The organism is Nostoc sp. LEGE 06077 (genome assembly GCF_015207705.1).
Taxonomy (GTDB): Bacteria; Cyanobacteriota; Cyanobacteriia; order Cyanobacteriales; family Nostocaceae; genus Nostoc_B.
In genome coordinates this window covers 57,672-115,342 of the sequence record NZ_JADEWI010000009.1, presented here as the reverse complement: position 1 = coordinate 115,342, position 57,671 = coordinate 57,672, and the positions used below count along the sequence as shown (strand labels likewise).

General features: G+C 39.2%; 45 protein-coding genes, 2 tRNA genes and 2 pseudogenes (1 of these 49 only partly in view). 25 read left to right on the top strand and 24 right to left on the bottom strand.

What is annotated here, in order from left to right:
• Positions 1 to 414: 414 nt before the first annotated feature.
• The 4 genes from IQ244_RS09060 to IQ244_RS09045 all read right to left on the bottom strand — a co-directional run bounded on the left by IQ244_RS09060 (position 415) and on the right by IQ244_RS09045 (position 6,358).
• A complete protein-coding gene (locus IQ244_RS09060; RefSeq protein ID WP_193892375.1) occupies positions 415 to 2,277 on the bottom strand; it encodes an N-acetylmuramoyl-L-alanine amidase in 1,863 nt (620 codons plus the stop codon).
• Between the two features lie 614 nt (positions 2,278 to 2,891).
• Complete coding sequence (locus tag IQ244_RS09055; RefSeq protein WP_193892372.1) at positions 2,892 to 4,268, bottom strand: cation:proton antiporter; 1,377 nt, start codon at positions 4,266 to 4,268, stop codon at positions 2,892 to 2,894.
• Positions 4,269 to 4,362: 94 nt separating this feature from the next.
• Positions 4,363 to 5,625 (bottom strand): 4Fe-4S binding protein, encoded by a 1,263-nt coding sequence (locus IQ244_RS09050; protein WP_193892369.1) that lies wholly within the window; start codon positions 5,623 to 5,625, stop codon positions 4,363 to 4,365.
• Positions 5,626 to 5,944: 319 nt separating this feature from the next.
• A complete protein-coding gene (locus tag IQ244_RS09045; RefSeq protein WP_193892366.1) occupies positions 5,945 to 6,358 on the bottom strand; it encodes an EVE domain-containing protein in 414 nt (137 codons plus the stop codon).
• A gap of 210 nt (positions 6,359 to 6,568) precedes the next feature.
• Between IQ244_RS09045 and IQ244_RS09040 the strand changes: the two genes are divergently transcribed.
• Entirely contained in the window at positions 6,569 to 7,312 is a 744-nt protein-coding gene (locus IQ244_RS09040; RefSeq protein WP_193892363.1) for an SIMPL domain-containing protein, read from the top strand.
• A gap of 236 nt (positions 7,313 to 7,548) precedes the next feature.
• On the opposite strand, the gene IQ244_RS09035 is transcribed toward IQ244_RS09040, so the two are convergent.
• Positions 7,549 to 7,911, bottom strand: coding sequence for a single-stranded DNA-binding protein (locus IQ244_RS09035; protein ID WP_193892360.1), 363 nt, complete (start codon positions 7,909 to 7,911; stop codon positions 7,549 to 7,551).
• A gap of 415 nt (positions 7,912 to 8,326) precedes the next feature.
• Between IQ244_RS09035 and IQ244_RS09030 the strand changes: the two genes are divergently transcribed.
• The 4 genes from IQ244_RS09030 (at position 8,327) to ribD (ending at position 12,327) form a co-directional block, all read left to right on the top strand.
• Complete coding sequence (locus IQ244_RS09030) at positions 8,327 to 9,334, top strand: rod shape-determining protein (protein ID WP_193892612.1); 1,008 nt, start codon at positions 8,327 to 8,329, stop codon at positions 9,332 to 9,334.
• Between the two features lie 93 nt (positions 9,335 to 9,427).
• On the top strand, positions 9,428 to 10,264 hold the full coding sequence (gene mreC / locus IQ244_RS09025) for a rod shape-determining protein MreC (RefSeq protein ID WP_193892357.1): 837 nt from the start codon (positions 9,428 to 9,430) through the stop codon (positions 10,262 to 10,264).
• On the top strand, positions 10,264 to 10,878 hold the full coding sequence (gene mreD / locus IQ244_RS09020) for a rod shape-determining protein MreD (protein ID WP_193892354.1): 615 nt from the start codon (positions 10,264 to 10,266) through the stop codon (positions 10,876 to 10,878). Before mreC ends, mreD begins: the two co-directional genes overlap by 1 nt.
• Positions 10,879 to 11,100: 222 nt before the next feature.
• On the top strand, positions 11,101 to 12,327 hold the full coding sequence (gene ribD, locus IQ244_RS09015) for a bifunctional diaminohydroxyphosphoribosylaminopyrimidine deaminase/5-amino-6-(5-phosphoribosylamino)uracil reductase RibD (protein ID WP_193892351.1): 1,227 nt from the start codon (positions 11,101 to 11,103) through the stop codon (positions 12,325 to 12,327).
• Between the two features lie 45 nt (positions 12,328 to 12,372).
• Here the strand turns inward: ribD and IQ244_RS09010 are convergent, their stop codons facing one another.
• Together IQ244_RS09010 and IQ244_RS09005 are read right to left on the bottom strand one after the other, a co-directional pair.
• Positions 12,373 to 12,588, bottom strand: coding sequence for a hypothetical protein (locus tag IQ244_RS09010; RefSeq protein WP_193892348.1), 216 nt, complete (start codon positions 12,586 to 12,588; stop codon positions 12,373 to 12,375).
• A 447-nt stretch (positions 12,589 to 13,035) separates the two neighbouring features.
• Positions 13,036 to 13,422, bottom strand: a complete 387-nt coding sequence (locus IQ244_RS09005) for a 6-pyruvoyl trahydropterin synthase family protein (protein WP_193892345.1) — start codon at positions 13,420 to 13,422, stop codon at positions 13,036 to 13,038.
• Positions 13,423 to 13,998: 576 nt separating this feature from the next.
• Between IQ244_RS09005 and IQ244_RS33190 the strand changes: the two genes are divergently transcribed.
• The 5 genes from IQ244_RS33190 (at position 13,999) to IQ244_RS08980 (ending at position 21,096) form a co-directional block, all read left to right on the top strand.
• Positions 13,999 to 14,148: a formate dehydrogenase accessory sulfurtransferase FdhD gene (locus tag IQ244_RS33190; RefSeq protein ID WP_322746043.1), complete on the top strand. Its 150-nt coding sequence runs from the start codon at positions 13,999 to 14,001 to the stop codon at positions 14,146 to 14,148.
• A gap of 70 nt (positions 14,149 to 14,218) precedes the next feature.
• Entirely contained in the window at positions 14,219 to 14,659 is a 441-nt protein-coding gene (locus IQ244_RS08995) for a hypothetical protein (RefSeq protein WP_193892342.1), read from the top strand.
• A 280-nt stretch (positions 14,660 to 14,939) separates the two neighbouring features.
• Entirely contained in the window at positions 14,940 to 17,507 is a 2,568-nt protein-coding gene (mutS, locus tag IQ244_RS08990; protein ID WP_193892340.1) for a DNA mismatch repair protein MutS, read from the top strand.
• Between the two features lie 1,113 nt (positions 17,508 to 18,620).
• A complete protein-coding gene (locus tag IQ244_RS08985) occupies positions 18,621 to 19,589 on the top strand; it encodes a terpene synthase family protein (RefSeq protein WP_193892336.1) in 969 nt (322 codons plus the stop codon).
• A gap of 115 nt (positions 19,590 to 19,704) precedes the next feature.
• A complete protein-coding gene (locus IQ244_RS08980) occupies positions 19,705 to 21,096 on the top strand; it encodes a cytochrome P450 (protein WP_193892334.1) in 1,392 nt (463 codons plus the stop codon).
• A 7-nt stretch (positions 21,097 to 21,103) separates the two neighbouring features.
• Here the strand turns inward: IQ244_RS08980 and IQ244_RS08975 are convergent, their stop codons facing one another.
• Together IQ244_RS08975 and IQ244_RS08970 are read right to left on the bottom strand one after the other, a co-directional pair.
• Positions 21,104 to 26,782 (bottom strand): ATP-binding sensor histidine kinase, encoded by a 5,679-nt coding sequence (locus IQ244_RS08975; protein WP_193892331.1) that lies wholly within the window; start codon positions 26,780 to 26,782, stop codon positions 21,104 to 21,106.
• A gap of 467 nt (positions 26,783 to 27,249) precedes the next feature.
• A complete protein-coding gene (locus tag IQ244_RS08970) occupies positions 27,250 to 27,642 on the bottom strand; it encodes an MAPEG family protein (RefSeq protein ID WP_193892328.1) in 393 nt (130 codons plus the stop codon).
• A 192-nt stretch (positions 27,643 to 27,834) separates the two neighbouring features.
• Between IQ244_RS08970 and IQ244_RS08965 the strand changes: the two genes are divergently transcribed.
• The gene (locus IQ244_RS08965; protein ID WP_193892325.1) at positions 27,835 to 28,236 is read left to right on the top strand and encodes a nuclease A inhibitor family protein; all 402 of its coding nucleotides are present in this window, start codon (positions 27,835 to 27,837) and stop codon (positions 28,234 to 28,236) included.
• 134 nt (positions 28,237 to 28,370) lie between these two features.
• Here the strand turns inward: IQ244_RS08965 and IQ244_RS08960 are convergent, their stop codons facing one another.
• Entirely contained in the window at positions 28,371 to 29,231 is an 861-nt protein-coding gene (locus tag IQ244_RS08960) for a DNA/RNA non-specific endonuclease (RefSeq protein ID WP_193892322.1), read from the bottom strand.
• Between the two features lie 865 nt (positions 29,232 to 30,096).
• On the opposite strand from IQ244_RS08960, the gene IQ244_RS08955 reads away from it, so the two are divergent.
• Positions 30,097 to 31,266 carry a site-specific integrase gene (locus IQ244_RS08955; protein ID WP_193892319.1) on the top strand — a complete coding sequence of 390 codons (1,170 nt, stop codon included), beginning with the start codon at positions 30,097 to 30,099 and terminating at the stop codon, positions 31,264 to 31,266.
• Positions 31,267 to 32,294: 1,028 nt separating this feature from the next.
• On the opposite strand, the gene IQ244_RS08950 is transcribed toward IQ244_RS08955, so the two are convergent.
• The 4 genes from IQ244_RS08950 to IQ244_RS08935 all read right to left on the bottom strand — a co-directional run bounded on the left by IQ244_RS08950 (position 32,295) and on the right by IQ244_RS08935 (position 35,085).
• Positions 32,295 to 33,008, bottom strand: coding sequence for a hypothetical protein (locus tag IQ244_RS08950; RefSeq protein ID WP_193892316.1), 714 nt, complete (start codon positions 33,006 to 33,008; stop codon positions 32,295 to 32,297).
• A gap of 20 nt (positions 33,009 to 33,028) precedes the next feature.
• Complete coding sequence (locus IQ244_RS08945) at positions 33,029 to 33,340, bottom strand: hypothetical protein (RefSeq protein WP_193892313.1); 312 nt, start codon at positions 33,338 to 33,340, stop codon at positions 33,029 to 33,031.
• A 732-nt stretch (positions 33,341 to 34,072) separates the two neighbouring features.
• Positions 34,073 to 34,145 (bottom strand) — tRNA-Phe (locus IQ244_RS08940).
• Between the two features lie 79 nt (positions 34,146 to 34,224).
• Positions 34,225 to 35,085 (bottom strand): metal ABC transporter permease, encoded by an 861-nt coding sequence (locus IQ244_RS08935; RefSeq protein WP_416209765.1) that lies wholly within the window; start codon positions 35,083 to 35,085, stop codon positions 34,225 to 34,227.
• 262 nt (positions 35,086 to 35,347) lie between these two features.
• On the opposite strand from IQ244_RS08935, the gene IQ244_RS08930 reads away from it, so the two are divergent.
• The gene (locus IQ244_RS08930) at positions 35,348 to 36,679 is read left to right on the top strand and encodes a GTPase family protein (protein ID WP_193892310.1); all 1,332 of its coding nucleotides are present in this window, start codon (positions 35,348 to 35,350) and stop codon (positions 36,677 to 36,679) included.
• On the opposite strand, the gene IQ244_RS08925 is transcribed toward IQ244_RS08930, so the two are convergent.
• Positions 36,676 to 37,689, bottom strand: coding sequence for a S66 peptidase family protein (locus IQ244_RS08925; RefSeq protein WP_193892299.1), 1,014 nt, complete (start codon positions 37,687 to 37,689; stop codon positions 36,676 to 36,678). The genes IQ244_RS08930 and IQ244_RS08925 overlap by 4 nt on opposite strands.
• Positions 37,690 to 37,771: 82 nt before the next feature.
• Positions 37,772 to 38,158: a nuclear transport factor 2 family protein gene (locus tag IQ244_RS08920; RefSeq protein WP_193892298.1), complete on the bottom strand. Its 387-nt coding sequence runs from the start codon at positions 38,156 to 38,158 to the stop codon at positions 37,772 to 37,774.
• Between the two features lie 175 nt (positions 38,159 to 38,333).
• Between IQ244_RS08920 and IQ244_RS08915 the strand changes: the two genes are divergently transcribed.
• Together IQ244_RS08915 and IQ244_RS08910 are read left to right on the top strand one after the other, a co-directional pair.
• Positions 38,334 to 40,562 carry a CHASE2 domain-containing protein gene (locus IQ244_RS08915; protein WP_193892297.1) on the top strand — a complete coding sequence of 743 codons (2,229 nt, stop codon included), beginning with the start codon at positions 38,334 to 38,336 and terminating at the stop codon, positions 40,560 to 40,562.
• Positions 40,563 to 40,735: 173 nt separating this feature from the next.
• The gene (locus IQ244_RS08910) at positions 40,736 to 41,773 is read left to right on the top strand and encodes a VOC family protein (RefSeq protein ID WP_193892295.1); all 1,038 of its coding nucleotides are present in this window, start codon (positions 40,736 to 40,738) and stop codon (positions 41,771 to 41,773) included.
• On the opposite strand, the gene IQ244_RS08905 is transcribed toward IQ244_RS08910, so the two are convergent.
• The 3 genes from IQ244_RS08905 to IQ244_RS08895 form a co-directional block, all read right to left on the bottom strand.
• Entirely contained in the window at positions 41,766 to 42,527 is a 762-nt protein-coding gene (locus tag IQ244_RS08905) for a class I SAM-dependent methyltransferase (RefSeq protein ID WP_193892292.1), read from the bottom strand. The two genes, IQ244_RS08910 and IQ244_RS08905, sit on opposite strands and share 8 nt — an antisense overlap.
• 136 nt (positions 42,528 to 42,663) lie before the next feature.
• Positions 42,664 to 44,652 (bottom strand): ATP-binding protein, encoded by a 1,989-nt coding sequence (locus tag IQ244_RS08900; protein WP_193892289.1) that lies wholly within the window; start codon positions 44,650 to 44,652, stop codon positions 42,664 to 42,666.
• A 16-nt stretch (positions 44,653 to 44,668) separates the two neighbouring features.
• Positions 44,669 to 45,538: a substrate-binding domain-containing protein gene (locus tag IQ244_RS08895; protein WP_193892287.1), complete on the bottom strand. Its 870-nt coding sequence runs from the start codon at positions 45,536 to 45,538 to the stop codon at positions 44,669 to 44,671.
• 371 nt (positions 45,539 to 45,909) lie between these two features.
• On the opposite strand from IQ244_RS08895, the gene IQ244_RS08890 reads away from it, so the two are divergent.
• Complete coding sequence (locus IQ244_RS08890; protein ID WP_193892285.1) at positions 45,910 to 46,791, top strand: hypothetical protein; 882 nt, start codon at positions 45,910 to 45,912, stop codon at positions 46,789 to 46,791.
• A 321-nt stretch (positions 46,792 to 47,112) separates the two neighbouring features.
• Positions 47,113 to 49,329, top strand: coding sequence for an NACHT domain-containing protein (locus tag IQ244_RS08885; protein ID WP_193892283.1), 2,217 nt, complete (start codon positions 47,113 to 47,115; stop codon positions 49,327 to 49,329).
• On the opposite strand, the gene IQ244_RS08880 is transcribed toward IQ244_RS08885, so the two are convergent.
• The 4 genes from IQ244_RS08880 to IQ244_RS08865 all read right to left on the bottom strand — a co-directional run bounded on the left by IQ244_RS08880 (position 49,322) and on the right by IQ244_RS08865 (position 53,393).
• Entirely contained in the window at positions 49,322 to 49,936 is a 615-nt protein-coding gene (locus tag IQ244_RS08880; protein ID WP_193892281.1) for a Uma2 family endonuclease, read from the bottom strand. The genes IQ244_RS08885 and IQ244_RS08880 overlap by 8 nt on opposite strands.
• Positions 49,937 to 50,025: 89 nt before the next feature.
• Complete coding sequence (locus IQ244_RS08875) at positions 50,026 to 51,642, bottom strand: adenylate/guanylate cyclase domain-containing protein (protein ID WP_193892279.1); 1,617 nt, start codon at positions 51,640 to 51,642, stop codon at positions 50,026 to 50,028.
• A 380-nt stretch (positions 51,643 to 52,022) separates the two neighbouring features.
• Positions 52,023 to 52,907 (bottom strand): ribosome biogenesis GTPase YlqF, encoded by an 885-nt coding sequence (gene ylqF / locus IQ244_RS08870; RefSeq protein ID WP_193892277.1) that lies wholly within the window; start codon positions 52,905 to 52,907, stop codon positions 52,023 to 52,025.
• A gap of 114 nt (positions 52,908 to 53,021) precedes the next feature.
• Entirely contained in the window at positions 53,022 to 53,393 is a 372-nt protein-coding gene (locus IQ244_RS08865) for a VOC family protein (RefSeq protein ID WP_193892275.1), read from the bottom strand.
• A gap of 364 nt (positions 53,394 to 53,757) precedes the next feature.
• On the opposite strand from IQ244_RS08865, the pseudogene IQ244_RS08860 reads away from it, so the two are divergent.
• A pseudogene (locus IQ244_RS08860) lies at positions 53,758 to 54,000 on the top strand (IS701 family transposase); the annotation flags it as partial.
• A 169-nt stretch (positions 54,001 to 54,169) separates the two neighbouring features.
• Positions 54,170 to 54,382, top strand: a pseudogene (locus IQ244_RS08855) (type I restriction endonuclease subunit R, EcoR124 family); the annotation flags it as partial.
• A 178-nt stretch (positions 54,383 to 54,560) separates the two neighbouring features.
• Here the strand turns inward: IQ244_RS08855 and IQ244_RS08850 are convergent.
• Positions 54,561 to 54,633: transfer RNA gene (locus IQ244_RS08850), tRNA-Val, on the bottom strand.
• 92 nt (positions 54,634 to 54,725) lie between these two features.
• Between IQ244_RS08850 and IQ244_RS08845 the strand changes: the two genes are divergently transcribed.
• From IQ244_RS08845 to IQ244_RS08820, 6 genes are all read left to right on the top strand, one after another.
• Entirely contained in the window at positions 54,726 to 55,334 is a 609-nt protein-coding gene (locus tag IQ244_RS08845; RefSeq protein ID WP_193892272.1) for a metal-binding protein, read from the top strand.
• A gap of 171 nt (positions 55,335 to 55,505) precedes the next feature.
• Positions 55,506 to 56,165, top strand: coding sequence for a GerMN domain-containing protein (locus IQ244_RS08840; protein WP_193892269.1), 660 nt, complete (start codon positions 55,506 to 55,508; stop codon positions 56,163 to 56,165).
• A 19-nt stretch (positions 56,166 to 56,184) separates the two neighbouring features.
• On the top strand, positions 56,185 to 56,478 hold the full coding sequence (locus tag IQ244_RS08835) for a hypothetical protein (protein ID WP_193892259.1): 294 nt from the start codon (positions 56,185 to 56,187) through the stop codon (positions 56,476 to 56,478).
• Positions 56,479 to 56,533: 55 nt separating this feature from the next.
• Positions 56,534 to 56,701, top strand: coding sequence for a hypothetical protein (locus tag IQ244_RS08830; protein ID WP_193892256.1), 168 nt, complete (start codon positions 56,534 to 56,536; stop codon positions 56,699 to 56,701).
• Between the two features lie 50 nt (positions 56,702 to 56,751).
• Positions 56,752 to 57,147, top strand: a complete 396-nt coding sequence (locus tag IQ244_RS08825) for a beta-lactamase hydrolase domain-containing protein (protein WP_193892253.1) — start codon at positions 56,752 to 56,754, stop codon at positions 57,145 to 57,147.
• Positions 57,148 to 57,344: 197 nt separating this feature from the next.
• Positions 57,345 to 57,671, top strand: the 5' portion of a protein-coding gene (locus tag IQ244_RS08820) for a late competence development ComFB family protein (RefSeq protein WP_193892250.1). 33 nt of this gene lie beyond the right edge of the window; the window shows 327 of its 360 coding nt (coding positions 1-327); it begins with the start codon at positions 57,345 to 57,347; its stop codon lies off the right edge, out of view.

Sequence of the window (57,671 nt, the reverse complement as noted above, 5' to 3'; positions counted from 1 at the left end):
TCCAGAAGTCTGCATAGTGGACACTGCTCATCAGAACTTCCGTGGCAACCAGAAATTTTATTCTGGCATTCAAGACAATAAATACTTCCAATCAATATACGTAAAATCAGTAGAGATTAGTTTTGAGTTGTTTGATGGCTGATGATCAATGTACCCAAAAAGTTATTGCTACTATCAACTGATTTTGGTAAAGCTGGTGACACCTAATTTAACATTTTGAAAACAACATGATATGTAAATGTATCTACTCATACTCAAAAATTAGTTCTCACTCAAAAAAGTGAGAACCATAGATTTTTACCCGTGAGATTACAGTTAACTCTTGCATGAGATCAGCAAGATTACTATTAACAAGACAAAACATCAGTTATTCATGGGTTTAGTTAAGTATATTTACTAAAGTTTGACGATAATTTATCTGCGTCGGAGGTACTGGAGTATACCACGAGCGATCGCATCTGCCATTTGATTTTGATAAGCTGAACTACGTAACTTGACTACATCCTCACGACCCGTTAAATAACCTGTTTCAACAAGAATTGAAGGCATAGAACTTTTTCTGAGGACGAAAAATCTGGCTCGGCGCACGCCGCGATCTCTGACATTCAGACTTTGCAGAATGCTGCTATGGACAACACGAGCTAGACTCAAACCACTGTCATAATAATAAGTCTCTAAACCACTGACATCTGAACGACCGCCACCTAAAGCATTGGCATGGATACTTACGAATACATCAGCATTCGCTCTTTCTGCCAACTGTACTCTTCCAGGAAGAGTCACAAAATAGTCAGAACTCCGGGTCAGAATCACCTGCACACCATTTTGCTGCAAAATTTCAGCTACCCTTTTACCAATAGGCAGAATAACATCCTTCTCACGCACTCCACCAATCCCAATGGCTCCAGGGTCTTTACCACCGTGTCCTGGGTCAATGACAACTACTACCTTTCCTCTGGGTAAGGGGCGTGTTCCAGGTTGCGGTATAGAACGGGGATTGTCATTGGGATCTGGTAATTGACTTTGATCTGAAGGAAAAGGCAGTGTACCTGGAACTGCTACAACTCGGCGAGAACCTTGTAATTGCAGTGTTACTTGGTCGTCGTTTTGGTTAATTTGCCCAATTTGGACTCCCGCCGCAGGTTGAACTAAAATCACTACCGTGTCAGCATCTGATGTTTGCAGGCGGACTCGCAAAATTGGACTATTGGCATTCAAAATCGGGCCTTTAATCCGCGGCGCTAATTTAGCATCATTGATGGTGATGCGATATAAACCAGAGGTTCTATCCCATCCACCCCTAGCATTTATAGTTTGGTTGGCTCTAATTAGTAGTTGCTTACCATCATCAGACAGTTCTACAGCTTGAATTGTTGCTGATTGGTCGCTGACAACTCGACGGCCGGGGGGAGAAAATTCTGGTTGGTTATCAGAAGAGTTATTAGAATTATTTCTAGGTAATGTAGCAAAGCGATTAGGCAAAACTACCAAACCAGTAGCACCACTTCTAGTTGCTCGCCAGTCAGGGCTATTTTTATCGACGCGCAAGGTCATACGGACGGCGGGTGGACTGGTTTGTAGCTGGGTAAATTCTACACGACTTACACCATGCCTGTTAACGCTGAGGTCTCGCTGTGCCAAATTTGTAGATAAAGTTGCGCCAGAGATATCCATAAAAATAGTAGAGCGATCGCGGCTACGATTCACTCTCACTTGGGGATTCCCACCGTTAGTGCGAACAAAAAAACCATCTCCTGTAACTTGTAAGCTGTCAATTTGAGTTGTGCTTTGTGTGCTACTGACAACTCTCGGTAACGGCGGTCTCGTGTCTGAATCTAGGCTGGTGACTACGTTGTAAACATTATCTGCGGAAGAGTTGACAGGTTCTAGTCTTGGCCTAGGCAATTGTACTGTCCACCGACTAGGAGTTATGCCAACAAATTTTATGCCTTGGGGGTCAAGAGTATAACCAGGAGACAGTTCCACGACAATACGGGCTGTTTGAGGTTCAAACTGGCCAACACGGATAGCCCGAATTGCTCCACCTACAGGTTGTGTTAACTGCGGTCTGCCAAAGGTTGTGTCTGGTAAATCAATAACCAGGCGTGTGGGATTGAAAATTAGTTGTGCTTTGGGTTGAACACCCCCTGAAGTATTAAATTCCAGGCGGTTTTGCTTGGCATCAAACCGCCAAGATTCCAGTCTGGCTGCCAAAACTGGCGAAGACAGTAAGCAGATCATCCCAACAGTACCGGGTAGTAACCAGTGTAATTTCACAATCCTTTCTCCTGATTCGCATTTATGGAAGTCAATATCGCAAAAATTTGGGTAAGTTGTGCTTCTGTCACCAGAAGTTTTGAGATTTGACTTTGGCTTTTTTTTGGGTTAAAGAAACAATTAATAGTGCAAATTTTAAACTGCTTACATAGTCTTTAACTTTGAGATTACTTTACTATTCAGAGATCAATTTTTTGTTTACACAATATTAGAGGCAACACAAATATAACCAGATTTTAGCTGGGTTCAGTCAATTATCGTTAATTTTGGGCTTCGTGATAAATTGATTTGGTGTTTTTTGTTGGTGAGCCAGCAATTTTATCAGGTACAAACTGCTACTCTTTCGCATGGATGTGGCAATATTGACAATTGCTAGTTTCTAGTTCCGATAAACATATGTAGATGAGGATTTGTAATCAGGTAAGATTGGTAACAAATTATTTTTTCAAGGCGAATAATCAATAGCCAAAATGACTAAAAAACAACGATATCAAAGGACGCATATCAAGAAACAGAAGTTTCCTTTAATTAATGAAGGGATGGGGGAATAAGCAAGGATGAAGTAGACAATTTTATTTCCACCTTGTTTCTTCCTCGCCCCCAGTCCCTCATCTTTAATCTTTAATTAATGCCTCAGATTCAGTTGCCACTTTGCTGGAATCGGGAAATACGAAACGTAACAAAGGCGGAGCTAAAAAAGTTGTGAGGATAACCATCATAATAATTGCCGCCCCCAATGGCTTTGAGAGAGCGCCACTAGCAGCGCCGACACCAGCAAATACTAATCCAACTTCACCTCGCGGAATCATACCAACACCGATCGCTAAACGATTGATTTCGGGTTGACCAAAGACGCTCAAACCTGTAATAACTTTACCAATAATGGCTACTGTAATCAGGAAAATAGCCATAATTAGGCCTTCTCTGTTGCTGGGAATAGCTGGGTTTAGCACCCCCAAATCAGTTTTTGCACCAACTGCGACAAAGAAAATTGGCACCATCAAATCAGCTACAGGAATCACTTGCTTTTGCAGTTCTTTGCGCTTATCCGTTTCTTCTAGGACTAAACCAGCGGCAAAAGCTCCCAAAATTGCTTCTAATTGAATGATGGCAGCCAGATATGCCATGACAAAGGCAAAAATAAAGGCGGGAATGACTAATTCTCCCCGTGTTTTGAGTTGATTAGCGATCGCCACAAATGTTTTATTAAAAACATTACCCAGAACAATCGCACCTAACAGAAATGCTGTAGCGCAAATAATTAGGTAAATGACTTTACCTACATCGACTACACCATCTTTCGCCAGACTGGCAACTACTGCTAAAACAATAATTCCTAGTACGTCATCAATCACCGCCGCACCCAGAATAATCTGTCCTTCTTTGGAATTGAGTTTACCAATTTCTGACAATACTTTAGAGGTAATCCCAATACTTGTAGCTGTCAAGGCTGCACCGGCAAAAATTGCTGGTACAGCACTAATCCCAAATAAAGTCATCAAACCTACAGTACCAGCAGCAAAAGGTACGACAACACCTACCACTGCCACAATAGTTGCTTGGATACCCACTGCCATTAAGTCTTTTAAGTTAGACTCCAAGCCAATTTCAAACAGCAAGATAATCACACCCAATTCCGATAACACAGAAATAACTTCTGATTGGGCGGCAAATACCTGGGGTGTGGCTTCTGGAGTCAAACCAGCAGTAGTTTGCAGAAAGGCCATGATGAGAGAACTAGAACTGTCTGCGCCACCTTCAGGAAACACCAACAGGTGCAAAACCGAAACACCTACGATGACACCACCGACAAGTTCGCCTAAAACAGGTGGTAAACCGATGCGGTTGGATAACTCCCCACCAACTTTGCTGGCGAAGTAAATTACCACTAAACTCAGCAGCACAGCCGCTACTACCATAGAACTATCTACGGCTTCTGTTGTGCTGGCCAGCAGGGGAAAAGAAAAGTTGATTACATCTAAAAACTGCATGGTTTCCGCGAAAATCCTTCTCTTTATTTTTACTCTTTTCTGGACAGAGGCTTGTGCTTAACTTGAGAACGGATTAGCAATACTTGCGTATAAATTAAAGATGAGGACGACGCGGCAAAGTTTTGGAGAACCACAATGTACTAAGTAGAACTAATAGTAAATTGTAAATATACTGTATCCACAATGGCGCTAATAAAATTAAAGGACGGCCAGCAAAAATAAAAAAGAAATTAAAGATCCCAAAGGTAGAAATGGTAAAAATTCGATGGCGAATTATATCTGAAGACAGAGTGAGATTACGCCGACGGCAGTAGGCTTTTGCTTGTTTTTCCGCAAAGCGTCCTAAAATATAGGCGATCGCTGTAAATCCTCCCAAGATAATTGGCACAGTAATTATCTTGGGGAGATTAATTTGGTGTCTAAACAGATAAAGTCCTGGACTCAATAGTGTTCCCATCTGGTGAGATTGCCGTACCCAAGCTCCAGAAAAGTAATATTCCCAATTACCTGCATAAAGGTAGTAATCAACAAAGAAACCAATTACTAAACCGCTGTAGCCGTAACGCACAAAAGATTCTGCTGGCTTTTTTAAACTTTCCCAATACCCTCGTTCCGCGTCAATATCAATACAAGAGTTTTGACAGGCTACACAGGCAATCTGTTCTTTACCATCTGGCAAAACAATGCGGCACATCGACTTGCTCATGTCAGCCTTGCTGCTGAATAACCCACTGGGTTGACTATAAATTTTTTCTACCGGAGCCATTGGACAGAAATAATTACACCATGTCTTTCCGCCATAGAGATAGCCAACAATAATAGCCAAAGCAATAGTCAACAACAACCATAATGCCAAAACTAGGCGATCGGCATCAAAAAGTAAAATCCGGCCACATAGTCCAATAAATAACCATCCAAACTGTAGGTAAGGATAATTTTTGCCCAACCAGGATTTTGGACTGACTTTTGCTAACTTGTAGGGTAATTTTCCTGCTTTTTTTTTCTGCCATTGAGACTGACGCTGCCAACCCAAGGCGCGGGGAATCTGTGACAGAAATGAAAGGGGGCAAATGCGTCGCCACAGTTCATGTCCAAAAACAAGTAAAATAAAAATTGATGCAGGTACAATTACTCCCCACATTAAAGTTGTTCCCAGAGAATAAGATTGTCCTGAGAAGCATTTACCCTGTACGTGAATACAGCTATTAGCAAGTTGCTGTGGAATGGAAGTCTGATTTAGTTTAGTCAGTGCTGGAGTCCAGGGGTCGTATAACAGCGAAGCAATGATTACGAGCCATGCGAAAGTTAACAGACAACGCACCCAGTGCATCCAACGTTCAGGTATGCGGAAGAGCATTGATCTATTCCACTCAATAGTATTTTGTTAATCCAGAATTTTGAGCAAATTATGCTAATGCTCTGTGGGAAATCCAACTGAAAATTTTTTATTATAGTTGCGCTTATTATGCTACTTACCTAAATCAGAGAATAATCGTGTATCTACTTAAATCTTTAACCTTTCTTCGTTAATTCGTAGTTCAAAATACTCAATTAACACTTTTTTGCCAACGCCTCATAGTATTTACAACAGATGCAGGTGAATGAGGTAAAAATCTGTAGAACAGAGTTATATACAAAGAGTTTTGCAACCTTGTTCCCCATTCCCTGCTGTAAGTTTAAGTTTCGCTGGCTGTGAGTTTGATGAGGTGTTGCCAATGAACTTCTGAGACAGGGACAACAGATAACCTGGGGAGTCGCAATAAATCAAAGCCGGAAAATTGGTCTTCTTGCTTAATTTGGCCTAGGGTAACAGGCTGAGTGACTGGGTGGACTGCTTGCACCTTGACAACTACTAGCTTGACATCATTGAGGGCTGGGTCTTGGTAAGGCTGAGTGACTATCTCGGCTAAACCTGTGATTTGTCGTTCTTTGCCAGTGTGATAAATCCAAGCTAAATCACCGGGAAGCATTGTGCGAATATGCTTGAGGGCGAGAGCATTTGTCACTCCATCCCACACTGTACTACCATCTCGTTCTAAATCCGCGTAAGAGTATTTATCCGGTTCAGTTTTCAGCAGCCAATACGCCATGACACAATCTCCAGAAGTTTTGCTGTAATTTTTTAGTTTCCAAAAATGTAACAATACCTGTTTTTGACTACAGTAATGTCACAGTAAGAACATACAAATCGTATCGAGCGAACTGACTGTTAACTATTAATGCTTAACAGTTAACGAATGATTGCTGGATGCAGTTTACTTATTAGCATCTGTATATATTTTTCAGAGGAGTGCAAGTTTATGTCTAGAGCCGCTTTGTCTGGTTCTCAGTTTCGTGCTGCAAAGTTGTGGAAATCTCTACCCTTAGCTTTGCTGTTATTCGTCACGCTGATGCTACCCGCATCCGCCCAGGAAAAAGAAAAGTTATGGCGGACTCTGACGGTGAGTGGACGGGGGATGGAATCAGTTCCTACTACTTTGTCACTAGTGAATTTAGGGGTGGAAATTCAAGGTAAAACTGCCCAAGAAGTACAGCAAGAAGCTGCTAAGAGGTCATCGGCTGTAGTTGCTTTGCTCAAAAGCCGCAATGTCGAAAAACTCGAAACTACAGGTATTCGCCTCAATCCTGTTTACAGTTACAACAATAACGTGCAACGAATTACGGGTTATTCTGCTAGTAACACTGTGAGTTTTCGCATCGCCACCGAAAAAGCAGGGACATTGTTAGACGATGCGGTGAAAGCTGGGGCAACGCAAATTAACGGTGTCAGTTTTATTGCGAGTGATGAAGCGATCGCTGCTGCTCGTCAAGTAGCATTAAAAGAAGCAACTCAAGATGCTCAACAGCAAGCTGACGCTGTTTTCAGTGCTTTAGGTCTGAAATCTAAAGAAATAGTCACTATTCAAGTTAATAACGCCAGCGCCCCCCCACCACCTGTATTTTTACGCGCCCAGGCAGCAAAAGTTGCGGAAGATGCTTCTACACCTGTAGTTGGAGGCGAACAGGAAATAGAAGCATCTGTGACGTTGCAAATTAGTTATTAGTTAGGACTTACGCATAAAAACGAAAATCAATGGTATGGGGCAATACGGTTAAGTTAAGAAAGTTTTCTTGTGGAGAACAGGGAACAGGGAACGGGGAACAGTAAAAGACAAAAAAGCTGATCTGAACTGTATTGGGGTATAGGGATCTAGGGGAGGCACTGGTATGTGTATGTATCTAAAACCCTTATACCCCACACCCTTACACCCCTACACCCCATTTTCCCAAACCATCTTTGTTAAAAATTCTCTGGAGACATATCGTTCATACTGCCGTCGCTATCTTGCTTAGAGCCTAATAAATCTAGCTGTTCTACAAGAATAACTGGTGTAGAACGGCTGGCTCCTGTTTGGCGATCGTTCCAGGTGTCAAACTTGAGAGAACCTTTAACAGCAATTTGTTTACCTTTACGCACATAAGTACCAGCAATTTCGGCCGTCTTACCCCATAGTTCTAAGTTGAACCAATCAGGCTCGTCACTATTGCGCGTTCTTCTGTTAACTGCCAGTGTTAATCTACACTTAACCTTACCAGAATCAAAATACTTCATGTCTGGGTCGCCACCTACACGACCAATGAGGTGGACTAAATTAATAGTCATGTGCTTTACCTTTTAGTACTGACGTACTTATTTGTCTTGAATCCTATAATAGCCAATTATGAACTCGCAGAAGAAGAATTCAGAATTCTGTTTTCTGACTCCTTCTCATTAAAAATGTGTTAAAAAGTTAACACCCTTGCAAGCCATATAAATTTGAGCTATTACTTGGGGAAAACTAAAAAACTGTACGGATATACTGAGTTAAGCTGGGAATATCGAAAACGTAAATGTCTCAAATTTAGTCAGTATGGTCAAAACTAAATCAAAAAATGGCCAAGTTTACTAGACTGATGATTAAAAACGTAATAGAATCCAGCACGATTCAATCTAACATTTTTTTATAGTCAAAAAGTATTGCGAATAGGGGGCGTAGAGAAGCGTGGGGCTGTTTAGGAACTTTCGCTCATCATGGGATATGGGTATCGACCTCGGTACTGCCAATACCCTTGTTTATGTATCTGGTAAAGGCATTGTACTGCAAGAACCTTCTGTAGTGGCGATCGATCAAATTGAAAAGGTGGCGCTGGCAGTAGGTGAAGATGCCAAAAAAATGCTCGGTCGCACACCGGAAAACGTGATTGCCTTGCGTCCCTTGCGTGATGGTGTAATCGCTGATTTTGATACAGCCGAGTTAATGCTTAAAAGCTTTATTCAGCGAGTTAATGAGGGGCGATCGCTGATTTTACCTCGGATTGTCATTGGGATTCCCAGTGGTGTCACCGGAGTAGAAAGACGAGCAGTTATGGATGCCGCAGTTCAAGCTGGGGCGAGAGAAGTATATTTAATCGATGAACCAGTAGCAGCGGCAATTGGGGCCGGGCTACCAGTTGCCGAACCCACTGGTAACATGATTATCGATATTGGTGGTGGCACAACAGAAGTTGCTGTGTTAAGTCTCCAGGGTACTGTTATCAGTGAATCAGTCCGCATTGCGGGTGATGAACTCACTGAATCTATTACCCAATATATGAAGAAGGTTCATAACTTGGTGATTGGTGAACGGACTGCGGAAGATATCAAGATTCGTCTTGGTTCTGCCTATCCCACCAACGAAGATAATGAAACCATGATGGAAGTTAGAGGTTTACACTTACTGTCTGGTTTACCGCGAACTGTCACTATCAAAAGCCCAGAAATCCGCGAAAGTATGATGGAACCGTTATCAATTATTGTTGAAGCGGTGAAGCGGACATTAGAAAGAACACCGCCAGAACTAGCATCTGACATCATTGACCGTGGTATTATGCTGGCTGGTGGTGGGGCGCTACTCAAAGGCATAGATACCCTAATCAGTCATGAAACGGGGATTGTGACTCACATTGCGGCTGATCCTCTCTGCTGTGTGGTGCTGGGAACAGGCCGTGTACTAGAGAACTTTAAACAGTTGGAAAGAGTCTTCAGCGCCCGTTCTCGAAATATGTAGGAAAAAATATGGGATATTGGGTTCTATTTGCCTTAGATTTGGGTTTCATATAAATAGAATCCGATATCTATCAAAATATAGAAACAGGTATAAATGGTTACTGTACGTCGTTGGTGGGGTCGCAAAGGATTACAGATTGCTTCGCTGGCCTTTGTACTAGGTGGTGCTTGGATATTACGACAGACTCAAGGGGCAATGCTGCTGGAAGTTTACCAAGTAGTGACGCATCCTTTACAGATTTTGCAATCTGGGCAAACTCCCGAAGAACGTTTAGAGGAACGCCTGAAAGATGCTCAGTTTATGGAGATGCAAACGCGCATCCAAGAACTGGAAAGCCAAAATCAACAGTTACAACACTTATTAGGTTATGTCCAGACTGAGCCAGCTGCATCACGTCCCTTACCAGCGCGGGTAGTAGGGCGGAGTGCGGATCATTGGTGGCAACAAGTTACTCTCAATCGTGGCTCAAATTCTGGCATTCAAGAAGGGTTTATTGTCAAGGCTGAAGGTGGATTAGTTGGTTTAGTAGATACTGTCACCCCAAATACTAGTCGTGTGTTGTTGATTAGTGATCTCAAAAGTCAAGTAGGTGTGACTATTAGCCGCACCTCAGCTAAGGGAGTGTTGCGGGGCGATTCTTCAGCGGAAGCTGTGTTGGAATTTTATGAAAAAGTTCCGAATGTCAAAGTGGGAGATTTAGTTTCGACTTCAACTTACAGCCAAAAATTTCCTTCTGGTTTGGCAGTAGGGAGAATTAAATCTTTAGATTTAAAGAAATTGCCTGCATCAGTTGCGAAAGTTGAACTTTTCCCACCAATTAGGTCATTAGATTGGGTTGCTGTTTATCCAAAACCAACAAACCAACAACAGGAAAACCCAGAGTCGGAACAGCAAGAACAGGCAAATCAACAACTGCAAAAATCAAAATAATGAAGATACCTTCATTTAATGGTCGTAAACAGAAAAAGCCCAAAGCGGCGGAGCGAAAATCTAAAGCGTATCGCAAACCGATCGCCCGTTGGCATCCGCGTGTAGTTCAACTGTTAGATTTGTCTGTAACAGTTGGATCTGTATTGCTATGTTTGCTACTGTTACCGACTCGCTTTCCTGGCACAGAATTGTTGGGCATTGGGCCTAATTGGCTGTTAATTTGGGTAGTGGCTTGGAGTGTCAAACGCTCTGTTTGGGAAGGAGTAGTAGCGGGTATAGTTCTAGGGCTACTTCAAGATGCAATGACATCACCAGACCCGACTCATGCTTTAACCTTGGGTTTAGTAGGACTGCTGACTGGATTAGTGCAGAAGCAGCGATTTATTCAGGAAGACTTTATTTCTATCGCTTTAATTGTCTTTTTAATGGCAATTTTGGCAGAATCAATTTTCGGTTTGCAGTTGAGTTTGACTGGCGATCGCAAAGTAGAATACATCTGGGCTTATTACCAACGGGTTGCCCTAGCCTCAGCCATTCTCAGTAGTCTTTGGGCCCCTATAGTTTACTATCCCCTAAATCTTTGGTGGCAAAAGCGCAAAGCAATCGAGCAATAGTTACAGAGGAAATAATTTTGAGTTTAAGTTTCAGGAGTGAGGAATGATGGGTACAGTCCCTAAATCCTCACTCTTTTTAGTTGATGTCAATGGTCAATAGTTTCGGTGCAATAGTATTTAAGTATGCACCCCGACAGCGAACAGTAGCTCGGAGATATTACTGTTGAGATATCAATTCCAAGTCGGTAACGTGCAGAAGATTGAAAATATTGCCCAAAATTTATGGATAATTCCCCAGTTGTTACTCAGGTAGATACATCACTAAATTACACTCAAAAAGATGGGTTGATAGTGCGATTCTCTTCTGGAGAGGTTGCGCCAACACCAGTGGTATCTAATTCACAAACCCAGGACAGTATGAGCCGTGAAACTGACTTTGACTCCCGGATGATGCAGCGGTGTTTGGAACTTGCCCGCCGTGCGTTGGGGCGCACTTCGCCTAATCCGCTGGTGGGGGCGGTTGTAGTCAAAGATGGCGAGATTGTGGGCGAAGGGTTTCATCCTCGTGCAGGGGAACCTCATGCTGAAGTTTTTGCTTTGAGAGCAGCAGGCGTTGGCGCTCGTGGGGCTACAGTTTATGTTAACCTCGAACCTTGCAACCACTATGGGCGTACTCCTCCTTGTTCGGCAGGGTTGATAGAGGCTGGAGTGGCTAAGGTGGTAGTGGGGATGGTTGATCCTAACCCTTTGGTGGCTGGGGGTGGAATTGCTCGGTTACGTGCGGCTGGTGTTGAGGTGGTAGTTGGGGTAGAAACTGAAGCCTGTCAACAACTAAATGAAGCGTTTGTACATCGCATTCTCTATAAAAAACCTTTAGGAATTTTGAAATATGCCATGACTTTAGATGGCAAAATCGCCACTACTGCTGGTCATAGTGCTTGGGTGACAAATCAAGCCGCCCGCAGTGAAGTACATCAACTACGGGCGGCTTGTGATGCCATCATTGTTGGTGGTAATACAGTCCGACAAGATAATCCTTTCTTAACTAGCCATCAAGTGGGGGCGCATAATCCTTTACGGGTGGTGATGAGTCGTCAACTCAACTTGCCAGAAACTGCTCGCTTGTGGGATACCCAAGAAGCGCCAACGTTGGTTTTAACTGAAGTTGGAGCCAACCCTGATTTACAAAAAACGTTGCTTAAACACGGCGTAGAGGTTATGGAATTACCAGTGCTGACACCCCAACACGCAATGATGCACTTATATGAACAGGGTTTTTGCAGTGTTTTGTGGGAGTGTGGCGGTAATTTAGCTGCAAGTGCGATCGCTCAAGGAGCCGTACAAAAAGTTATGGCTTTTATTGCTCCTAAAATTATTGGCGGTAGTCATGCGCCTACACCTGTCGGTGATTTAGGTTTTACTAGCATGACCGAAGCATTACCATTAGAACGTGTTCGTTGGCGTGTGGTTGGTTCCGATTGCTTAGTGGAAGGTTATTTGCCTCAATAGTCAATGGTCAACGGTCAATGGTCAATGGTTTTGACTATTGACTTCTTAGTAGTGTCGCTCATAAGCGATATCACGAATCAGACTTAGCCGGGATTGAATATAGTCACCGAGAGAATCAATCTCATGGGAATCTAAGAAAACTTGTGTTGTGGTTTGTTTTACTAACCATTGCACCAAGCTAGAATCATCCAGCTGTAAGAGGGTCATGGTTTGGGCGGTTTCAACCACAGACCAAAGCTGACGCAGAATATTAGGAGTCATCAGACCTCATTGAGATTAGCCTAGCTGTTTTTAGATTACACAATTTCGGCCTTAACTTATGGCATGAATGTACAAGCTGAGACAAGTATTATTAAAAAATTAATAATGTGATTTATAACTTTATGAACTTTCAGAAATGCACTATTGCATTTATTTGTTAATAAAAAGTTACTGATACTATGTCTGTATGTCCATCATATTTTATAAATGCCATCCACCCAAAGAAGTATCTTAATTATTTATAGTTTAAAAATGTATTTAATGATCAAAAATAGCTAAAAAATTAGATGAATACTAATAATGTTTTATCCAGTAAGAGGGATGAAGAGGGACTGGAGACTAGAGGCTAGGTAATAGTCCCTCTTACCTTCTGGGCGATGAAACAAGTTTCATTGGGAAGGGCTGATCCCAATTACCAAGATTGTGTACTAACCTATTAACCAATTATTATTCTTCATACTCTACCCAACTATTAGGTGTTTCTGAAACCTGAATTTTTAATTGTACATTTGGTGGCACTCGCTTCTTAGTTTCATCGTAAATGTACTTAGCAATCATTTCCGCAGTCGTCTCATATTCAGGAGGCATAACTTCATTTAAAATGCAGTGGTCAAGTCCTCCTTTTGTGGCATCTTGTTTTGCCCAACGTAAAGTTCTAAAATCAGCCACCATCACTGGATGTGGACAATATTGTGAAGAATGCAGTTGCGTGGAGATGGCTTCAATGCGGACTTGGTAATTATGTCCATGCATCCGACCGCAGGGGCCATCGTAATCTTTGATGTAGTGAGCGCTATTAAAAGAAAATTCTGTTACCACTTTCCATTTGGGCATTTTAAGATTACCTCGTAGCCAATTTAGAGATAAATACTTATCTCTTTTGCTTGCATTTTTTGATTAGTCAGACTTTTATAGTATTGCTTATATATATCGCAAAGTGCTGAGTGCTGTTAGTGGGGCGATATCCAAAGGATGAGCTACTGCACAGATGAATCTGTAGATGGTGCATAGCGTTACAATATTATTTATTTAATGTGCAACTAAAACCAGGGTTAAATCCAGATTTACAGCCTTGGGAACGGCATTTTTAAACTCATAAATAGTGCTTTTGGAGTTTGTGGTAAAGCTAGGATTACAGGTTTAACCTAACAGTCAAGTCTGAGGTTATTTACAGCTTATCTCAACAGTTGCGATCGCAACCAGGTATCTTTATTTCAACAGGTGAGTTATACGCTGCGGCGCTATTTGATGCTCAAGGGGCAATGTTGCACTTGTAAGAGGATGTTGTCCGCCACAATGCTTTAGATAAGTTGATTGGTAACGCCGTACTCAGTGGATGAGTTACCTTTTTATCGTCAGATTGTAATGGGAAGTGATCGTTCTAGTTGTGAGATTTTGTAAAAATCTCTAGTGGCTGGAGTGCCAATTGTGTGTTCTGTTTATGTACTTAGCAGTTTGGCGGTATCTGTTGCCCAAGAATTTGGTATTACTTTAGTAGGATTTTTACGGGGTATAGGCTTCAATATTTATACCAGATGGGATAGAATTCTAGCGGCTTGAGCAATTAGCTTTTTAAAGGCTGAATGTTCTCGTTACTTAATCTTATAGTCGGAAATTAAATTTTTAAATAATGACTACTCTTGAGCAACAGTATACAGTCAGCTTTACTACCAACGCTTGTGTTACTGATAACCCATTCATGGAAAAAACACTCCGAAGTATGCTTCGCTCATTGAATTATCCGTTTCATGAAAAGCTAGTAGCTTTAGATATTGGTAAGCCAGCAGGTAAATACTTAGAACGTCAGACAGGACAAATAGAGGAATTAAGAACGAAATTAGATCAACTGCGAACTGAAGGGATTATCAATCGAGTAGATGAAGTACCGTGGGATGAAGCAATTCAAAGGTCAGTTTTAAAAAAATATTTTGGACGTGATGATATAGAGGTCAAAGATTTTGATGGAGCGCCAATTTACCAATATTTTTTTGCTTTGGAACAGTGTACGGGTGATTATATTCTCCATGTAGATTCTGATGTGCTTTTTTGCCCAGAGGCTTCATCAAGCTAAATCTGCCGTGTCTTAAATGTTGAACCAATAAAAGCCAGAGGGTTGATATGGGTAAGAGTATATTTCTCATAACTCCTACCCAAACTCAAATTTTTGAACTCATTCCTCAGCCCCAAGCAAATACTGTTTCTTAGGAGGTGTTGGCGAAGCCATCGCCTTTTCACCACATTACAAGGCAAAATGGAAACATAAAAAAATCTTGAGCGATCGCAACTCAACACCACATCACGCTATCATCGAGTATTGTGGCTTTTGCGTGCATGACTTCTTGCATCTATCTATGACCGCTTCTGACTCTGACAACCAGTCAACGGAATCTCATCAACCCCCAGCACCTCACGCGGATACGCGATTGGTAGACCGCACTAAGCTGAGTAAAATGTATCAGCATTATGTGGAAGTGAAAGATAAGCATCCTCATGCGCTGTTGCTATATCGGGTAGGGGATTTCTTTGAAACTTTTTTCCAAGATGCGGTGACTGTTTCGCGGGAACTGGAATTAGTTCTCACCAGCAAGCACGGCGGCGAAGCGGGACGAGTGGCGATGACTGGTGTACCTCATCAAGCTTGGGAACGCTACACTACCCTATTGGTGGAAAAAGGTTATGCAGTTGTCATTTGCGACCAAGTAGAGGATGCTTCGGAAGCGGTGGGTTTGGTGCGCCGGGAAGTAACGCGCATCCTCACCCCTGGGACTTTGTTAGAAGAGGGAATGTTAAAGTCTAGCCGCAATAATTATTTGGCGGCGGTTGTCATTGCTGCTACCCATTGGGGTTTAGCTTATGCAGATATATCAACAGGGGAATTTCTCACAACTCAAGGTAGCGATTTAGAACACTTGACGCAAGAATTAATGCGTTTGCAACCTTCCGAGGTGTTGGTTCCCACCAATGCGCCTGATTTGGGTGTGTTGCTGCGTCCTGGGGAAACTTCGCCCCATCTTCCCCAATGTTTACCCCCATCATTTTGTTATAGTTTGCGATCGCAAGTCCCCTTTTCCCAAGGAGAAGCCAGAAGTAAATTATTGCAGAAATTTAAGGTGCGATCGCTTGAAGGTTTGGGCTGTGATCATCTTCCCTTGGCTGTGCGGGCGGCTGGAGGTCTTTTAGAATATGTGGAAGATACCCAAAAGGAAAATACTGTTTCTCTGCAAAGACTCCGCACCTATACACTCACAGACTACTTAATTATTGACCATCAAACCCGGCGGAACTTAGAAATTACCCAAACCGTCCGCGATGGAACTTTTCACGGTTCACTACTTTGGGCGTTAGATAGAACTAGCACCTCAATGGGGAGTCGGGCTTTACGACGTTGGTTATTACAACCACTACTCGATATTAAAGGCATTCGCTCGCGGCAAGATACAATTCAAGAATTAAAAGAAAATACACCTCTACGTCAAGATTTGCGGCAGTTATTACGGCAAATCTACGATTTAGAACGCCTCACAGGACGGGCGAGTTCCGGTACAGCCAATGCACGAGATTTAATCGCCTTAGCTGATTCTCTCTCTCGTTTACCAGAATTAGCCCGTGTAGTCGCTGATGCGGGTTCTCCTTTTTTGAAAGCTTTGCAAAAAGTCCCGCCTGTATTAGAAGAATTGGCACAGAAAATTCAAGCCCACGTCGTCGAAGCGCCACCCATACATTTAAAGGAAGGGGGGCTAATTCGTCCCGGTGTGAATGTATTATTAGATGAGAGAAAGGCGACTGTCGAAGCAGACCACCAATGGATTGCGAATTTAGAAGTAGATGAAAGGGCGAGGACTGGAATCCCGACTTTAAAGGTGGGATTTAACGAAACCTTTGGTTACTACATTAGTATTTCCCGCACCAAAGCCGACCAAGTACCCGCTAACTATATCCGCAAGCAAACCCTGAAGAATGAGGAACGTTACATCACCCCAGAACTGAAGGAACGGGAAGCAAGAATTCTCAGTGCGCGGGATGATTTATATAAGTTGGAATATGAAATTTTTGTTGCGTTGCGCGAAGAAGTCGGCGAACAAGCCGAGGCTATTCGTCAACTTTCTCGTGCTGTGGCTGCGGCGGATGTGTTGTGTGGTTTAGCTGAGTTGGCGGTACAGCAAGGTTACTGTCGTCCCGAAATGATATCGGGACGAGAACTAGAAATTATTGACGGTCGCCATCCGGTCGTAGAACAATCTTTACCAGCCGGTTTCTTTGTGCCGAATTCGACTAATTTAGGAAGTGCTGAAGCAACTGCATTCCCCGACTTAATCATTCTTACCGGGCCAAACGCCAGTGGTAAAAGTTGTTATTTGCGTCAGGTAGGCTTAATTCAGTTGATGGCGCAAATTGGCAGTTTTGTCCCCGTGAAGTCGGCAAAGTTGGGAATATGCGATCGCATTTTTACCCGTGTCGGCGCAGTGGATGATTTAGCAACTGGTCAATCTACCTTTATGGTGGAAATGAATGAAACTGCCAATATTCTCAACCATGCTACATCTCGGTCGTTAGTCTTATTAGATGAAATTGGCCGTGGGACAGCCACTTTTGATGGTCTTTCCATTGCTTGGGCGGTAGCAGAATATTTAGCAATAGAGATTCGTTCCCGGACTATTTTTGCTACTCACTACCACGAATTAAATGAATTGGCGGCAATGTTACCTAATGTTGCTAATTATCAAGTCACAGTCAAAGAATTACCAGACCAAATTATCTTTTTGCACCAAGTTCAACCCGGCGGCGCTGATAAATCTTATGGGATTGAAGCGGGGAGATTAGCAGGTTTACCAGCGGTAGTAATTCAACGGGCGAAACAAGTCATGGGACAAATTGAGAAACACAGTAAGATTGCGATCGGTCTGAAAAATTTAACCTGAGTTTTTAACATAGTGGTATAAATAAGCACGGTAAAAACTCAAGACTGGATGATTTAGCTTCTTTACTACTTGCTTATTCCCGAAAGTGACATAAGAGGGTTATTCCCTGACATACCTGCATTGTTTAAGAGATCTAAAACTAACTCATAAAAACTAAAATTTTTCAACTACTATTAGAAGTAAAATAACTACTACTTAGTATATATTTTATCTTGAGTATTATTTATTACTATAGATATTTGCTTAACCTTGCAACTGCTATTGGAAAGAAACCTGTATTAATATTGAGCTTTTTTATTTTTTTTGATGAATGTTGAGTAAAGAATATATATTGCAATAATATTTATGTCATAAGTTCATGACATTTTAGTATTAACACGTAAAACTTTAGTAATTTTACATACATAAATATTGTGCTGGAAAATGAAATTAATGTAAAATATTTTACATAATAAGTAAAATTGTCAGTTAATTTTATAAGTATTTAGATTATTAATGTAGTTTATTTTACATAGTATAAATAAAATTTAAGCTTACTTTGTAATTCCACAAAATTACAGTTATCTTTTTTATAAAAATATTAAAAAATACTAATATCAGTTGGGTCGTAAAACTGAGATGTTACTTAAACACACTCTCAGGTGAAGTTAAACATAGTGGTGTAAATAATCAGAAAAGAAATTTTACACCGGACAAAATGCTGTGTCAAAGTTAAGAGTGCTGTTCATTCAAGTTTTAGCAATACTGTAGCTGACCTCATCGATATGAGGAGAAACTTTGTTTTGCCTGTCAAGGATATTTAGTTATTTCTCATGAATGACTTAGGTCTGCTATGCGACATACATCATAAGACAAGTTTCAAACTCTGTATGAGATTTTTATAATTCATGCAGATATAAAAATCTGTCTTTAAGATTGGCTGTAGTTTTACAGCTATATTGTTGCACCTAAAAAGCAGAAAAGGTATTGCTAATAATTTAAATATTTAGTGATTGTCTGCATAGAGCGATAGATAACGGTAATTATTACCCTTTAAGTGTCTATTTTGTAATTAGACACTATTAACCATTCCATTTATTTAGAATTAGAACTTTTTAAAACGTCAGAGGAATTATGGAAAAGTTAATTTTCCCCGATTTATACTGTCCATTTCCTTCTCAAATTAATAAGTATGCTGATGTTATGGAGGATTATTCTTTAGAATGGTTGCGTCACTTCGATTTGCTGGCAAATGAATCAGCTTATAAGAGTTTTTCAAAATCGAAATTCTTTTTCTTAGCAGCGGCTACTTACCCTTACTGTGAACTTGAAGATCTCAAGATTACGAGTGACTGGCACACCTGGCTATTTATTTGGGATGACCAATGTGATATGTCAGATCTAGGGCAAAAACCTGAAGTTTTAAAGATTTATCACAAGAGGTTTATTGAAATCTTGCTTGGCGCGAAACTGACCAGCCAAGATATATCTTTAAACCATGCTTTAAGTGATTTGAGACAAAGAATTTTGCAAAGAGGAAATGCAAAATGGTTTGATTACTTTGTTCGCTGCTGTCAAGATTACTTTCAGGGATGTATCTTACAAGCAGAATATCGCGCCCAGAAAATTGTGCCTAGTATTAACACGTACATAATGATCCGTAACTTATGTTCAGCCGTTGATAGTTGTCTCGCCTTAATTGAACTCGGATATCAAATGAAGGTTATTAGTTCTTTAAGAGAACATCACATCTTTAGGCAACTTAATGTAATAACAAACAATATTATTTCTTGGTGTAATGATATTTTTTCTGCTCCCAGAGAAATTGGAAGTGGTGATGTGCATAATTTGGTATTTATATTGCATCATCAAAAGCAAATTAGTCTAGAAAGGGCAATGAAATTTGCGGCTAAAATGCATGATCAAAAAGTGAGAGAATTGATTGCTTTAGAAAAATCCATTCCATCCTTTGGAGAACAAATAGATTATGAAATCGCAAAATACATATCAGGATTACATTCATGGATACGTGGTAATCTAGATTGGTATTTTCAGTCTGGTCGTTATCAGAGTTTAGGAACGCTTGAACTAGCTAATTTCTAAAGACTTTGAAAATTGTGTATTTATCAGAAAAACTAATACTTCTGTGAATAAGAAATGAATCATTCTTATTACTTCAGAAGGGCATAGAAAGGTGTAATTACTTGAGAATACTAAAATGCTATTACCGAATCCTCTTCAGACTCCTTCTTTGATTCAAAAGCTTCAATGGATAGTTGATCCTGTTAACTACATGGAAAGTGCAGCCAAAATATATCCTGATATTTTCACGGCTAATATAGTGGGTTTTGGTTGTCCAGTAGTATTTGTCAACCATCCCAAAGCAATTCAGGAAATTTTTACCAATGATAGAAAGAAGTTTGCTGCTCTTGGCGAAGCAAACAGGATTTTTCAACCCTTAATTGGGAATACTTCAACAATTATGTTGGATGGAGATCGCCACAGACAACGGCGACAATTGTTGATGCCTCCATTTCACGGAGAAAGAATGCAAGCTTATGGTTCTTTAATTTGTGATCTTACTGAAAAAGTATTTAGTGAATTACCGTTAAACAAATCTTTTTCCGCTCGTACTGTAGTACAAGAAGTATCACTATTAATCATCTTAGAAGCTGTCTTTGGTTTACATAAGGGAGAACGTTACTATCAACTCCGGCGTTTATTAGCGTTACTGATGGATGTCTTTAAGTCACCACTTACATCTAGCTTTCTTTTATTACCCTTTTTGCAAAAAGATTTAGGTGACTGGAGTCCTTGGGGCAAGTTTATGCGCCAACGCCAACAGATTGATCAATTGCTTTATGCTGAAATTGCTGAACGGCGGGAACAGCCTGATCCAAATCGCATTGACATTCTTTCGTTATTGATGTCAGCCAGGGATGAAGCAGGTAACGCAATGACTGATCAGGAGTTGCGTGATGAATTAATGACTCTGTTATTGGCTGGTCATGAAACGGCTTCAACAGCTATGGCTTGGGCATTATATTGGATTCATTACCAACCAGAAATCCGGGAAAAATTACTGCAAGAACTTGCTACTTTGGGTAATCACCCAGATCCTATGAGTATTTTCCGATTACCTTATCTAACCAATGTAATTAATGAAACGCTGCGAATATATCCTTTGTTAATGGCAACCTTACCTAGAGTGGCTCAAGAACCCGTTGAATTACTGGGACATCCCATAGAACCTGGTACGGTACTGATTGGGGGTATTTATCTGATTCATCACCGTGATAGTTTATATACAAACCCTGATAAGTTTCAACCAGAGCGATTTCTCAATCACCAGTTTTCTCCCTATGAATATATGCCTTTCGGTGCTGGTGTTCGTCGCTGCTTGGGTGAAGCGTTGGCATTGTTTGAGATGAAATTAGTATTAGCAACAATTTTATCTGGCTATCAACTGGAATTAGAAAGTCAACGACCAGAGAAAGCTCAACGCCGAAGCGTTACTTTGGGGCCAGCCAATGGAGTCAAGATGGTAATTAAAGAGCAGCGTGTACGCCAAAAGCCTCTAGTCTCTATCGCAACGACAACTGCTCTCTAACCTAATCTCACTGCTGGATCGGTATTTCAATCACAAACTCAGTTCCTTTACCGACATTAGAATCACAGGTTAACTGACCCTTGTGTTTATCTACCACCACCTGATAACTAATAGATAATCCCAACCCCGTACCGCTACCTACTGGTTTAGTAGTAAAAAATGGGTCAAAGATTTTCTTCTTGACTGCTTCTGTCATCCCAGAACCGTTATCAGCAATGCTAATCCGCAAGGTATTCAAGTCTATGAGGCTAGTACAAATGCGAATTTGTGGTCTAGTCAACAGTTCATTTTGACTATTAACCATTACCTCATCTAAAGCATCAATCGCATTGCTCAGAATATTCATAAATACCTGATTAAGTTGACCAGCATAACAACTTACTTTGGGTATTTCTGCATATTCTTTGATAACTTCTATCTCAGGGGAATCGTTCTTTTCCTTCAGTCGGTGCTGCAAAATCATCAAGGTGTTATCAATACCTTCATGAATATCAACAGCCTTCATTTCCGACTCATCCAAGCGGGAGAAGTTTCTTAAACCTAAAACTATATTGCGAATTCGGGAACTACCAACTTTCATCGAATCAAGAATCTTCGGTAAATCTTCAGCTAAGAAGTCTACATCAATTTCTGCTGCTTTTGCTTGCACTAAATCTGAACTATTAGAATATTCATGTTGATAAATAACCAGTAATTTTAGTAAATCTTGGACATATTCACTAGCATGAGTAATATTGCCATGAATAAAGTTAATTGGGTTATTAATTTCATGAGCAATTCCCGCCACCATTTGACCCAAAGAAGACATTTTTTCGCTTTGAATTAATTGGGTTTGTGTGCGTTGTAATTCTTGCAGAGCTTGTTGCAAATGTTGATTCTTATTGTGTAGTTCATGTGTTCTCGCTTCTACTTTTTCTTCTAAGCTATGGCTGTATTCTTCCAAATTTTGATTTGCTTGCGCTAAATCTTGATAGAGTATGGCATTCTCTAGAGAAATTGCTGCTTGGGTGGTAAGGAGTTTCAGTACTTCAACGCGATCACGCGTAAATGCTCCTGTAGTGAGATTATTTTCCAGGTAAAGAATCCCTAATAATTTACCTTGGTTGATAATGGGGATACATAAAAGGCTCTTAGGCTGATTATGAATAATGTAGCGATCGCCCGTTAAAAAATCAACAGTCTTAGCATCATCAACCACAAAAACTTCTCTAGTCCGGTTAACATATTTGATCAACGGAATCGGAACATCTTTGCTAGATTCCACAGAAATTGAGGGGAACTGTGTAGAGATAGATGCAAAATTGGCACTAGCACTGATAGCTGTTACCTTTAACTCTAAGTTATCATTCTCACTCAAAATTAAAGCAGATTTAGAAGCTCCAGCATTTTCCATCACAACTTGTAGTAACTTAGATAGCAGTTGCTCCATCTCAATTTCTCCAGAGAGAGCTTGAGAAGCTTTGATCACAGAGGCTAAATCTAGTGATTCAGAAATACTTGTTTTAGAACCGATGAGTGTTTGGTAACTACTTTGATGTGATAGAGATTGATGTGTAGAAATAGTGATTTTGTCGGCTAATTGTAAGCTAAGTTTTTCTTGCTGTAGTATTGGCATGAGTAATTGGGGATAACGTTTTGCCAAATCATCTACTTTTGCCTTCGCTCCCCAGCGAACATAGCAATAATAAGCATCAGTGAGATAGGTTTGGGCAATTTTCTCTTTGCCCCATGCAAGATAGAATTTAGCTGCCAGTTCATTAGCCAGAGCTTCTTCATTAATGTACTCGTTTTCTTTAGCTAGGGAAATGGCGCGATCGTAAGATTCTATTGCTTCTAGATATTGACCTATAACGCGATATTTCTCAGCCTCTACTAAATAAAATTTGTGTAGATAATTCATCGGCGCATGATGCGCCCATCTCTGTATCTTTTCTTGGTTAGCCGTTATTTTTTCGATAATAGACTTCTGTTCAACATCTAATGCATCAGTATACGTTGCCAATCTAACTAATGAATCATAAAAATAGAAAATGGGAATAACTATTTGTCCTGTTCCACCTGCTAAATAGTTACTAGCCAAAATACTATTTTCCAATGCTTGGGGGTAATCATGGAATAGATAAAACAGATGTAGTTTGCCTAAAAATAAGGCTAATAAACTGCCTCCATCATTACTTTGCTTGTGAATCGAAAACATTTTTTCTTCATTGTAGGCTTCCCCAACTAAGTAACAGGGATTTTCAACAAAACCTAGTAAGTTAAGAACTATCTGCCTATATATTGCACTCCAGTAAAATATTGTTTCTTGATTCATTTGAATAATGGCATAATTATAAGTTGCCATCTCCCGTTCCAATCCAGTTATTTCTCGTCCAGTAAAATATGAAGAGCAGCAATAATTATAAAGAGAGTAGGCTGCAAATTCTAAATCTCCAGTTTCTAGCCCGATAGAGTAACTATCGAGTAATGGTGATAACATTTCTTTAGTATGTTCCTGCCAATGTCGTATAACTGAATTGAACGCATTCATAATCTTAGTTTTGATTTCTTTTGCATTGAATTTATCCAATAAAATCAAAGCTAAATTACCGAATTGATAACCAGATTCTATATCTTCTACTACACAACAAAGAATCACTCCGTAATTAATATAAGCAAAGGAAGATAGGGAAGCATTACCATATTGAATTGATAACTTAATTTGCTTAAATACAAACAAAGGGAAAAGCGCAGGAATGCTTTGATAGGCAGGAGCAATTGTACTAGAAATGATACGCATTATGGCAAGTGGTTGGGCTGCCGTCATTGCGGGTAGGTTAATTAAATCTTCAATGCATTTCCCACTTAAATCTGATTTGATTTCTGCCATTGCTATCTGAAAATCAGACTGGTTAGGATTTTCAGGAAATTCTACTCCTAATAATCTCAAAAATGGTAGTGCAATATTAATGGCTTCTAGTGCTTTATTTTGTGCGCCGTAAGCTAGAATTTTGACTTCATAAACTTTTACTTTTTCTAGTAATGTTTTAGCTTGTGCTAATACAATATCTACTAATCGCTCCATCTGCTCAAATTCACCAGCTAGGTATGTCGCTTCTGCTGCTGTTTCATACACAGCTAAAGTGAGTTCATATTGTGTTTCCCAACTATCAGAGGAGAGGAGTTCGATTCCTGTTGTTAAATACTTGATTGCTGCTGCATAAGCTGTTGATCCTAAAGCTTTGCGTCCAGCGATAAAATTCATTTGGGCTATTTCATCACGCTTCGCCTGATCAGTAATAAGTTCTAATGCAATATTAAATTGATTGACAATTTGAAAAATCTTCTCTTCCCGTTCTGCGTCTGGGATATTGTAGAACAGCAATAGTCCAATTTTTAAATGAATTTCCTGCCTTTGGGTTTCGGAAATTAAAGAATAAGCAGCTTGCTGTACTCTGTCATGGATAAATTTGTATTTAGGAATAGGAAAACTATTGTTGAAAGATTCTCCAGAATTTGAACTTGGAACAATTGCTGCTGAATTAGGATCATTTTGAAACAACTTATAAATATCAGTCTGAGGTAAAATTATCCCCTCATGTAAGGCTATCCATAAGTCAGAGGCTGTATCCACTAAAGATTTTTCATGGACGATCGCCAGAGTTTTTAAGTCAAATTCATGCCCTACACAAGCAGCCATTTTTAATATATTTTGCGTAGACATTGGCAACTTCTCTATTTGCCGTGCCATAAAATCTACAACATCATCTGTCAGCACTAATGACTGTATTGCTGCAAAATCATACTGCCAGTAGCCTACATCAAAGTTAAATTTAATTAGTCCATCTTGATGTAAAGACTTCAAAAATTGAGTTGCAAAGAAGGGATTACCTTTAGTTTTAGCAAATACCATTTGCCCCAGAGGAATAGCCTTCTCTTGATGACAACCAAGGGTATCAACAATTAAAGTATTTAGATTAACTTGATTTAGAGGTGCTAGGGTAATCTGATTAATACTTGTCCCTGATTTTTCAATTTGCTGTAATGTTAAATAAAGTGGATGGGCTGGGTAAACTTCGTTGTCACGATATGCACCAATTAGTAAAAAATTTCCTTCAGTCTGAGGAACTTTTTGTGGTTCATCAGCTTCCCAAGTCTCCCCATCAAATATAGGCTGCCATTGGTTAGGTGGGAGTTCAGAAGAAACTAAAGTAGAATTTTGATTGTTTGCATTAGTTTGACTCATCAATAGTTGAATCAATTTCAAAGAAGCTGAGTCTGCCCATTGCAAGTCATCCAAAAAAATTACTAAAGGATGCTCTTTAGTGCTAAATACCTGGATAAATCTCTGAAATAATAAATTAAATCGATTTTGAGCAGCATTTCCAGAAAGTTCAGTAATTTCTGGCTGTTGACCAATAATCTGCTCCAATCCAGGAATTACATCGATAATTACCTGTGCTTGTTCACCTAATGCCGAGAAAATTTTGTCTTTCCATTGTTGAATTTGAGTATCAGTTTCTACTAAGATTTGTCCCATCAAGTCTTGAAAAGCTTGTACTAATGCTGATAAGGGAATATCACGTTGGAATTGGTCAAATTTACCTTTGATGAAATAACTGCGCTGCCTGGCAATTGGTTTATGTACTTCATTCACTACAGCGGTTTTACCAATCCCAGAAAACCCAGCGACTAGGATCATTTCTGTTGTACCTCTGGCGACTCGCTCAAAGGCTGCAAGTAAGGTAGCAACTTCTTTTTCACGACCATAGAGTTTTTCTGGAATGAGAAAACGGTCGGAAACATCTTTAGTTGCTAACTCAAAGATGGCAATATTATCATTTTTTTGCCATTGCTGATAGCAAACTTCTAAGTCATGCTTAAGTCCGTAGGCACTTTGATAGCGGTCTTCGGCATTTTTGGCTATTAACTTGCTAACGATTGCCGATAAAATTGGTGGATGATGAGGATTAATTTGGTATGTGTTAGGTGGTTGTTTAGCAATGTGAGCATGAACTAACTCCATTGGTTCAGTGTTTGTGAAGGGTAACTGTCCAGTCAGGAGTTCAAAAAAGGTGATACCTAGAGAATAGAAATCACTACGGTAATCAATACCACGGTTCATTCTGCCTGTTTGTTCCGGCGATATGTAAGCTAGTGTTCCTTCTAAGATGTTAGGATTTGTGATGTATTGAATTTCTCTGGGAAGGAGAGTAGCAATACTGAAATCAATAATTTTGATTTCTAAAGTACTTGGGTTAATCAGGATATTCGCAGGTTTGATATCTTTATGAATAATGCGACTACGATGTAGTTCTTCTAAGGTAGATGCGATCGCTATAGCAATAGGGAAAAATTCTGGTAGTGTCATCCCAGATTCTTGTGTAGCTTTATTCTGCCGTCCCCAGTCTTTGAGGGATATCCCGCCAAAGTCCTCCATGATTAAGGCATAACCATTGCGATAATTTTCTAAACACAGAGGTTGGACTATTCCGGGTAAATTGAGGTTTTTGGTAATTGTATACTGATTACGGAATTGGGCAATTTCACTGAAGGTTGGATACTCATTTCGTATCAGTTTAATTACTACTGGTTTTTGCTCTTGTTCTTTAATCCCTCGATAAACTAGGGTCTTGCTGCCACAATAGATTTGTTCTACAATTCGATACCCAGGTAAAGAGAACACTTTATCCGATAATACTAACATTACAGTAATATTCGCAATAATTTAACTGCGCTTAGTATTCCCTTTAATTTACCTCATTGAACATCCAAATATGTTTTTCACAAATCTACTGATGTTCTCAGATTTAAACAATTCTCAGGTTTTATATAACTATAGTAAGAGGATGTTTGTAAAGTACTAAGTTGTATTAAGCTCTCCCTGAATCACTCTGGCTCAGAGGGACTGTGATTAATCTATTGACCTTAAAAAATCCAGGGCTGTAAGGCTAGAATAGTGTAGGGGTTTAAGGAAAGAAAAAGTGTTTCTTCTATTTATTGTGGGCGTGTCATCTTGCATCAGCTAGATTATAGCAATTAAAGTCAGTTGGGTAATGCGGAAAAGTCGGTTAAAACCTGATTTGTACCTTGTGGATATTGCCCACTCTACAGTTGTTATTTAGAATGCTGAATATCAGTACATAGAGCGTTAATTTGACGTTTTACAGTGGGTTATGATTTCACCAAAGTGAGAATGATGCCAATCAGTGAACCTAAAAGTAGTACCGTCCCACTAATAGTAGTGATACCAAAGCCAATCATGCGCTTTTCTGCGGCCTGATAGTACCCCCAAGCGTAGACAATTCGACCTACCAGCCAAATAGCACCGATAATCGCTCCCCACAATGGGTTTACATATAAGGAGAATAGCCATAAACCTGGTAAGAATACAATAGTTTGTTCTAAGGTATTCTGCTGAACACGCAATACCCGTTCAAAGTTGGGATCTCCTGTCATTTGGGGAGGTATGACTTTATATTTTGCTCTAGCTCGACCAACATTAATTGTGATCACCGAGTAAAGTAGTAGTGTTAAAGCAGTAATAAGACTAGTCCAGGGTGACATATCCAAATCCTCGTTTATCAACAGAGTATAATTCTTTATTGTCATTTAAGAATGATTACTGTCAACAACAGTATATTTACATAAAAATTGAGCGATCGCTCCAGTTCTGAGAATATTGTTAGAATTTTAGAAAAATTTCCGAAATATGTTGTAGATTTTAAGGCTTACATTTATTGTAACAACCTCAATTCTATGACTAATAACGTTACGCAAAAGCTCAAGCAAACTTCTCATAGTTTGCTCATGATGAGTGAGTCAGAATATCCTTTTGAAGTTGTTTCTTGGATTGGAGAAACTCAAGATACTTTAACAAACCAGAAACTTCTCCAATTAACAGGTCATCCTTTAGAAACCCCCATTGAAATAGTGGACTTAGATGATTTTTTTCGTAACTCTGCTGAAGAAAAAGAATGGCATGATGAAATTCAAAAGCAAGATGTGCAAAAATTTCAATCTCTAGTCCAAACACTCAAGGATAATCTGACAAATATCAAAGTTTATCGTTTAGGAAGGATAGATATTGATGTCTATATTATTGGTCAAACAACTTCTGGTGATTTAGCAGGAATTTCTACAAAAGTTATCGAAACCTAAGGCTATCTATAAATCATTAGTCTGTCTGTATTTGTAGATTTAATTGATACCAAGTTGCCAAAGTTAGTTTTGTTGATAATTAAACGTCAATAATGCAAACTAAGACAACTTGGTATTGATTGAGTTAACTTTCTTTATAAATTGTCAACTCTAGCCTCAATTACATTTTGAACAGAGGTAGGAACGTTAGAAAGAAAGTTGTAGGTAGTTCCTGTTGCACTGGTAAGTCTGGATTCTAGAGTATCAACACTAATTCTATAACTTCTCCAATCTGCGTTTCTCACACCTTGTGTATTGGGTATGTCTACCGCAATCACTCTTGTACTATTAGTTACACTACTAGCTCCAGAATTTGGTTTATTTAAAATCACAATTACCTTGTAAGTTCTGGCTGGGACAGTAATTCTACCACTATCAATTGTGTTTGTTAACCCATTAGATCCTGTACCACCAGTGCCATAAGAACCCGCAATAATATAGAGTTCTGTAGTCGGAGTTACTAAACTTCTAGTATAGTTTTCCAAACTCGCCCATACACCCTGATTATTATCAGGGGATTGAGGAATGATATTTGTCATTAAGAAGGTAGCAGAATTATTGGCAATTGTGTTAGTTCTATCGGCGGAAGGAGCCATGTGTCCCCTGTCAAAGCCACTACCTGTGTAACTATTAGTAGTAACTCGATAGCAGCCAGAAGGTAATGTAGTGTCTGCACGAAAATCATCTTGGCGAGGCGCACTTCCTAACCATGATGAGTTTAACTGCCAACTTACCCAATTTGGTGTTCCGCGGAAACAGTTATGTGAGGTGGCGTACTGAAATTTGCTCAATAATAAATTACTGAAACTACTACCAGCGTTAGTGGGATTTCCCAATGCTAAATGATTTACATTGCTTTGTGCAGTAATTGGCTTTTGCACAGCATTAAACAAGGTGAAAATTGCTGCTGGTAAAGCAATAGGTAGAATAACTTTGAAAAATTTAGACTTTTGCATTTGTCGTTATTTGTTTAAACAGGCTAAAGTTTTCTCTGTATTGATTACAGAAAATAAGTAAAACTTAGCGATTGAAATATAAATCCGGTTTAATAAGAGGAGGTAAAAAAAATGTAAACCGGACATTAATCTTTAGTAATGATTAGTGCTAAATATTAGTACAATCTCTGAATAGTGATTTCCGCATAAGTAAGTTAAACAACAATAATTAACTGTAAATAAACGCAGCTAGAAGCTGATGAAAATATACTTTATACGTAGAAAAATACTAGAGCTTGTAGTTCATCAGTTGGGTGAAATGGAGAGAAATCCAAATTGATAGCAGCAGGGAGAAAAAAGTACTAATTTGACACACTCTCTGTGCTAGAAAGACGGAAATTGTATGAATTAACGAATAGTAGGAAAGGTTAAAACCGTTACGACTATCCTCACAAATGGAGTGATTTCAGACTATTTAATTACTACGAAGAAATAAAAATACTAATTCCCAACCTGAGCCTCAGATAAAATCGTAAATTTATAAAGGTGTAATCCTCTGCTCTATCGCTTTTACACCTGATTTACACCCGGTTGTTGTCTAAAGATATCCAAAAATGCCCAAAATTTCTTTGAAATTTAGAACATTTGTTCTTGATTAATCAGAACTTATTAAGCAAAAACCCCGTGAGACTCTAGAATCTCACGGGGTTTGAGTTTATGCCAGGAACGAGACTTGAACTCGTGACACGAGGATTTTCAGTCCTATCTCAATAATGCTTAAAACACTTATATTGCAAGGATTCTTCATGAAAAAGGTAAAAGCTGTTAACCTTTTATGCCAGATTTATGCCAGAATTACTTAGGTAAGTAAGTAAAGGTAACTGACATGAGAGAAATTAGTCTCAGAAATAATAATGGTTCTATACTCCTCAGATTTACGTACGCTGGAGAGAGATATAGTTTTAACCCTGTTCCCGGTGGTAGTTACAGTGACAAGTTAGCTCTAGCTAAAGCTGAGGAGATAGCTAATAAAGTCTACCAAGACTGCATTACTGGCTACTTTGACCCAACACTCACGAAGTATAAGCCTAGTGCTATGAAGAGTAGGAGTAAAGAGAGTGCGTTGCAAGACTACGAAGAAGCAAAGGAGATAATTGCAGCAAGAGAGTCAGTTAATGCAGTGAACTTATTGAAACTGTTCGAGGATTACACGCAGTTCAAATCTAAGACGCTGAAATCTAACAGCATGATTGACTATGACCGTATCAGAAACAAGCTTATAAAATGCCCTCACAAATTAGTAAGAGACGCTGGGCTGATTATGAAATGGTTGGTAGATGACCATAAAGGAACCTCTACCAGCAGTATTGAGAAGCAATTTAAACTAATTAATGCTTGCTGTAAATGGGGAGTAGCATCTAGTAAATTACAATCAAATCCTTTTGAGAAATTAAAGACTTTAATACCTACTACTAAAAACTCAGGTACTAAAGAAGATGTCAACCCGTTTAGTGATGAAGAGAGAAAGTGTATTATTGAAGCTTTCAAAAATAGTAAAGATTATTGTTACTATGCACATTTAGTGGAGTTTTTATTTACCACTGGTTGCCGACCAGAGGAAGCGTTAGCACTGCAATGGAAACACATTAAGGGGAGCAAGATTACATTCTGCCAGAAGTTAACAGCAAGTGGTGAGATAGAACGTGGTACTAAAACACAAGATAAACGTTCTATTACCATAGATGACCATTTAAAGACTGTTATAGATGCGATTAAACCTGAGAATTGTCCTATTGATAACTTTGTATTTCCTGCTAAAAAAGGTGGCTTTATTGACTGGCATAACTTTGCCAATAGAGCATGGAAAAAGGTGCTAGAGAGTTTGCCAGATATCGAGTATAGGAATCCTTACCAGATGAGACATACTGCCATCACTATGATGATAAGGAGTGGACACGACGCTGTTCTAGTGGCTAAGTGGGTAGGAAATTCACCCAACATGATTGCCAAGAAATATCTAGGCAATGTAGATGATATCAAAATGCCTGGCATCTAAAAGGAGTAGATGATTTCATTGCTACTCACTGCACAATGAAAAAAACGAACTCTCTCACCATGACAACGAACCCATTTAGTAATCGTTTATTCAATGTAGATTATAAATCTCTTGCTTCCTGGGCAAGAACACTTCTCTCATTGCTCGATAACAGTACACAGACACGGAACCCTTAACACTTCCAAGTGTACGCGACTAGCTTGAACCCTCACAGGTTATAGTGTTGAGCGTAAATGAGTTTAGTTACCTAGTTGCATCAAATAACTCACGCTTCTCTCACTCAATAGAATCTATAGATTCCGGCTTTAGTGATGTAAGGGTCTTTTGACTATCCTATCAGGGTTTCAGGAACCACCTAGAACACCTATAAAAAGCTTTGTATCCTGTGCATAAGCAACACGCGGAAATAACATCTGTAAGATACAAGTAACTCAATACCTATTTACGTTGTTGTTTACGGCTTACAAGGATATGAAATGATACTAAAGAAGGGGGATATATACCCTTGTAAAACCTATGCAATAAAATATGGCATTTTCTATGGTACAAATAATGCCATAGATTATGCCATAACTTTTTTATAGGTATCCTACGCTATTGATGCCAACGATAGGATAAGGGTTTCAGCTACTTCGTTGTTGTAATTACATTAAAGGTCATCTGGGTAACTCAGATTTATGAATCCGTTTACCTGTTCCATTGATATCCCTCGAATTGCGTCTTTTGCTAGTGTTTCTGCAACGACACGCGACCACTTCTTCTCTTCTATAGCACTTATAACTTTTCTGTTACCTACTTTAATTGAGATTAAGTCACGGTCGTAACCTAACGACCTAATCCAACACTTCACATCTCCAAGGCAAAATATGAATGTAATAGGTCTGGAGAGCGGTACGATGTTATGTTTCATTGTTAGACTTGTGTTGTTGAAGTGAATATACTTGAACGTCTTATCTTTGTTCTCCCCTTAGTAGCCGCAAACTACCGAGGGGATTAACATTATTGGTGATGTCTTTTCATTGATTTACTTACGAGGTTTTCTCTTCTTTGTTAAAATCCTTCAATGCTCTACTAATGCGCTCTTCAACACTCCCCTTACGATAACGTGAGAAGTGATATTTTACCCTTGCTACTTTCTTAAGTGTGTTGACATTCTGTATATGATTTAGTCCAACATTTTTATCACCGCACACTTCCTCTATCTGCCTTAATTGACTAGCAGTCATTCCACAAGTCTCCATTGACAGTTTGTTGTGTGTTCTAGCTGGCGGGAATCCATAAGCACGACAGGTATAAGTAAAAGCATTGTGCTGTTCTAAGAGATATTGTCTAGTCTGTTGCCATTGAGTAAGTCGGTCAGATGTTTGTTGCTCATACTGCTGTTCTGTCTTATTAACACCGAAAGCGTTATCACAACGACGTTCTAAAGCTTCTTGCATACACGCGTTTACTAATGCGAATGCTTTAGTATTTCCCTTCGCAACTTGCTCTAACCAGAAGTCTGAGACAACTTTAGTCGGGACTACGTTAATAGGTTTATTGGAGCCTTCCACGGATAAAGTGTAAAATTCAGAGTCATTCCCTGGTAAGGCTTTTGATTGCTTTGACTCCAAAAAACGTAAAATATAAACGCTTTGCAAGTCAATAGCTTCGGTTACTTGCGTTTGGCTCATAACGTACTCACCGGATGGCAACTGAAACACTTCTACTTCAATCCCTGCAATTTCGATTGTTGCTCTCACTGCTTTAGTAGTCATTGTTGTTATCCTTTGTTGTTGTCTTGTTTACTGTCTACATAGATATCCTTGGGATTGAAGCCCAAGTTATCTAACATCGTTCTTAGAGTATTGGTAAGCTTCCGTGCTTGTTCATAACGTGGTGAAGTACTTTTTTCATTGCATATCTTTTCCCACTTATTCACCTCATCCACTAGTTCGTTGAGTAGTCGGTAGGTGTTATCTAGGTTGTTAGCTACAACAGGTGGTATCCACTTCTGTTTTAATTCACCTGCAAACCTCTTCTTACTACCAGCTCCAGGGGAGCGTATACCGCTTTTGGGTACACCTTTTGGCATAAAACGTTATTCTCCTTACTCGCAGTTTCCACAAGCCTTATACAACCCTATGGACGTATTAGTGTCTTCAATCCCTTGCTGTACTTGCTCTATATCATTCATATAACATGAATAAGAGAACGTCAATTATTTCTATCACAGAATTAAAAAGACTGTGTGTAATGGTTGCTTATATTTAATACTGACTAACTCAGTGAATAAGATGTGGTGGCTCTTAATGCTTTTACCGTACGACCGTATACTGCCTGTAGTGAAAACAAGTAAGTATTTGTACTCTCAGTATATGTTCTAATAGTGCTTTGAACTACAGGCTAGATAGGGATATTAGGGTGAGATATACCCCTACAGAATCTATGCAATAAAACAATTGCATTATTTATGCCATAAATAATTGCATCACTTTATTCCATTATTTCTATATACCTATATCTTCATTAGTGGAACACTCGCTTGAATCATTTCCATCGACTCAAGTATCAGATAGCTATAAGAGTCAATCTGACATAACTGGCATAAAATCCCTGACAATTACACCAATAGGAACAGAACAACACTAAGTCACTCTCAACCACCACAGCCACCAATTTAGCAGGGTGAGAGACAGTAGAAGCCTTTGTGTTGCGTACTTGCAATAACCAGTGAGCAGTAAGCGTCTACTTTTAGCCCCCCGGTTTATGCCAGTTTTATGTCAGTTTATGCCTTATGCCAGAGACTGTATTAGGCTGTAATGTATGCCAGGAACGAGACTTGAACTCGTGACACGAGGATTTTCAGTCCTCTGCTCTACCAACTGAGCTATCCCGGCGCTGGCTTTATTTTTGCGCCACGATTTATAAATTTAGCAAACAAAAAAGGATTCTGCAAGGGGTAAGCAAAAAAATAAATTAGGCTGTTTTCCAACTCAACTTGATCACCATAAACACAGCTACGAATAGCAAAAACTGAACAAGCACAATACTAGGGCCAGAAGCGAGGTTGAAAACACCTGATACCAGAATGCCAGCAATGCTGCTAGTTGAGCCGACTATTACAGACATCAACAGAAAACGGCTAAACTGCTGACTCATCAGCTTGGCTGTAGCAGCGGGAATCACCAAAAAGGCGTTAACTAGTAAAACTCCCACGGCTTTAATTGCCACAGCAACGGCTAGAGAGAGAAGTATGACAAAGGCATAGCGATATAATTCCACGGGAATGCCTTGGACTTTGGCGACATCAGGATTTAGGGTGAGTAGAATTTGCTGGCGCAGAGTCGATAATAAAAATATAGTGCTGCCGACAAGTACCAGTAGTGTTAAAGCTAAATCTGTGGTATCAATAGCGAGAATATCGCCAAAAAGCACAGCCATTAAGTTACCGCGATATCCCTGAATCAAGCTAGAAAGAATTACACCGATCGCTAATGCACCAGACAGGACTATACTGAGTACGCTATCGCTGCCTAAATCTGTTTTGTCTACAAAATAAAGAACGATAACACCAAAAACTAAGGTAAAGGGTAACAGCATCCAAGTGGGATTTAACTGTAGCAGCACACCCAAGGCTACACCAACCAAAGCTGCATGACCGACGGCATGGCTAAAAAAGGATAATTGACGTAAAGTCACAAAGCAGCCAAGTAAGCCCCCAAGTATCCCCATTAACACAGCCCCAATCAGCGCCCGTTGCATGAAGGGGAATTGTAGTAAACTCACCAAATCTTGACTACTAGCAATGGCTAACTCGGCAATTTGGTAATTCATCATAGATATTTATGCGTGTGAATACTGAAAAACTTGTATATTGCCTAGCTGTTGAATTTATCAACAATCAGATAGGACGTTTAAACAGGATACAGCATTTGCTCATATTCCCAGAGACTCTATCCGCAGGAATATGAAACTTTGTTGATTGGTAGATTAGGTGCAAGTGATAGGTTAGGTGACTGTTGAATCATCTAAAATGACAAGTAAGCATCTTAAGCGATCGCCTAAATAAAGTTGCAATCTATCTGCTGTTTTGATCACTATGACTGAGCAACCTAATACCGATTTGCCATCAGCAGATTCCCAGCCCAGCAATGAACCGCCTGAAGATACAACAACTCAGTCGGCTAATAATGCTTGGCAAAATCGCCTTGCAGGTGTCTGGAAAAAAGCCACAACTAGCTTGATACAGTTTCTACCTGTGGAACAGGTATCGCAGACTGTGGTTGAATGGTATAGTGTCAGCGAAGCTCAGGTAGTAGAGATTTTAGAAGCTGTCCGTGCTGAACTGCCAACTACCGAAGCTTTGTTAATTGGTAAACCCCAAGCTGGTAAAAGTTCGATTGTACGCGGACTGACGGGAGTTTCCACAGAGATTATTGGTCAAGGATTTCGCCCCCATACGCAACACACGGAACGCTACGCCTATCCTTCAAATGATTTACCGTTGCTGATTTTTACTGATACGGTGGGACTGGGAGATGTTAACCAAGAAACTCAGGTAATTATTCAAGAGTTGCTTGGTGATTTGCAAAAATCTAGTCGTGGTGCAAGGGTGTTAATTCTCACCGTCAAGATTAATGATTTTGCAACTGACACCTTACGACAAATCGCCCACAAACTACGTCAGCAATATGCAGATATTCCTTGTCTACTGGCGGTGACTTGCTTACATGAGGTATATCCTCCGGATGCAGCAGATCATCCGGCTTATCCGCCAGAATATGCGGAAGTTCAACGCGCCTTTGCGGAAATCCAGCAAGCTTTTAGTGGATTATACGATCGCGCTGTGTTAATTGACTTCACCTTAGAAGAAGATGGTTACATTCCTGTATTTTACGGCTTAGAAGAGTTTCGAGATAGATTAGCAGACTTGTTACCAGAAGCGGAAGCCAGGGCAATTAATCAGTTATTAGCCCAGGGAGTGGGTAAAGAAATTGGTAATATCTACCGAGATGCAGGACGGCGGTATATGTTGACCTTTTCTGTGATGGCTGCAACCTTGGCGGCGATACCTTTACCCTTTGCAACTATGCCTGTATTAACAGCATTGCAAGTATCGATGGTGGGAATGTTAGGTAAATTATACGGGCAAACCGTCACACCATCCCAAGCAGGTGGGATTGTAAGTGCGATCGCTGGCGGATTTTTAGCCCAAGCAGTCGGACGAGAATTAGTGAAATTTATCCCTGGTTTTGGCAGTGCGATCGCCGCTTCTTGGGCGGCGGCTTATACTTGGTCTTTAGGGGAAGCTGCTTGTGTGTATTTTGGTGATGTTATGGGTGGAAAAAAACCTGATCCGCAAAAAATTCAATCTGTGATGCAAGCAGAGTTTCAAGCAGCGAAAGAACGGTTTAAGGGAATTAAACGTTAAGAAACAGCCGATTCCAGCATTCTAATTGTTCCTGCATCAGCATCTATTTCGACATTCAAACCAATGGGTAAAGTAAATTTATCTTTGATATGCCCAATCATTGAACCATACCAAGCCGGAATTTTTAAGGGAATTAGATGGTCGCGTAATACTTGAGTTAATTTAAAAGCTGGTTCATCGCCAAGGCTACAATCAGTACATCTGCCAAAGATAAAACCCGATATTTGATTGAGAATTCCAGCGTTTTTTAGCTGAGTTAACATTCTGTCTATGCGGTAAACATCTTCTCTGACATCTTCCACAAATAAAATACTTTTGTACCAAGCAGGTAAATAAGGTGAACCCACCATTGCGGCTAAAACTGATAAGTTACCACCGATGAGTTTACCTGTGGCTTTTCCCGATGCAATAGTCTCAAATTGGACATCTTCTGTTTGGAGATTTTGCATCGTTACTGCTTCGCCATTAAATAAGATGCGCTTGGCGTAATCTGTTGTAAAGTCATTCCAGGTAGATGTGGCATTTGCCCCATGAAAAGTAATGACTCGACTACGGGCATAAATCGCTAGTACCAAAGCCGTAATATCGCTGAATCCCATGATAATTTTAGGATGAGCGCGAATTTGGGCGTAATTCAATAAAGGTAAAATGCGGTTGCAACCCCAACCACCACGCATAGTCAAAATAGCTTTGACGGAATTATCTGCAAACATCATGTTTACATCCTGTGCGCGGTTAGCATCTGTCCCAGCTAAATAACCGTACCTGTCTAAAAGATGGTCTCCTAGTTTAATTTTCAATCCTAATTGAGTGAGCGATCGCTTGGCGTTGGCTAAATCTTCAGCATCAATGATACCAGCCGGCGAAACTAGTCCTACTGTGTCTCCTGGTTGTAGTCTGGGTGGTTTGAGGATGGTACTTGGCGACAATTTACCTTGAACTTGGACTAACGGTATCTGCGTTGCTAAGGTTGTCAAACCACAGGTTGTAATAAATTTGCGTCGTTTCAAAATTGCGGTTAGGGAGTAGAGAGTATGAAAGAAACTTGATTATACTGGGTTCTTCATTTCAGACTTCATTTCCTACTTTTTCTTAACCGCGCAATTGCGCTACCAAGAGATTAGGGTTCCAATAAGCGCGGGTTGTTTGAATTTTTCCGTCTTTGTTAATCTCAAAAATTGTGATTCCCTCAAAGGTGACTGATTTACCTGTCTTACTAACTCCTTCCATTGTCCACTTGACGGCTGCTTCAGTACCAGCTACAAAAATATGTTCAGTTGTCGCGGCTAATTTTGTAAATACAGCTTGCAATTGCCCGATAAACTGGTGATAATCTTCCCGAATTTTGACTGGAGGTTCACCAACCGGGTCATGACTCACCGCATCCTCAGCAAAATTCTCTATCCAGCCTTCTGGATTCATCGCAGTAATGTTGGTAAAGTAGGCAGCAATAACAGTTTCAATGGCGGTGCTTGGCATGACTGAGTTTTTTTAATGGAGGAACAACCGGATATAGATTATACAACCTATTATTTGCTGAACTCTAGCGATGGATTAAACAGCAACATTCAGCCAAGTAAGTTGCTAAATTAAATAAAGCAAAGAATAAAGTATAAAGTTTATCCTTCTGCCTCCTGCCTTCTACAGCAACTCTGTGATTAGTGGAATATTACAATACCTGCGAACTGCGTTAACCCAAAATCAAGATTATCGTGACACCTTGACCAAGATTCACTGGTGGCGGATGGTTGTGGTTACTAGTGTGGGTGTCACAACTTTGGTGTGGGGAATGCGAGAACTGAAATGGTTGCAACCTTGGGAGTTAAAAGCTTATGACCAGATGTTGCGATCGCGTCCTTCAGAACCGCCCGATCCTCGGCTTTTACTGGTTAAAATTACAGAAGAGGATTTGGCGCAAGTCAAATGGCCGTTATCTGATGCCACAATCAATCAATTATTAACAAAACTTGAGTCTGCTCAACCCCGTATAATTGGTCTAAATCTCTACCGCCAAAATCAAACCAATCTGGCGGATGGTATTACTAATAAAAATAATATCATTACTACTTGTTTATTAAGCAGCAAAGATAGATCAGAAATTCCCCCGCCACCGAATTTTTCTGTAGATAATATTAGCTATAACGATTTAATTCCTGATAATCAAGAAGACCAGATTGTGCGGCGGAGTCTGTTATTTGCCGAGCCTACTAATAGTCACAAATGTGCAACCCAATTTTCTTTTGCTGGTTTAATTGCTATTAGTTATTTAGAAAAACAAGGGATAAATGTAGATTTTACCGAAACACATAGTTTTCATCTTGGTAAAATCACTTTTCCTACTCTTATACCTAATTCTGGTAGCTATATCGGTTTAGATGCCGCAGGATATCAAATATTATTAAATTATCGTCATCCTCATCGCCTTGCACAAGAAGTTACCCTCACCCAAGTCCTAAACAATCAAGTTAATCCTAACTGGATCAAAGACAAATTAGTAATTATTGGTACTACAGCTGCTAGTGTTCACCCTGGTGTGTATACTCCCTACAGTGCTTCCCCAGAACATCCAGCCAGAACAGCAACTGTATTTATTCATGCCCAGATAGCCAGCCAAATTCTCAGTAAAGTTTTAGATGGTAGACCGTTGATTTGGTATTGGCCTGATTGGCTGGAAGTAATATGGGTGTTGGGTTGGTCTTTACTGGGGAGCATTTTAGGCTGGCGATTGCGACATCCTTTGATGCTGCTAATTGTGGGATGTCTCACTCTCGCTGCTTTAGTCGGAATTTGTGCTGGTTTATTTCTATTGGCTGGCTGGATACCGCTAATTCCTCCAGCGATCGCATTTTTGTTTAGTAGTGTGGGGATGCTGGTTTATACAACCTACCACACACAACAGCAAACAAAATTAATTATTCAGCAAGTTGAACAACAACAAGAAGCGATCGCCCAATTAAATATTCTCTTAAAAGAAACTACCTCAGCAACAGAAGCTACAAAAATTTATGACCAACATATCCACTCTGCATCAATCATTATCCAACCAGAAAAAAGAACCGGGGATTTACTTTTAGGTGGACGCTACCACATATCTAGAGTGCTTGGCGCTGGGGGATTTGGGCGCACTTATTTAGCACAAGATACTCAGCGCCCTGGTAATCCGACTTGTGTTGTGAAACAATTAATGCCAGCCCGTCGGGATGCAAAATTTTTGGAAGTAGCTCGCCGATTATTTAATACTGAAGCCGAAATTTTAGAAGCCCTGGGAAAACACCCCCAAATCCCGGCGTTGCTGGCTTATTTTGAAGACCAGCAAGAATTCTATTTAGTAGAAGAGTATATTCCTGGACATACTTTACACGAAGAATTAGCACCTGTACAAGGGGCAAGAAATGAAATTTTTGTGATTGAAATGCTCAAAGGTGTATTAGAAGTTTTAGCCTTTGTTCATGATCATCGAGTAATTCACCGAGACATTAAACCCCATAATATTATTAGAAGCAATCAAAATCAGCGGTTAGTGTTAATTGATTTTGGTGCAGTTAAATTAATGCACCCACCCAGTAGTGAAAAAACCGAATTAGCCACAGTTGCTATTGGGACAAGGGGCTATGCGCCACCAGAACAATTTGCCGGACACCCGCGCCTATCTAGCGATATTTATGCTTTGGGGATGATGGGAATTCAAGCAATTACTGGTATCTTACCCCAAGAATTACAACCAGACCCCGAAACAGGCAATATTATGTGGCAACACATAGTGCAAGTAAGTCCAGAACTGGGCATGATTTTAGATAAAATGGTGCGTTATCATTTTAGCGATCGCTATCAATCAGCCGCCGCCGTTCTCCAAGACTTAAATCAAATTAGCGACAAGAAATAAAAGCAAACAGATAAACTCTCTGTAACTCTCTGCGCCTTTGCGTGACGGACACTTTGCTCAAGTCGGGAAACCCGCCTACGCAAGTGTCCTCCTCTGCGTGATGCAAAAAAATCTTGTTGTCCCACCTTATTTTTGAATTAATATTATTTGGTTATATCTAAATTAAATTCAGTATGACTCTGGGACAAAAAACTAAAATTGCAGGTATCTATGAAGTATGTATTGGTGTCCCAGACCCAATTTTTGCCATACAATATTGGGAACAATTTGGTTATCGAATTGGGCAAGTTGGTCAATTACCTGCGGCTACAGCGCATCAATTATATGGAGTAAATTCTGGGGTGCGTTCCATTCGCCTATATCATCAAAATGCCGATCATGGGTTGATTAGGTTGATGGTTTGGCAAAATCCCACTAATCAAGGTTTGGGTTTAGCATCAATGAAAACTAAGGGAAATCGTTGGGCGACTACCCTAACTTCTGATATTTTAACTATTCTCAATCATGCCGAAGAAGCCAAAACGGCGGGTTTTACAATTCGATACAGCATTCCTTACTGGGAAGTTATTTATAACAAAGAACGCAAAAGCCGTCCTTTTATCGATCCAAGCGTAGGGGTGAGAGAAATGTTACTATTGCAACCTTTAGCGCGACAAGTTTTATTTCAACGTTTTGGTTACACAATACCCGATTATGGACATATCAACGAAGCATCTGTATTCAAAGCGAGTCAATTTACCCATATTGGGATTGTCGTTCAAGATGACAGCAAAACTAGCCTGAAATTTTATGAGGACATTTTAGGTTTGTTGCGCGTGCGAGATGATGTGGAAACTAGCTATGAATCTTCACCCGCAGGACGAGATTTATTTGATCTCAAACCAGGGGAAAAATTTATCGTGACGACTTTTGATGATCCGCGTTCCTCCCAGACTGATATGATGGCGGCGCGGAGTGGTAGACTTTATGTAATTCGCTTCCCAGAAGCAATGAATTTAGAATCGCGGTTTGAAGCCGCACAACCAGGGAGTTTAGGGATGTCACTCTATACTTATCGGGTGCAGGGAATCGAAGAATATTGCGATCGCATCAAGTCCAGTCAAGTGCTAAACTTTACTAACATCATCGAAAACGAATTCCGAGAAAAAAGTTTCTCCTTCACTGCACCAGATGGCTACTTTTGGAACTTGGTAGAGACAGGTTTTAACTAGCAAGTTGTTTCTCAAACACCATCAAATGCTGCTGGGGTAATAAGTTTTTCGTCTCGCGCCAAACTAAACCAACAGCCTGCATTTCTTTTCTTACCTGTTGTTGTGTCATTTTGTGCAGACGTTTAATCATAATTAAGGGATTCTCCCCCCGATACTCTACCAGTACTACCCTACCTCCCGGTTTTAATGCTTTGGCAATTCCTTGCATCACTTCGTAAGGATATGCAAATTCATGGTAAGCATCCACCATTAAAGCCAAGTCAACACTTGCATTAGGCAGATTAGGATTATCAATAGTTGCTAAAATTTGCTCAACATTAGTAATTTTTTTCTCTTGTTTAGAAGCTTGAATAATCTCTAGCATTTCTGGCTGAATATCTACAGCCAAGACTTTTCCTTGAGGTAATAAAGGTGCAATCAAAAAACTTAAATAACCTGTACCCGCACCAATATCTGCAACGACATCATTTGGTTTTAAATCCAACGCCCTGACTATCTTACTTGGCTGTTCTTCTAACTCACGGCTAGGACGTTCCAGCCAACCTGCACCTGTGTGTCCCATCACTTTGGCAATTTCTCGCCCCATATAATATTTACCAATACCATCGGGACTATGATTAACTCTTTGTTCGTAAATTGTCGTAGTGGAAATATTTGTACTTTCTGGTTTATTTGCAGTCAAAAACCAAAAAGTCGCACTTATCAGAATAATGCCGATAATCGGTAAAAAACTAAACTTACGGATTTGATTCATTGGTAACTAGTATTTGCTCACTAAAAAAATACTAGTACAATAAGGAGTGAATAAAGCACTTATTGTAAATATCTCAATTTAGCCTTAACTGAATTGCAGTACTTTATTTCATACTTCATACTTTTGCCTTTTCGTACTAGCGAATTGGAATTGTAATTACAAATTCTGTACCCTTTTCTAGTACAGAAATACATTGTAATGACCCACGATGCTTTTCCGTAACTATCTGGTAACTAATTGATAAGCCTAAACCAGTTCCCTTACCAACTGGTTTAGTAGTAAAAAATGGATCAAATAACCGACCTTGTAATTCTTGGGGAATTCCTGTTCCGTTATCAGCAATATGAATACTGATATTTTCATTTTCCCATTCAGAAGAAATGCGAATTATCGGCTGTGGACAGAGCTTTTTTTCCCAAGCTTCATCTAAAGCATCAACTGCATTTGCCAAGATATTCATAAATACTTGATTTAATTGTCCCGCAAAACATTTAATATGCGGCATTTCACAATATTCTTTAATTATTTGAATTTCTGGACGATAAGTTTGGGCTTTGAGGCGGTGTTTCAAAATTAATAAAGTACTATCTATGCCATCATGCACATTAGCAGTTTTAAATTCAGCTTCATCTAAATGTGAAAAAATTCTCAAAGACAGGACAATTTGATGAATGCGTTCCGCACCTATCCTCATGGAAGTTAGGATTTTAGGCAAGTCTTGGATAATATATTCAATATCAACTTCTTCCATGATATCTTGAATATTAGGTACTGGATCAGGGTAATGTTTTTGATAAAGTTGAATCAGTTGGAGTATATCTTTCACATAATTTTCGGCATATTCAACATTACCGTAGATAAAGGTAACAGGATTGTTAATTTCATGGGCAACACCAGCAACTAACTGTCCTAAAGAAGACATTTTCTCAGTCTGAATAAGTTGAGACTGAGTTTTTTGAAGCTCGTTAAGAGTATGTTTTAAGGCAATATTTTTTTGTTCAACCTCTTTAGTTCTTTCTCTAACTTTCTGTTCTAAATTTTGGTTGTATCCCTCTAGTTCTGCTTTTGCCTGATACTGTTCTATTAAAAGTTGTTTTACCTGATAAATTAATTGATTTAAAGAAATAGCTAAAATCCCAACTTCATCTTGAGTGGTTACTGGCGCTTGTAAATCAAAATTAGCATCTTCTGTAACTTGTTTAGCAATCTGCGTCACAGCTTGTAAAGGACGGGTGATTTTTTTGCCAATTAAATTCCCTATAAATGAAACAATAGTTCCTCCTAATAAAAACAATAATTCTAAACTTAGCCAAAGTGAATATTGAGTTGTTTCTAATTGCAATGTTGGATAAAGAACAGTTGTAATTAAAGATTCACTCGCGCCTTTAAATACTACACTTTTAGCAAAATATCCTTGTTGGTTAATCAATACTTTTAATGTAGATACCTCTGGAGGAGGAGGCTGCCATTTGATTTGTTTAATTTTTGGTATTGTAGATGTAATGATTGTGTCTTCTTTTGTCAGAGTTACCTCTTTAGAAGAGCCAATAGCAATTTTTTCTAAAAACGCCTCATCCACTAAGTTACCAATAATAATTCCTCCGACAAGTTTTGTCGAAGATTTAATTGGGTAAATCACTACTTGCAAGACTTGTTTACTAGTTACTACATCAACAAAATCAGTCAAGCCAACTCCACTACTGGCAAGGTTAGTAATAGCTTGATCAATAAACTTAGAATTAATTAATCTTGCTTGTTTTGTCTCTAGTAAAGTGTTTCCTTGGGTATCAACTACTTTTATCCAATCCAAATCTAAAGTAGTTCTGATAGGTAGTAAATCCTGGAGAAGTCTTTGTTTATCCTGCTGTTCAATTGCTAAGAGAATTGTCTCGCGGCCGGCGATTAAATTAACTTGTGTTTCCAAATCGTCTTGTTCATGCTGAAAGTCCTTGTAGACTCTTTCCGCAAAGTTCGCAACTTCTTGGCGGATCTTCTGCTCAAGGCTATTAGTAAACCAGTGTCCAATAATCAATAAGCACAATATAAAGATACTCAAAAATACAGCTAGAGATGAGAATACTATCTTCTGGCTGAGATTGAGGCGTAAGCGAAATTTTCTTCGCATGGCGATTATAGTAAGTTTAATTGCTAGGAATAAATCCTTTATCTTGTAGTAGTTTATTACCTTCTGAACTAAAGATAAAATCAATTAATTTTTGAGTGTTAGTTGTAGGTGCTTTCTGCCAAATAATTCCTAGATGACGCACCATTTGGTATTTACCATTAGTGAAGTTCTCTGTGTTTGGCGTAATACCATTCAGGTTGAGGCGATTGACTGGTAGTTGATTAATTATAGAATAAGCTAAAGAAAAAGCCCCAATTGAATAAGGAGTGCTTTGTAAAGTATCAATTAGCTCTCCTTCTTTATTTAAAATAACAGCTTTGGTTGTGGTTTTATCTTGACCCAAATAATATTTTCGCAGCAATTTTTTGGCAGATTCATCTTCAGGTCTATCCAAGACCACAATTTTAGCATTTGGCCCGCCTAATTCTTGCCAGTTAGTAATTTTTCCAGCGTAGATTGACTTTAACTGTGCAGTTGTTAAATTAGTTACGCCTTTCACACTGTCATGAGTAAAAACGACAAGTAAATCTTGTGCTAATTCCCGATATTGAATTTTACCGTTATCTTCTTCTGGCTTGAGCTTGTGACTGCTACCTGCAATATCGACAATACCATTTTTCAACGCAGCTATCGCCCCTTCTGATTGACTGTGCGAGACAAACTCGAATGTGGCAGTTTTATTATTGGTTTGAAAAGCTTCTGTTAGTACTTTTAAAAGTGTTATGGATGAACTAGAAACAGCAAGTTTGATGGGGGGCTGGGTTTTTACATCATTTTGACTGGTAGTTTGGCTGGTATTTGTCGTGGTAGTTGAATTGATAGCGTTACAACTACAGAGTCCTAGCACGACTAATCCTAAGATGATGCGAACAGTAATAATTTTCATTGTGAGTCAGCTGATACCCTTTTTAGAATAATTCTTAATTTAGAGTACCCAGATATTTAGGCAAAGTAACAGTCTACAAACATGAAATTATGGTGTAAATAATTGTTTATTTTAACAAAAGTACTTACACATATTGATACCTTTTTTGTAACCCTCTATACTTATCTCTTGCTACTGTCTTGATGCAGGCGATCGCTATTCCATATTTCACCTCACTCTAATAGATAATGCCAGCAAAGGGCATATTTTTTATACCAACAAATAAAATAAAAAGTTTAAATTTAGTGGCGCATTCTGCAAACACACTATAAAATCAGACTCAATCTTTACATTGACAACAATTATTGCTATCAATTAGCAGAAAATTTATTATGCAAAAAATTAATAAATATATATTTTTAAGTCTGACTACAGTTGGTTTATCAGTAGGTTATTCTAGTTTATTTGCTACAGAAACTCATGTTCAAATAGTGCCAAACCTGCACAAGCAATTATTGGTACAGTCCCAAACTATCCCCTCTGTCTATGAATATTTAGAGAAAAATAAACCCGAAAGTTATAACTTTCTCAAAAAACAACTAGACGCATCTATTCAAGATGCAAAAAAGCCAAGTAAAGATAAAATTGTTAATAACCTTTGGGCATTATCCACTACTAACCCCAAAATTAAAACCAGAGAACGCGACGGTAAAACAGAATTTTTGATGGTGAGTTGGCTGTATACCTCAAATCCTAATACAGATTGGGCAATTGGCACAAAAGATATCAGCCGTCAAACATGGTTAACAGTATTTCCTCAAGCGCAGGAATTTTGCCAAAACTGTAAAGGAACAGGAATTAACTTACCAGGAAATGTAATGCTGGCATTGAGATTGCAGCAATATTTAGGTTTAGTTTTAAATAAATATGCAAATAAAACCCACTTTGTTGAAATGTGGGTAAAAGCAGAAGACTTAAGTAGACCATGTATTGATCCAGAAATAAATGATTCTAGTTGCAACGTTTTACCTGTACCTGTACCTAAAAGTAATTTAACTCTGCATAATATCTATCAAAACTCTTTTGAGAATCAAGACAAAGAATATTATCCTTGGACGGGTTTAGGTTATACTTACGATTGGGGAAATCCGCAAAAGCCTCATGTTGGTGCTAGTGAATTTCTCATCAACGGTACTCAAGATAAACCAGTTAAAGTAGAAGTTGTTGCTGTTAAAGAAACTCTAGAATATTGTAATAACCAGTATTTAAAGTAAGATTTAATATTTAGTCGCTGAAAACCGAAAAATGCAGATACCCGAATTCTTCAAGAAGTCGGGTATCTTGTTGTTCATAAATAATTTAGAATTGCCAGATCATCTTCTCACATGGGAGGCGTAAAATATTAAATTATAAGTAGTCAGTCAGAATTAATTACACAATGTCATTGCGAATGGAGCGAAGCGAAGCAATCGCAAGGGGTGGGATTGCTTCGCTTCGCTCGTAATGACTGTAAATATTTTTGTCCTATTACTTACATTCTTATAAGATCAGCTTTTGAGCTTGTTCAAATTATACGCACTTTAATTTTAAATCCTATGACGGGAATGGAACCTTGGGCAATATCTGTTGTTAGTGGTGTAGCTGCTCCTCTAATTCAGTCGCTTTTGACAGGTGGGAGCAAGATTATAAATAAAGCTGGCAAAATCCTCCACGAAAAAGAAATTAAGAGAGAAATTGATGCTGCTGCTAGACAATATGAAAAAAACTACCAAGAACGACATGGTATTCTCAAAGTGTTGGGAATGCGCGAACGTGTAACCGTGGAATCTGTCTATACAGCAGTACAGTTTTTAAATGATGATACAATTCAAAGTTTTGAATCTATTGAGAAATTAGAAAAATTTTATCGAAAAGCTAACAGCCGCAGGTTTCAATCTAAAGATGTTCCTAAACAAGCAGGTATTAAAGTTGCGAATGAAAAGCAATATTTGATGGTGCTTGGTAGCCCCGGTGCTGGAAAATCTACGTTTTTGCGGAAGATGGGACTGGAAGCACTAAAAGGAAAAAGAGGCGGATTTCAACACAACTGCATCCCTGTATTTATCGAGTTGAAAAGATTTACATATAGTAATGTAGATATTGAAAAATTCATTACAGAAGAATTTAGTATTTGTGGCTTTCCATCAGCTGATAAATTTACAGCTAAGGCTTTAGAAGCAGGTAAATTGCTAATTTTATTAGATGGACTAGATGAAATACCAACCAAGAATTTAACAGAAGCGATTAACCAAATACAAAACTTTGTTGATAAGTATGATGGCAATCGTTTTATTGCTTCTTGCCGTACTGCTGCTCATCGTAACTGTTTCCGTCGCTTTAGCGATGTGATTATGGCAGATTTTGATGATGAACAGATGCAGCAATTTATTGCTAATTGGTTTCAATCTGAAGTAGATAAGCAAGCCAAGACAGGCGATAAGTGTTGGGAATTACTACAAAAACGAGAAAACTCTGCGGCTAAAGAGTTAGCACACACACCTTTATTATTAACATTTCTGTGTTTAGTTTATAACCGTTCCCAAAACTTTCCTGAACATCGCAGTGTGCTTTATAAAAAAGCTTTGCGGATATTATTAGAAGAATGGGCAGCAGAAAAGCGGATTTTGCGAGATGAAATATATCAAGGACTGCATACAGAATTAGAAGAAATATTATTATCAGAAATAGCTTATGTAGGTTTTGAATCTGACAGACTATTTTTTTCTCAACGTGATATTGTTCAGCAAATTAAAACTTTCCTGGCTAGTAATTTAAATGCACCGCAACATTTAGACGGAGAAGCAGTGCTGAATGCTATTGCTGTACAGCAGGGAATTTTAGTAGAACGTGCTGAAGATATCTTTTCTTTTTCTCACTTAACACTACAAGAATATTTAACAGCACAATATATTGATGATCATCGCTTAGTTGAAAAATTAGTAACTACACACCTGACAGATAAACGCTGGAAAGAAGTGTTTTTACTTGTTGCTGGTTTAATGCGTGGTGGTGCAGATGATTTGCTGTTGTTGATGGAAAAGCAAGCACAGAATTGTATTAACTCAGCCAAGTTGCGAGATTTATTAAACTGGGCGGAACAAATTACATCTGGCTCACCAGGAGATTATAAACCAGTTGAGAAACGTGCAGTAGCAGTTGTGATCGCCAACACAATTGCCAACGCATTTAACGTTGTCATCACCGAAATTATCGCCATTGCTATCGCTACAAATAACACCAACGTTAACGCCAACGCCATTGCTATCGCCAACTTCAATACCAACACCTTTGCTGTCGCAATAGCCTACATCTATGCCAACGCCAACACTGATTCTGAAGTAAAAGATTACACCGATGCTTACATCGGCGTTTATGCCGAAGCTTGTGCCAACACCAACATCAATGCTTATGCTAACGCTATTGAGGAAGTTATTGACTATACTGGTGAACTTGAAGAGCTACAAGTCTTTAACAAAGTTAATTTTACATTACTTATTACTCAACTAGAAGTGTTGAAGACTCAAATTCCTGATGAGAAAGAGCCAGAACAAATAAAAATTGCATTTGCTCAAAGTTTGCAACAAACTTTACTAACTGCGTTCAATCTTGACCCAGATATGATCGATTTAACTGAGAAAGAATTAGAAACACTAGATAATTATCTTTACACAAATAGCCTCATCATCCAATGCAAACAATCAGCAGTACGGGTGTCTCCCCAAACCTGGGAAGCAATTGAATCGCGGATGTTGTTAGCTCAAAATATTAGTTAGCCGCATCAAAAATCTGTTGTGCAGTTAAATTTAATTGCGGAAAAGTAGGCGACACAATATTAGCATTACTTTGAAACGGAGTCATTTGATATTCACCATCAATTAACTCACACACAAAAATTGTAGGTTGTTTAGGATTTCCGATAAACTTTCTTCCACCTAATCCAACATAATCAGCAATCCAATATTCAGGAATTCCCATCTCCTCATAATCTCTCAATTTATTGTAATAATCGTCACGCCAATTGCTCGATACAACCTCAACTACCAAAGGAACAGATGCAGCTTGGCTAACTGTTGAGTACTTTTGAAAAAGTGGTTCATTGTCGAGATTATCAAGATTTAGCAGCAACACATCAGGTAAATATGCAGATTCAGCAGATGGAGTTTTGACAAATGTAGTTTTAGGAATACAGTAAGGTAAATTCAGACGATCAAACTCCACTGTTAATTTGCGCGACAAAAACCCAATAACTTTTTCATGCGCTCCACTTGGAGGTGGCATTTCAACAATTACTCCCCTGTGTAATTCGTAGATTTTACCATCGTTGGGATACCATTCAATAAATTCATTGAAGGTAAATAATTTAGGCAAAGCTTGAGTCATAATCTTACCTCCACAAGTATTTTATGCCAATTTGTAATTAACTATATATTAGGAAAACGATACAAAAATGAAATTTGAAGGTAATAGTATTAACTCATTTTTGTTTGATAAATTTTGACTAACCTATCAATACCTTTAAAGCGATGGTCGCCCATTTCTTGAAAATCTGAGGAGTCTGTTAGCATTTGATAGGTGGCTTCACTAATTACACATTCACCAGGGGGACAAACCGCCTCCATCCGCGCTGCTAAGTTAATCGTAGCGCCCAATGCGGTGTAGTCTACCCGTTGGGAACTACCAACATCGCCAACAACAGCCTTACCACTATTAATTGCAATGCGTAATTGTAAAGGTTCTTCCCAAAAACCTTTGGCGTTTAATCTTTGCAGACGTGAGAGCATTCCTTTGGCGGCGGCGGTGGTTCGGTCTGCATGATCTAAAAGCGGTTCGGGAGCGCCGAAAAATGCCATAATACAATCGCCAATATATTTATCTAGAGTGCCGCCGTAACCAAATACTTCTTGCAGCATTTCTTCAAATAAATTATTTAATAACTGGGCGATCGCTTTTGGTGTTAATCTCTCTGACAATGCAGTAAAACCTACTAAATCTGCAAACAAAATACTAATCTCGCTTTCAGTCGTCGGTAAACGTCCATCTGGTAAACCACCCACAGAAATTAACTGCTGCACAACTGCGGGAGAATGATAACGTTCTAGGCGATGACGAATTACTTCTTCGGTTTTGAGTTTTTCTACTAATAACCAACGCTGCACACTAGAAGCCACCAAATTTGCTAAAGCTGAAAAAAAGCTGAGTTCTTCCTCGCCTTCATTTTCCCAATGATAAGAAGAAAGATGGGCATCAGCATAGAGAACACCAACAACTTTATTTTCATCCCACAAAGGTACAGCCATTGCGCTGCGAATACCTTTGACTAAAATACTGTGTTCGCCAGCAAATCTTTCATCTTTGTGAGTATCCGCTGTTTGAATGGCAACTTTTTCTTCAAATACTTTTTGACAGATACTCCGACTAATCCAACTACCATCAGCTGCTAAATATTTTTTTTCAGCAGCATATCTCGTACCAGCATTAACTAATTCTAAATGACTGCACCCATTTACATCAATTAATAAAGCCAAGCGGTCAATACTTTCGAGGTAACGAAAAACTACTTGTTGTACTTGAGAGAAAATTTCTTCTATTGATGCAGCTGCACAGAGATTTTTGGCGATATCTACCAAGTCTTTCAAGCGAGCAATGCTTTTATTTTTAGTAGTAATATCATCATCGTGACTGTCAGCTGCTATCCACTGCTGTTGCAACTGTTCGACGTTGCGTAATATTGTTCTTTGTTCCGTACCATCAGAAACTACTTCATGTTGAGGGATCAACTGCATTGCCGGATTTACTAGCAATACTACTAAGCTGACATTTCCTAGCCAAATAATATCACCATGCTGTAAATCTCTCGTAGCAGTCACAAAACTTTGATTTACTTGCGTGCCATTTTTACTACCTAAATCTTCAATAGCCCATGCACCGTTCGCTTTTTTTCGTAACAGCGCGTGTTTTCGGGAGATTCCACCAAACGGTAAGTATAGGTCACATTCTGGTAAACGACCAATAGTGAATTCATCTTGATTCACTGTTACTGTTGTTTCTGTTTCTCCCTGTTGTAGGCGCAGTATAAGTTCAGTCATGAGTATGGTTTATTTATCCTGGAAGCTAGGGAAGCATCTCTAACATAAAGGATACCCAGGATAAATCCTTTACCTTATCTTTATGACACTGTTAATGACATTCCGACAACTGTTTATACTAAATTAAATAAGACTCATGTATTGCGCGTAGGCAAAGCCCGTCGGGGACATCGCCTTTAGTCTCTATAATGACAACCTGCCAATAATTCTGGTATTTTGATGACCTCTTGGGTAGTGTCTCAAAGTATAGAGAATGCGATCGCATTTTTGCATCAGTCATTTGTTTTGTTGTGCAAATTTCTCCCAACCCCTTCCCTATCAGGGCTGCGGTGTACACACAAGTCCAAAATTATCGCTCAAAAAATGTCGGGAATACCTGTTTATAAATTCGGTGGTAATTCCAGAGGAATTGTCCCTAATAAACCTTTGCGATAATCTGTTAAAAGTTGCCTCGCAGCGCGTTCGATATCACCTTTGTAACGGTGTTCTGCCAAAAGTTCCAAATAAGATTCTCCAGTATAGGGTGTAGAGTCTAGTGCATAGCGTAACTGTAGCGGTGAATCTGGTAATAAATGATTCGCAGTAATATGAATTTCGTTCAGGAAATCTACTAATGCAGATGCTACGAGTTGATTATCATAAGATGCTTGACCAATGTCATCGCAAATTGCTAACTTCAAAGCTGCATCTTGGTTTTCTAAGCGAGAAGGAATCACACCAGGCGCATCGAGTAATTCTAACTGGTCAGATATACGTACCCAACGTAAGCTACGTGTTACCCCTGGACGTGCAGCACTTTCTACGACGCGTCGTCCCAAAAGTCGGTTAATTAAAGCTGATTTGCCAACGTTAGGAAAACCAATCACCACAGCCCGTACAGGACGCGGTAACATTCCGCGATCGCATCTTTTTTTATTCAGTTCAACTCCCGCAGCTTGGGCGGCTTTAGAAATAGCAATTACACCTTGACCATGTTGGGCATTGGTAAAATAAGGCGCTTCTCCTTGACTTCTAAACCAATTTGTCCATAGCGATTGCAATTGGGGTGTAATCATATCTAAGCGGTTCAATACCAAAATCCGCGTTTTGCTTCCCACCCATTCACCAATTTGCGGGTGGTTCGTAGCCAAAGGAATCCTCGCATCCCGAACTTCCAACACCACATCTACCACTTTTAGCTGTTCTTTGAGATTCTTTTCCGCCTTAGCAATATGACCTGGATACCATTGGATCAGGTTTAATTTGTAGTTGTTTGTAATAGCCATAGAAAAAAGTATGAAGTGTAAAGTATAAAATTTTGTCCCTTGACAAAAAACAAATGACGATTATCTCAGCACGCTGCTCAACTCCCGCTACCGCTCTCAGCGCAGCCATAGCAGTTATTTTCCTTCATGCAGAATCAAACGATTACCTTCAGGATCGTAAGCATAAATTTCTCTTCCGTGGGAAACAACGGAGATTTCGCCTGGTGGAGGATACCCTAGATTTGTGAGATGAGCGATCGCAGTTTCTAAATTACTCACCTCTAAGCACAAACTTATTCTACTTTTAGTTGAGTTTTCAAATTCCAACTCGTGACTTTTTTTCGGTTGAAAAATTCCTAATCGCAAACCCGTCAGTTGAAACTCTGCATAAACATTGGGAATCAAATTACTAGGTTTTTCACTGAACAATTGGGTATAGAAATTTACTAAATTTTTTAGATTAACTGTGGCGATCGCCACGAATACTTCAGTATATCGCAAAACCATTACTTTACTTTAAGTAAGTGATGTTACAAATCTCTTAGCACATAATTTTCCAGAATTTATCTAAATCACTATTAATCCCTCTGTTTTGACTACGGGAAAAGTATAATCAGAAAGAAAACCCTAAATAGTAAGTAAGAGGGATGGTTAGGCCGCGCAGACAGCCAGTAAGCACAGTGGCATTCATAGATAACTATTGCCAACACTATTATTCATTGTTTGAGGACGTGAGGCATTTTGAAGCCTTCAAATTCTTATATCTGGGCATACTTTCAGAAATTTCAGGCTACTAATCCCTCTTGTGTCAGTGTCCGAGTATTCTGAATAAAAGGATTAAAAGAAAAAACTCTGGAAGGTAAGCAGGGCAATGGATGTAGAACTACAAATCCTGAAACATTTGGCAAGAGATGCCCAGCCAACAGTTGCGCTCGTAGATGAATATTGTGCAGAGTACAAAGACCTATTCAAAGAAGTAAGAAATTATGAATGTTTCAAATATTTACACTTAGGGATAATTTCTCCAATCAAAAGAAAATCATTACCAGAGATAGCAAAAGTAGTAAGTATAAACTCAGCCCAATCATTACATCATTTTATAGCCAATTCAGACTGCTTATTTCGGAAAGTGACAGAAGAGGGAGATCTCCCTAAGCACTGAGAACACTGCAAATAATAGCCTAAATAGGACTGACGCACTGTACAAACGAATCATCTTATGTGTTAATCTTACGTTTCTTAGACACCACTGGCGGTGCTAGCGATCGCCCGAAGAAAAAGTCGCAACCGTCTTCCAAGACTTCTGGACTCAAGAACGTATTGAAGCAATTCAGCAACTCTGTATAGAGGAAAATCTCAAGATCGAAGCCCTTAATCAAATGATTGCCGACTATAAGTTTTCAGGGAAAGAGCCATTAAGAGAAACTGTGCTGAGTGCTTGTAACGAAAAACCAAAATTATTAGATCGTAAAAAAATCTTTGCGCGAGTTGTCTAAAAGTTACTCGACATCATCAAAAAATTTGATGATGCTCTTGGTGAGCTTGGGGAGGAAGAATAAAACATTCAAAAGTTGGAGCCATAACTCTGACGCTTTTCATTGGAAGCATCAGCTTGCCGTTGTGGCAAAGTTATGGATAAAATCACAAAAAGCCGCGAGAAGCGGCTTTTATATATGGGCAGTACCAGACTCGAACTGATGACATCCTGCTTGTAAGGCAGGCGCTCTACCAACTGAGCTAACCGCCCGTTCATTTCACTAACAATCAATATAGCAAAATCTTTTGAATCGCGCTAGTATTTTTGAGAAAAAATTTTTACTTCTTTTTGAGAACCTGTAAATGCCCTCTGGTCAAACGCATGATCGCATTACTCTATGGGCTTTGCCGTTGGTGGCGGGTGGAGCTTTTTGGCAGACCCGTAGTAGCAGTGTGACTCTGCTAGTGGCTGGTGGGTTTATGTTTGGTGGTCTGATGTTTGGCCCCGACTTAGATATTTACTCTCGGCAATATCAACGCTGGGGCTACTTGCGCTGGATTTGGCTACCTTATCAAAAAAGCTTACGTCATCGTTCGTTCTTATCACACGGGCCGATTATTGGCACAACGCTGCGGGTAATTTACCTTTCCTGCGTGCTGGCGATCACCGCATTAATCGTCTTGGTGATTGTCGAAAAGCTGGGGAACACAGCCTTGAATTGGCAAGCTTTGGGTAAAAATATCGAGCGATCGCTTGTTGGTTATGGTACAGAATATCTGTCTCTATTTTTGGGGTTGGAACTCGGCGCGATGAGTCATTCTCTGAGTGATTGGGGTGGTTCCGCATATAAGCGAATGCAAAAGCAGGGAATTCGCGGTTTAGTTGCAACTAGCAAAGTCAAGAAACGCAAAGTGTCAACTCCCGTGCGTCGGTCTACACCTAAACCTAATAGCAAAAAACCAAAATTGTAATTCTGTTGCTGTTCCTCACAAGTTCCTCAAATTGTTCTTCTAAATTAAAGGTGTAGATAATATTAGCGATCGCTTTTATTGGTTGACTCAATCTCATCTCCTCTAAGAACAAACTTCAGCACACATCTGTCTGATGTTTGTTCTCTCCTAGAGGAGTTACAGGAGTTTGTTATGAAAACCCAACGCAACTATCCAGTATATCGAGAAGCGCTCATCGGTTTTGCACTAGTTACCTTGGCGGTATCTGGGGGGACTGCGTGGTGGACTTGGCAAACAACAAAGCCAACATCAATTAATCAACAAACTCCACCAACACAAGTAAATAATTTACCAGCAGTTGTACCGCAAAGAGTAACAGCCGTTACACCAAAATCGACAAAAAACGTCGTACAAATAAAACCACAAACTTATTGGTTGAAATTTGATAATAACCATATTCATTTAGTACCTCAATCTGTAACTGTAAAAGCTGCCTCAACATCAGAAGAAGCTTTAAAAGTAGCATTTACTCATTTATTTAATAGCCCTCAAGCTGCTGAACTGAGTACAACGATTCCTTCAGGTACAAAGTTATTAGATATGCGAGTTACAACAGCAGGAATTTATATCAATCTATCGCCAGAATTTAGTCACGGGGGTGGTAGTACTTCAATGGCTTATCGTTTAGCACAGGTCATATATACTGCTACTAGTATTGACTCGACCGCTAAAGTTTTTGTCTCCGTTGCAGGGCAACCAATTGATACAGATCATCCTCTCGGTGGTGAAGGACTAATTTTGCGACAACCAATAACGCGGCTACAATTTGTAGAAGATTTTTCGATTTCTTGATTTATCAAACTGCAATACTATGTCTAACAATATTCATTATGTCTTAAAAAAATGTATTGTTTTATGGCATTTTCTCAATCAACCACTTTTGAGCCACAAGACATTTTTAAACCCATTCAAGTTTTGGCAAATTTATCATCTCCGCGAAAAATTAGAACAAAGCTGGAATTATGACACGATTAAGTTATTAGAGAGATGCTGTAACTATGACACAATCATCTTCTTAGATAGGTGTTTAGAAATAGACAATGAGCTAATGAATATCGACGAAGAATACTTGATTCAAAATTCAGAATTCAAAATTAATGAGTAAGAAATTTGTTTAGTAATCAATGAAGTTTTTACACAATAAATTAGGAGAATAATATATGTCTATTTCTCAGAAAATCCAATCAATTACAAATGGTGCAACGCAAGTAACTACCTATATCTTCGGTGCAGTCAAAAGAATCTTTGCCCCTAGAGATGATAACTACCCAGCAACGGGAATTCAACCTTTTGAAGGCGACGTAGCTGATGATAAACATAGACATTAAGCTTATATGGGCGGCTAAGTAAGTCGCCCGACTAAACTAAGGTGGAAACCATGATTACTGTTAGGAAAATTAATGATGAGTTAGCGATCGCCGGACAAATTACATTAGATCAGTTACAGCAATTAGCTGATAGTGGTTATAAGTCCATACTCAATCTGCGATCGCCAGAGGAAACAAGTTCATTAGACAACGAACAAGCAAAAGTTGAGTTGTTAGGATTACAGTATATTAATTTTCCTACAAACCTGTGCGAAATTAATCATCAATCTGCTCTGGATATCTTTCAAGTTATCAATCGATCATCCAAACCAACTTTAATTCATTGTGATGATTCTATCCGTTCAGCCACAATAGTACTTTTATATATTGCCACTAAACAAGGAATTGATTTTGAAAAAGCTCTACAACACACTATCAATCTAGGTTTAATTCCCTCTCATTGCTAAAATCTAGCTGTCGCCAAGGTAGTTAGGAAATTAGTAAGCTATCAAACTTAGATAATAGAAGACTGTTCACTCTGTCACCTACTATATATTCTATTAATAATCAATTTTTGTTCCTGAATTATATTTACTAATTTATCAAAACGCCATTATATTTTGGTGTCTCACATCAAAGATCAAATTTAGAGAGGCGATTTAAAATGACTAAAACTCTCCTTAATCTCACAATATCCTTAGTTGTTCAAGAGCTTGAGAGTATTTTGGAAACTTATCCACACCACCCATATCAGGAAGCTTTTGCCAATCCTGATATTAAGCAAACTCTCATTGCTTATATTTTAAGCAGGATTCCCAATCAATACATCACAGTTGATGAAGCAGAAAAAGCAGAATTTACTTGTTCAGAATCTTTGCGTCGTTCTTTAGAAAGCACATTACAAATAGAATCAATTATTCGCCAAGGGATTGAAAAAGTTTTGTGTGAGCAAGTGGAGGATGTTCACCGATACATTCCCGAAACAGTCGAT

Bases quoted from the DNA above. Each gene is read 5' to 3' on its own strand.
- IQ244_RS08995 (WP_193892342.1), top strand. From the start codon at position 14,219: ATGACTACTCTTGAGCAACAGTATACAGTCAGCTTTACTACCAACGCT.
- IQ244_RS08895 (WP_193892287.1), bottom strand. From the start codon at position 45,538: ATGAAAATTATTACTGTTCGCATCATCTTAGGATTAGTCGTGCTAGGA.
- IQ244_RS08885 (WP_193892283.1), top strand. From the start codon at position 47,113: ATGACGGGAATGGAACCTTGGGCAATATCTGTTGTTAGTGGTGTAGCT.
- mutS (WP_193892340.1), top strand. From the start codon at position 14,940: ATGACCGCTTCTGACTCTGACAACCAGTCAACGGAATCTCATCAACCC.
- IQ244_RS09010 (WP_193892348.1), bottom strand. From the start codon at position 12,588: ATGACTCCTAATATTCTGCGTCAGCTTTGGTCTGTGGTTGAAACCGCC.
- IQ244_RS08945 (WP_193892313.1), bottom strand. From the start codon at position 33,340: ATGCCAAAAGGTGTACCCAAAAGCGGTATACGCTCCCCTGGAGCTGGT.
- IQ244_RS08980 (WP_193892334.1), top strand. From the start codon at position 19,705: ATGCTATTACCGAATCCTCTTCAGACTCCTTCTTTGATTCAAAAGCTT.
- IQ244_RS08955 (WP_193892319.1), top strand. From the start codon at position 30,097: ATGAGAGAAATTAGTCTCAGAAATAATAATGGTTCTATACTCCTCAGA.
- IQ244_RS08825 (WP_193892253.1), top strand. From the start codon at position 56,752: ATGATTACTGTTAGGAAAATTAATGATGAGTTAGCGATCGCCGGACAA.
- ylqF (WP_193892277.1), bottom strand. From the start codon at position 52,907: ATGGCTATTACAAACAACTACAAATTAAACCTGATCCAATGGTATCCA.
- IQ244_RS08830 (WP_193892256.1), top strand. From the start codon at position 56,534: ATGTCTATTTCTCAGAAAATCCAATCAATTACAAATGGTGCAACGCAA.
- IQ244_RS08965 (WP_193892325.1), top strand. From the start codon at position 27,835: ATGACTAATAACGTTACGCAAAAGCTCAAGCAAACTTCTCATAGTTTG.
- IQ244_RS09005 (WP_193892345.1), bottom strand. From the start codon at position 13,422: ATGCCCAAATGGAAAGTGGTAACAGAATTTTCTTTTAATAGCGCTCAC.
- IQ244_RS08935 (WP_416209765.1), bottom strand. From the start codon at position 35,085: ATGATGAATTACCAAATTGCCGAGTTAGCCATTGCTAGTAGTCAAGAT.
- IQ244_RS08880 (WP_193892281.1), bottom strand. From the start codon at position 49,936: ATGACTCAAGCTTTGCCTAAATTATTTACCTTCAATGAATTTATTGAA.
- IQ244_RS09055 (WP_193892372.1), bottom strand. From the start codon at position 4,268: ATGCAGTTTTTAGATGTAATCAACTTTTCTTTTCCCCTGCTGGCCAGC.
- mreD (WP_193892354.1), top strand. From the start codon at position 10,264: ATGAAGATACCTTCATTTAATGGTCGTAAACAGAAAAAGCCCAAAGCG.
- IQ244_RS09050 (WP_193892369.1), bottom strand. From the start codon at position 5,625: ATGCTCTTCCGCATACCTGAACGTTGGATGCACTGGGTGCGTTGTCTG.
- IQ244_RS08905 (WP_193892292.1), bottom strand. From the start codon at position 42,527: ATGAATCAAATCCGTAAGTTTAGTTTTTTACCGATTATCGGCATTATT.
- IQ244_RS08970 (WP_193892328.1), bottom strand. From the start codon at position 27,642: ATGTCACCCTGGACTAGTCTTATTACTGCTTTAACACTACTACTTTAC.
- IQ244_RS08960 (WP_193892322.1), bottom strand. From the start codon at position 29,231: ATGCAAAAGTCTAAATTTTTCAAAGTTATTCTACCTATTGCTTTACCA.
- IQ244_RS08865 (WP_193892275.1), bottom strand. From the start codon at position 53,393: ATGGTTTTGCGATATACTGAAGTATTCGTGGCGATCGCCACAGTTAAT.
- IQ244_RS09035 (WP_193892360.1), bottom strand. From the start codon at position 7,911: ATGACTATTAATTTAGTCCACCTCATTGGTCGTGTAGGTGGCGACCCA.
- IQ244_RS08920 (WP_193892298.1), bottom strand. From the start codon at position 38,158: ATGCCAAGCACCGCCATTGAAACTGTTATTGCTGCCTACTTTACCAAC.
- IQ244_RS08910 (WP_193892295.1), top strand. From the start codon at position 40,736: ATGACTCTGGGACAAAAAACTAAAATTGCAGGTATCTATGAAGTATGT.
- mreC (WP_193892357.1), top strand. From the start codon at position 9,428: ATGGTTACTGTACGTCGTTGGTGGGGTCGCAAAGGATTACAGATTGCT.
- IQ244_RS08875 (WP_193892279.1), bottom strand. From the start codon at position 51,642: ATGACTGAACTTATACTGCGCCTACAACAGGGAGAAACAGAAACAACA.
- IQ244_RS08890 (WP_193892285.1), top strand. From the start codon at position 45,910: ATGCAAAAAATTAATAAATATATATTTTTAAGTCTGACTACAGTTGGT.
- IQ244_RS09030 (WP_193892612.1), top strand. From the start codon at position 8,327: ATGGGTATCGACCTCGGTACTGCCAATACCCTTGTTTATGTATCTGGT.
- IQ244_RS08845 (WP_193892272.1), top strand. From the start codon at position 54,726: ATGCCCTCTGGTCAAACGCATGATCGCATTACTCTATGGGCTTTGCCG.
- ribD (WP_193892351.1), top strand. From the start codon at position 11,101: ATGGATAATTCCCCAGTTGTTACTCAGGTAGATACATCACTAAATTAC.
- IQ244_RS09045 (WP_193892366.1), bottom strand. From the start codon at position 6,358: ATGGCGTATTGGCTGCTGAAAACTGAACCGGATAAATACTCTTACGCG.
- IQ244_RS09040 (WP_193892363.1), top strand. From the start codon at position 6,569: ATGTCTAGAGCCGCTTTGTCTGGTTCTCAGTTTCGTGCTGCAAAGTTG.
- IQ244_RS08985 (WP_193892336.1), top strand. From the start codon at position 18,621: ATGGAAAAGTTAATTTTCCCCGATTTATACTGTCCATTTCCTTCTCAA.
- IQ244_RS08840 (WP_193892269.1), top strand. From the start codon at position 55,506: ATGAAAACCCAACGCAACTATCCAGTATATCGAGAAGCGCTCATCGGT.
- IQ244_RS08900 (WP_193892289.1), bottom strand. From the start codon at position 44,652: ATGCGAAGAAAATTTCGCTTACGCCTCAATCTCAGCCAGAAGATAGTA.
- IQ244_RS08835 (WP_193892259.1), top strand. From the start codon at position 56,185: ATGTCTAACAATATTCATTATGTCTTAAAAAAATGTATTGTTTTATGG.
- IQ244_RS08975 (WP_193892331.1), bottom strand. From the start codon at position 26,782: ATGTTAGTATTATCGGATAAAGTGTTCTCTTTACCTGGGTATCGAATT.
- IQ244_RS08930 (WP_193892310.1), top strand. From the start codon at position 35,348: ATGACTGAGCAACCTAATACCGATTTGCCATCAGCAGATTCCCAGCCC.